This window comes from Nocardiopsis oceani (assembly GCF_054777395.1).
On the sequence record NZ_BAAHAR010000003.1, the window covers coordinates 1 to 57,671 of the forward strand.

50 protein-coding genes and 1 pseudogene (1 of these 51 running past the window's edge) are annotated in these 57,671 nt (G+C 69.5%); 16 read left to right on the top strand and 35 right to left on the bottom strand.

Going from position 1 to position 57,671, the window contains the following annotated elements; translation table 11 throughout:
- Positions 1 to 446: 446 nt before the first annotated feature.
- The 5 genes from ACYVDG_RS01990 to moeZ form a co-directional block, all read right to left on the bottom strand.
- Positions 447 to 3,944, bottom strand: a complete 3,498-nt coding sequence (locus ACYVDG_RS01990; protein WP_460746267.1) for an ATP-dependent helicase — start codon at positions 3,942 to 3,944, stop codon at positions 447 to 449.
- Positions 3,937 to 7,077: an ATP-dependent helicase gene (locus ACYVDG_RS01995; RefSeq protein WP_460746635.1), complete on the bottom strand. Its 3,141-nt coding sequence runs from the start codon at positions 7,075 to 7,077 to the stop codon at positions 3,937 to 3,939. Before ACYVDG_RS01995 ends, ACYVDG_RS01990 begins: the two co-directional genes overlap by 8 nt.
- 62 nt (positions 7,078 to 7,139) lie before the next feature.
- Positions 7,140 to 7,505 (bottom strand): MGMT family protein, encoded by a 366-nt coding sequence (locus ACYVDG_RS02000; protein ID WP_460746269.1) that lies wholly within the window; start codon positions 7,503 to 7,505, stop codon positions 7,140 to 7,142.
- A gap of 82 nt (positions 7,506 to 7,587) precedes the next feature.
- A complete protein-coding gene (locus ACYVDG_RS02005) occupies positions 7,588 to 7,983 on the bottom strand; it encodes an SPW repeat domain-containing protein (protein WP_460746271.1) in 396 nt (131 codons plus the stop codon).
- Positions 7,984 to 8,178: 195 nt separating this feature from the next.
- A complete protein-coding gene (gene moeZ / locus ACYVDG_RS02010) occupies positions 8,179 to 9,342 on the bottom strand; it encodes an adenylyltransferase/sulfurtransferase MoeZ (protein WP_460746272.1) in 1,164 nt (387 codons plus the stop codon).
- Positions 9,343 to 9,624: 282 nt separating this feature from the next.
- Between moeZ and ACYVDG_RS02015 the strand changes: the two genes are divergently transcribed.
- From ACYVDG_RS02015 to ACYVDG_RS02030, 4 genes are all read left to right on the top strand, one after another.
- On the top strand, positions 9,625 to 9,954 hold the full coding sequence (locus ACYVDG_RS02015) for a zinc ribbon domain-containing protein (RefSeq protein WP_460746275.1): 330 nt from the start codon (positions 9,625 to 9,627) through the stop codon (positions 9,952 to 9,954).
- 58 nt (positions 9,955 to 10,012) lie between these two features.
- Entirely contained in the window at positions 10,013 to 10,243 is a 231-nt protein-coding gene (locus tag ACYVDG_RS02020) for a hypothetical protein (RefSeq protein ID WP_460746276.1), read from the top strand.
- Positions 10,244 to 10,506: 263 nt separating this feature from the next.
- Complete coding sequence (locus ACYVDG_RS02025) at positions 10,507 to 11,154, top strand: TetR/AcrR family transcriptional regulator (RefSeq protein WP_460746278.1); 648 nt, start codon at positions 10,507 to 10,509, stop codon at positions 11,152 to 11,154.
- Positions 11,155 to 11,470: 316 nt separating this feature from the next.
- On the top strand, positions 11,471 to 12,283 hold the full coding sequence (locus tag ACYVDG_RS02030; RefSeq protein WP_460746280.1) for a mechanosensitive ion channel family protein: 813 nt from the start codon (positions 11,471 to 11,473) through the stop codon (positions 12,281 to 12,283).
- Positions 12,284 to 12,430: 147 nt separating this feature from the next.
- Here ACYVDG_RS02030 and ACYVDG_RS02035 read toward each other — a convergent pair whose 3' ends face one another.
- From ACYVDG_RS02035 to ACYVDG_RS02045, 3 genes are all read right to left on the bottom strand, one after another.
- The gene (locus ACYVDG_RS02035) at positions 12,431 to 12,673 is read right to left on the bottom strand and encodes a hypothetical protein (protein WP_460746638.1); all 243 of its coding nucleotides are present in this window, start codon (positions 12,671 to 12,673) and stop codon (positions 12,431 to 12,433) included.
- 267 nt (positions 12,674 to 12,940) lie between these two features.
- On the bottom strand, positions 12,941 to 13,252 hold the full coding sequence (locus tag ACYVDG_RS02040) for a DUF6401 family natural product biosynthesis protein (protein WP_460746282.1): 312 nt from the start codon (positions 13,250 to 13,252) through the stop codon (positions 12,941 to 12,943).
- 173 nt (positions 13,253 to 13,425) lie between these two features.
- The gene (locus tag ACYVDG_RS02045) at positions 13,426 to 14,121 is read right to left on the bottom strand and encodes a ferritin-like fold-containing protein (protein ID WP_460746285.1); all 696 of its coding nucleotides are present in this window, start codon (positions 14,119 to 14,121) and stop codon (positions 13,426 to 13,428) included.
- 594 nt (positions 14,122 to 14,715) lie between these two features.
- On the opposite strand from ACYVDG_RS02045, the gene ACYVDG_RS02050 reads away from it, so the two are divergent.
- On the top strand, positions 14,716 to 16,242 hold the full coding sequence (locus ACYVDG_RS02050; RefSeq protein ID WP_460746288.1) for a DEAD/DEAH box helicase: 1,527 nt from the start codon (positions 14,716 to 14,718) through the stop codon (positions 16,240 to 16,242).
- Between the two features lie 79 nt (positions 16,243 to 16,321).
- A complete protein-coding gene (locus tag ACYVDG_RS02055; RefSeq protein WP_460746289.1) occupies positions 16,322 to 17,230 on the top strand; it encodes an alpha/beta fold hydrolase in 909 nt (302 codons plus the stop codon).
- A 96-nt stretch (positions 17,231 to 17,326) separates the two neighbouring features.
- Here the strand turns inward: ACYVDG_RS02055 and ACYVDG_RS02060 are convergent, their stop codons facing one another.
- The 8 genes from ACYVDG_RS02060 to ACYVDG_RS02095 all read right to left on the bottom strand — a co-directional run bounded on the left by ACYVDG_RS02060 (position 17,327) and on the right by ACYVDG_RS02095 (position 26,143).
- Positions 17,327 to 18,241: an MBL fold metallo-hydrolase gene (locus tag ACYVDG_RS02060; RefSeq protein ID WP_460746291.1), complete on the bottom strand. Its 915-nt coding sequence runs from the start codon at positions 18,239 to 18,241 to the stop codon at positions 17,327 to 17,329.
- A 107-nt stretch (positions 18,242 to 18,348) separates the two neighbouring features.
- Positions 18,349 to 19,224, bottom strand: coding sequence for a PHP domain-containing protein (locus ACYVDG_RS02065; RefSeq protein WP_460746293.1), 876 nt, complete (start codon positions 19,222 to 19,224; stop codon positions 18,349 to 18,351).
- A 61-nt stretch (positions 19,225 to 19,285) separates the two neighbouring features.
- Positions 19,286 to 19,951, bottom strand: coding sequence for a DUF6758 family protein (locus ACYVDG_RS02070; RefSeq protein WP_460746296.1), 666 nt, complete (start codon positions 19,949 to 19,951; stop codon positions 19,286 to 19,288).
- 125 nt (positions 19,952 to 20,076) lie between these two features.
- Positions 20,077 to 21,969, bottom strand: a complete 1,893-nt coding sequence (gene typA, locus ACYVDG_RS02075; RefSeq protein ID WP_460746298.1) for a translational GTPase TypA — start codon at positions 21,967 to 21,969, stop codon at positions 20,077 to 20,079.
- A 168-nt stretch (positions 21,970 to 22,137) separates the two neighbouring features.
- Positions 22,138 to 22,566: a (deoxy)nucleoside triphosphate pyrophosphohydrolase gene (locus ACYVDG_RS02080; protein WP_460746301.1), complete on the bottom strand. Its 429-nt coding sequence runs from the start codon at positions 22,564 to 22,566 to the stop codon at positions 22,138 to 22,140.
- Positions 22,567 to 22,909: 343 nt separating this feature from the next.
- The gene (recD2, locus tag ACYVDG_RS02085; RefSeq protein WP_460746305.1) at positions 22,910 to 25,159 is read right to left on the bottom strand and encodes an SF1B family DNA helicase RecD2; all 2,250 of its coding nucleotides are present in this window, start codon (positions 25,157 to 25,159) and stop codon (positions 22,910 to 22,912) included.
- Between the two features lie 18 nt (positions 25,160 to 25,177).
- The gene (locus tag ACYVDG_RS02090) at positions 25,178 to 25,579 is read right to left on the bottom strand and encodes an MmcQ/YjbR family DNA-binding protein (RefSeq protein ID WP_460746307.1); all 402 of its coding nucleotides are present in this window, start codon (positions 25,577 to 25,579) and stop codon (positions 25,178 to 25,180) included.
- A gap of 96 nt (positions 25,580 to 25,675) precedes the next feature.
- Complete coding sequence (locus ACYVDG_RS02095; protein ID WP_460746310.1) at positions 25,676 to 26,143, bottom strand: hypothetical protein; 468 nt, start codon at positions 26,141 to 26,143, stop codon at positions 25,676 to 25,678.
- A gap of 166 nt (positions 26,144 to 26,309) precedes the next feature.
- Here ACYVDG_RS02095 and ACYVDG_RS02100 point away from each other — a divergent pair, with 166 nt between their 5' ends.
- Positions 26,310 to 27,368, top strand: coding sequence for a serine/threonine-protein kinase (locus ACYVDG_RS02100; RefSeq protein ID WP_460746314.1), 1,059 nt, complete (start codon positions 26,310 to 26,312; stop codon positions 27,366 to 27,368).
- A 40-nt stretch (positions 27,369 to 27,408) separates the two neighbouring features.
- Here ACYVDG_RS02100 and ACYVDG_RS02105 read toward each other — a convergent pair whose 3' ends face one another.
- A complete protein-coding gene (locus ACYVDG_RS02105) occupies positions 27,409 to 27,966 on the bottom strand; it encodes a hypothetical protein (RefSeq protein ID WP_460746318.1) in 558 nt (185 codons plus the stop codon).
- Positions 27,967 to 28,276: 310 nt separating this feature from the next.
- Between ACYVDG_RS02105 and ACYVDG_RS02110 the strand changes: the two genes are divergently transcribed.
- Complete coding sequence (locus ACYVDG_RS02110) at positions 28,277 to 30,388, top strand: bifunctional metallophosphatase/5'-nucleotidase (protein WP_460746321.1); 2,112 nt, start codon at positions 28,277 to 28,279, stop codon at positions 30,386 to 30,388.
- A gap of 136 nt (positions 30,389 to 30,524) precedes the next feature.
- Here the strand turns inward: ACYVDG_RS02110 and ACYVDG_RS02115 are convergent, their stop codons facing one another.
- Together ACYVDG_RS02115 and ACYVDG_RS02120 are read right to left on the bottom strand one after the other, a co-directional pair.
- Positions 30,525 to 30,977 (bottom strand): hypothetical protein, encoded by a 453-nt coding sequence (locus tag ACYVDG_RS02115; protein ID WP_460746323.1) that lies wholly within the window; start codon positions 30,975 to 30,977, stop codon positions 30,525 to 30,527.
- A 182-nt stretch (positions 30,978 to 31,159) separates the two neighbouring features.
- Positions 31,160 to 31,738, bottom strand: coding sequence for a hypothetical protein (locus tag ACYVDG_RS02120; RefSeq protein ID WP_460746327.1), 579 nt, complete (start codon positions 31,736 to 31,738; stop codon positions 31,160 to 31,162).
- Positions 31,739 to 32,102: 364 nt separating this feature from the next.
- Here ACYVDG_RS02120 and ACYVDG_RS02125 point away from each other — a divergent pair, with 364 nt between their 5' ends.
- Complete coding sequence (locus ACYVDG_RS02125; protein WP_026128827.1) at positions 32,103 to 32,771, top strand: response regulator transcription factor; 669 nt, start codon at positions 32,103 to 32,105, stop codon at positions 32,769 to 32,771.
- A 64-nt stretch (positions 32,772 to 32,835) separates the two neighbouring features.
- A complete protein-coding gene (locus ACYVDG_RS02130; protein ID WP_460746331.1) occupies positions 32,836 to 34,122 on the top strand; it encodes a sensor histidine kinase in 1,287 nt (428 codons plus the stop codon).
- A gap of 25 nt (positions 34,123 to 34,147) precedes the next feature.
- On the opposite strand, the gene ACYVDG_RS02135 is transcribed toward ACYVDG_RS02130, so the two are convergent.
- From ACYVDG_RS02135 to wecB, 3 genes are all read right to left on the bottom strand, one after another.
- Positions 34,148 to 36,343, bottom strand: a complete 2,196-nt coding sequence (locus ACYVDG_RS02135) for a glycosyltransferase (protein ID WP_460746643.1) — start codon at positions 36,341 to 36,343, stop codon at positions 34,148 to 34,150.
- 82 nt (positions 36,344 to 36,425) lie between these two features.
- Positions 36,426 to 38,177, bottom strand: coding sequence for a hypothetical protein (locus ACYVDG_RS02140; protein WP_460746335.1), 1,752 nt, complete (start codon positions 38,175 to 38,177; stop codon positions 36,426 to 36,428).
- A gap of 239 nt (positions 38,178 to 38,416) precedes the next feature.
- Positions 38,417 to 39,526, bottom strand: a complete 1,110-nt coding sequence (gene wecB / locus ACYVDG_RS02145) for a non-hydrolyzing UDP-N-acetylglucosamine 2-epimerase (protein ID WP_460746337.1) — start codon at positions 39,524 to 39,526, stop codon at positions 38,417 to 38,419.
- Between the two features lie 266 nt (positions 39,527 to 39,792).
- On the opposite strand from wecB, the gene ACYVDG_RS02150 reads away from it, so the two are divergent.
- The 4 genes from ACYVDG_RS02150 to ACYVDG_RS02165 all read left to right on the top strand — a co-directional run bounded on the left by ACYVDG_RS02150 (position 39,793) and on the right by ACYVDG_RS02165 (position 45,194).
- The gene (locus ACYVDG_RS02150) at positions 39,793 to 41,523 is read left to right on the top strand and encodes a glycosyltransferase family 4 protein (RefSeq protein WP_460746338.1); all 1,731 of its coding nucleotides are present in this window, start codon (positions 39,793 to 39,795) and stop codon (positions 41,521 to 41,523) included.
- A 101-nt stretch (positions 41,524 to 41,624) separates the two neighbouring features.
- Positions 41,625 to 42,995, top strand: a complete 1,371-nt coding sequence (locus ACYVDG_RS02155) for a nucleotide sugar dehydrogenase (RefSeq protein WP_460746340.1) — start codon at positions 41,625 to 41,627, stop codon at positions 42,993 to 42,995.
- Positions 42,996 to 43,276: 281 nt separating this feature from the next.
- Positions 43,277 to 44,479 (top strand): glycosyltransferase, encoded by a 1,203-nt coding sequence (locus ACYVDG_RS02160; protein WP_460746344.1) that lies wholly within the window; start codon positions 43,277 to 43,279, stop codon positions 44,477 to 44,479.
- Between the two features lie 109 nt (positions 44,480 to 44,588).
- On the top strand, positions 44,589 to 45,194 hold the full coding sequence (locus ACYVDG_RS02165; RefSeq protein ID WP_460746348.1) for a malonic semialdehyde reductase: 606 nt from the start codon (positions 44,589 to 44,591) through the stop codon (positions 45,192 to 45,194).
- A gap of 45 nt (positions 45,195 to 45,239) precedes the next feature.
- On the opposite strand, the gene ACYVDG_RS02170 is transcribed toward ACYVDG_RS02165, so the two are convergent.
- The 11 genes and pseudogenes from ACYVDG_RS02170 to ACYVDG_RS02220 form a co-directional block, all read right to left on the bottom strand.
- Positions 45,240 to 45,494, bottom strand: a complete 255-nt coding sequence (locus tag ACYVDG_RS02170) for a hypothetical protein (RefSeq protein ID WP_460746353.1) — start codon at positions 45,492 to 45,494, stop codon at positions 45,240 to 45,242.
- A complete protein-coding gene (locus ACYVDG_RS02175; protein WP_460746357.1) occupies positions 45,491 to 45,844 on the bottom strand; it encodes a DUF6247 family protein in 354 nt (117 codons plus the stop codon). Before ACYVDG_RS02175 ends, ACYVDG_RS02170 begins: the two co-directional genes overlap by 4 nt.
- Before the next feature lie 104 nt (positions 45,845 to 45,948).
- Positions 45,949 to 46,251 (bottom strand): hypothetical protein, encoded by a 303-nt coding sequence (locus tag ACYVDG_RS02180; protein WP_460746361.1) that lies wholly within the window; start codon positions 46,249 to 46,251, stop codon positions 45,949 to 45,951.
- Positions 46,252 to 46,294: 43 nt separating this feature from the next.
- Entirely contained in the window at positions 46,295 to 47,125 is an 831-nt protein-coding gene (locus ACYVDG_RS02185) for a glycosyltransferase family 2 protein (RefSeq protein ID WP_460746646.1), read from the bottom strand.
- Positions 47,126 to 47,420: 295 nt separating this feature from the next.
- Entirely contained in the window at positions 47,421 to 48,191 is a 771-nt protein-coding gene (locus tag ACYVDG_RS02190) for a CDP-alcohol phosphatidyltransferase family protein (protein WP_460746363.1), read from the bottom strand.
- Positions 48,169 to 49,218 carry an iron-containing alcohol dehydrogenase family protein gene (locus ACYVDG_RS02195; RefSeq protein WP_460746365.1) on the bottom strand — a complete coding sequence of 350 codons (1,050 nt, stop codon included), beginning with the start codon at positions 49,216 to 49,218 and terminating at the stop codon, positions 48,169 to 48,171. The genes ACYVDG_RS02190 and ACYVDG_RS02195 overlap by 23 nt, the downstream gene beginning before the upstream one ends.
- A 5-nt stretch (positions 49,219 to 49,223) precedes the next feature.
- Entirely contained in the window at positions 49,224 to 49,955 is a 732-nt protein-coding gene (locus ACYVDG_RS02200) for a phosphocholine cytidylyltransferase family protein (RefSeq protein ID WP_460746367.1), read from the bottom strand.
- 33 nt (positions 49,956 to 49,988) lie between these two features.
- On the bottom strand, positions 49,989 to 50,753 hold the full coding sequence (locus ACYVDG_RS02205) for a DUF5941 domain-containing protein (RefSeq protein ID WP_460746368.1): 765 nt from the start codon (positions 50,751 to 50,753) through the stop codon (positions 49,989 to 49,991).
- Positions 50,750 to 51,502, bottom strand: coding sequence for a hypothetical protein (locus ACYVDG_RS02210; RefSeq protein ID WP_460746370.1), 753 nt, complete (start codon positions 51,500 to 51,502; stop codon positions 50,750 to 50,752). Before ACYVDG_RS02210 ends, ACYVDG_RS02205 begins: the two co-directional genes overlap by 4 nt.
- 235 nt (positions 51,503 to 51,737) lie before the next feature.
- Positions 51,738 to 52,481: pseudogene (locus tag ACYVDG_RS02215) on the bottom strand (ABC transporter ATP-binding protein); the annotation flags it as partial.
- Between the two features lie 197 nt (positions 52,482 to 52,678).
- Positions 52,679 to 53,524, bottom strand: a complete 846-nt coding sequence (locus tag ACYVDG_RS02220; protein ID WP_460746371.1) for an ABC transporter permease — start codon at positions 53,522 to 53,524, stop codon at positions 52,679 to 52,681.
- A 372-nt stretch (positions 53,525 to 53,896) separates the two neighbouring features.
- Here ACYVDG_RS02220 and ACYVDG_RS02225 point away from each other — a divergent pair, with 372 nt between their 5' ends.
- Together ACYVDG_RS02225 and ACYVDG_RS02230 are read left to right on the top strand one after the other, a co-directional pair.
- Positions 53,897 to 54,649, top strand: coding sequence for an IspD/TarI family cytidylyltransferase (locus ACYVDG_RS02225; protein WP_460746374.1), 753 nt, complete (start codon positions 53,897 to 53,899; stop codon positions 54,647 to 54,649).
- Positions 54,646 to 55,416, top strand: coding sequence for a glycerophosphodiester phosphodiesterase (locus ACYVDG_RS02230; protein WP_460746375.1), 771 nt, complete (start codon positions 54,646 to 54,648; stop codon positions 55,414 to 55,416). The genes ACYVDG_RS02225 and ACYVDG_RS02230 overlap by 4 nt, the downstream gene beginning before the upstream one ends.
- A gap of 10 nt (positions 55,417 to 55,426) precedes the next feature.
- On the opposite strand, the gene ACYVDG_RS02235 is transcribed toward ACYVDG_RS02230, so the two are convergent.
- The gene (locus ACYVDG_RS02235; protein WP_460746376.1) at positions 55,427 to 56,557 is read right to left on the bottom strand and encodes a DUF4429 domain-containing protein; all 1,131 of its coding nucleotides are present in this window, start codon (positions 56,555 to 56,557) and stop codon (positions 55,427 to 55,429) included.
- A 124-nt stretch (positions 56,558 to 56,681) separates the two neighbouring features.
- Positions 56,682 to 57,671 carry the 3' portion of a glycosyltransferase family 2 protein gene (locus ACYVDG_RS02240; protein WP_460746377.1) on the bottom strand. 6 nt of this gene lie beyond the right edge of the window, so 990 of the gene's 996 nt are visible here — the last part of the coding sequence; its start codon lies beyond the right edge, outside the window; it ends in the stop codon at positions 56,682 to 56,684.

The window sequence follows — 57,671 nt, forward strand, 5'->3', positions numbered from 1 at the left end:
CGGCTCCGAAGGGCCAGATCCTTCATCTTTGCGTGCAGCACCGCTTCCGCAGAGAGTTCCTACTTCCTCCTCTGGTTCACGTTCAGGACACAACTTTCCCGATAGCCGCCAACCCGCCGTCGCAGCGAAGCGGGTCAAGGTGGAGCGCCAATGACGCGCGAAGCGCTCGATGGCGACGACCTTGAGGCGCGCAGCGGAGACGGCCACAATCGGGCGGCGGGAAAGGAGGACACCCCAAGCCACCAAGGCAACCCCCACCCCAGAGAGGCAATACCAACCCAAAGGAGGAACCCCCACCAGAGCAGGCAACCCCGAACGCCCCAAACTGTCCCGAGCCTGGTCCCAGAGCACAGAGCACAGAGCACCACCCCCTGACCACAGCGCCTTGTTCTCCTCTTCCCCCTCTTGCCGTCTCCCCTCCCCCACCCCCTCCCCTCTCCTCTGACTCAGTCCGGTTCGGGAACACCGGTGATCAGCGCGGCCAGCCCTTCGGCGTCCAGCAGGTCGGCCGGGCGCACGGTCTCCCCCGCCCTGACGTAGTGGAAAGCGGCCCGGACCTCCCCCAGCGGCACCCCGGCGAGGTCGGCCCAGGCCAGGCGGTAGGCCGCGAGCTGCACGCCCACAGCGCGGCGTTCGGCGCCGTTTCCGGGCGGGCGACCGGTCTTCCAGTCCACGACGTCATAGCGCCCAGTGTCCCCGTCGTGGAAGACAGCATCCATACGCCCCCGGATCAGCCGGTCCCCGATGACCGTCTCGAAAGGCACCTCCACCTCGACCGGTACGAGGGCACCCCACTCGCTCTGTTCGAACATCCGCTGGAGCTCGGTCAGGTCCTCGTCCTCCCCCGCCGTGTCGTCGGCGGCCCCGGGCAGCTCGTCGAGCAGCGCGGCGTTCTGGCCGAAGCGCTGTTCGAGCCAGGCATGGAAAGCCGTGCCTCGGCGCGTGTGCGGCGCCGGCGGTCTCGGCAGGGGCCGTCGGATCTGGCGGGCCAGGGCGGACGGATCACGGGCCAGCCACACCATGGACGAGACCGACAGGTGGTCCGGCAGCTCGACCTGGATCGGGCCTTCCCCGGGCCCCGACGCTGCGCGCTCGCGGTGCGCGAGGAGCAGTTCGGTGTCCCGTTCCCAGCCTTGGAGACGACGGCGTAGACGCTCGGGCGGCGTGGTCGGCCCGGCTGAATCACCGGCGCGGATCCGGGCCCGGGCACGCTCGACCCGCTCGGCCCCGGCGAGGATCTGGGCGCGGCGACCGTCCGGCTCCGCCCCCGCATAGGGCCCCGCCCCCTCAACGGCCTCAGCCCCCGCATAGGGCTCGTCCCCCTCAACGGGCTCGGCTTCCGGAGGGATCCCATCGGTGCTCTCACGACGCCCCCCGGACTCCACCGCGGGCAGCTCGGCGGGCGGCCACACAGCGGAGGACTCCTCCTCATCGTGCGGGTTGGTGTCCTCCGGGTCCGGCGCAGGGGCCCACTGCACGACGGTTCCGGCGCCGTTGTCGCAGGCCGCGCGGACGTCCTCCAGGAACTCGGACGGTCCACGCGGGGTGGTCCCGGTCCGGCCCCACCAGTGGCCGGTGCAGACCAGCGCGTAGGAGGCCCGCGTGACCGCGACATAGGCCAAGCGGCGCTCCTCCATCAGGTGGCGGGCGTCCTCGGCCGCCCTGAACCCGGCGATCGACTCCTTGTCGACCCCCTTGAGTTCGGGCAGGCTCCGGCGGTCCCCGCGCAACCGGTACGGCAGCAGGTGGTCGGCCTTCACCCAGGCGTGGGCGTCCCGCGGCTTGGCCGGGAACAGCGGCGCCTTCTTCCCCGCGCTGACCCCGGGAACGATGACGACCGGCCACTCCAGCCCTTTGGCGCCGTGCATGGTCATGAGCTTGACGCTGTCGGAGCCGCCCACCCGCTCTCCCGGGCTGAGCGCGCTCTCGTTCTCCTCAGCGGCGTTGAGGTAGCCCAGGAAACTCCCGAGGCTGGGATCCTCGCTGTTTCCGACGAAGCGGACGGCGTGGTCGACGAAGGCGTCGAGGTCGGCCCGGGCCGACAGTGGATCGCGGTGGGTGCGCGAGCCCACCTCGATGTCGAGTCCCAGCATGCGCTCGATCTCGGTGATGAGGTCGGGCAGGGGCTGGCCGACGAGCTTGCGCAGGGACCGCAGTTCCTCGGCGAGGCGGCCCAGGCGCTCATAGGCGGCCTCGGAGTAGCTCTCGGCCGGGCCGGGATCGTCGACGGCGTCCACGAGACTGCCGCTCTCGGCGGTCAGGTCGAGGACGGTCCGGCGCAGGAGGTCGTCGGCGGCCTCCGGGGCCTCTTCGGGTGCGGGGCCGGTGAGGTCGCGGCGGGTGTGCCGGGCGAGTTCGCTGGCCCGGGATCCAAGGGCCGCCAGGTCCCTCGGACCCATCCGCCATCGCGGCCCGGTGAGCAGGCGCGCCAGCTCGTTCCCCGCCGAGGCGTCGTGCACCACGCGCAAGGTGGCGATGATGTCGCGGACCTCGGGGACGAGCATGAGCCCGCCCAGCCCCACGACCTCCACGGGAATGTCGAGCGCTTCCAGGGCCTCCCGCAGCGGCGGGAACTGGGAGCGCTTTCGGCACAGGATCGCGATGTCACCCGGGCTAACCGCGCCGTCGGAGGCTCCGCCGGACTCGCCTTCGGGCCAGGCTTGGAAGTCGGGGGCGAACACCGGCCCCCCGGGGTCGTCGGCGGCGGCCCGGACCAGGCGCCGGACCTGGTCGGCGATCCACGCCGCCTCCTCGGTCTCCGTGGGGAACAGTGCGGCCAGCGCGGTGCCCCTGCCCCGCCGGGAGGGCCCGGGGTGCAGGACGGGCACGTCGGTAGCCTCGGCGCGCAGCGGCTCGGAGATCCGTTCGGCGACGTCGAGGACGCGCTGGCCGTTGCGGAAGCTGATGGACAGCCGACGGACCGGGGCGGGCCGTCCCGGCGCGACCGGGAAATCCGTGGGGAAGCCGGTGAGGTTGGCGGCGATCGCGCCGCGCCACCCGTAGATGGACTGGCAGGGGTCGCCGACGGCGGTGACGGGGTGCCCGTCACCGAACAGGTGCCGGAGCAGCTCCAGCTGCGCGTGGCTGGTGTCCTGGTACTCGTCCAGAAGCACCACGCGGAAGCGGCCGCGCTCGATCAGGCTGGCCTCGGGGTGCCGCTGGGCGATACGGGCGGCCAACGCCATCTGATCGCCGAAGTCCATCGCCTCACGCATGTGCTTGGCGTGGTTGTACCGGTCGATCAGCGGGAGGAACTCCTCCCTGCGCCGCTGGGTCTCGACCAGGTCCCTGGTCTCCTTGGTGGGTTTGCGGGTCATCCGGTCCAGCTCGCCTTGGATCCACTTGCCGATACCGCGCACCTCGTCGGTACTGCTGAGGTGGTCGGCGATCTGCCCGGACAGGTCCAAGATCCTCCGGGTGACGGTGTCCGCACCGACGTTGACGTGCTCCATCGGGCCGTCGTACTCACCGACGATGCGTGCGGCCAGCTGCCAGGACTGGCCTTCGCTGAGCAGCCGCGAGGTGGGCTCGACCGCTTCACGCAGGGCGTGGTCGGCGACGATGCGTCCGGCGTAGGCGTTGTAAGTGGAGACGGTGGGTTCGCCGTCCAGCAGCTCCTCGGGGAACAGCTCGGTCTCGCGCAGCTGCTCCAGGCGCTTTCGGACGCGTTCGGCGAGCTCCGCGGTGGCCTTGCGGGTGAAGGTCAGGCCGAGGACCTGCTCGGGCCGGACGTGCCCGTTGGCGACCAGCCAGACCACGCGGGAGGCCATGGTCTCGCTCTTTCCCGAACCGGCCCCGGCGATGACCACGCCGGGTTCCAGCGGCGCGGAGATGACCTGGGCCTGCTCCGACGTGGGTTCGGGCCGTTTGAGGAGGCGGGCGAGCTCAGCGGGGCTGAGGCGCGGCCCGCGGTTCCCCGGTGTTTGGTGGGTGGGTTCAGACATGTCGGCCCTCGTCCTGGACCGGGCAGCATGCGCGTACCGCGCACGAGTTGCATCCGGTGTTGCGGGTGGCGGCGAACCGGGCTCCGGCCATACCGGTGGCGACCTCGCGCACGAGGGTCTGCGCCCACTCGGGATCGGGGTCCTCGCCCAACGGGGGCTGGACCTGTTCGCGCGCCTTCTTGCTGAGTGACGCCTTACCGACCTGGACGAGTTCGGCGCCGCCGGGATCGGCCAGGCCGAGCTTGGCGAAGGCACCCTTGAGCACGGCCATCTGGTAGACGCCCAGCTGGGGGTGGCGGCCCAGGTCGTCGGCCTTCATGCCGCCGGTCTTGATGTCCACCACCACGGCACGGCCCTGGTCGTCGCGTTCGAGGCGGTCGACGCGGCCGGTGATCTCGATGCCGCCGACATCCACCTTGAATCCCTCCTCGGTGACGACCAGCTCGCGCTCGTTGGCGGTGTCCCAGTCCAGGAGTTTGCGGACCATCTCGTCGGCGCGGTCGCGCTGTTTGTTGGACTGCCAGGGACCGCCGAAGTCCAGGTCGGCCCAGATCTCGTCCATCCGTGTCTCGATTTCACCGGCGGTACTGCCCTGAGCCACCAGGACCGCCACGGCGTGCACCACGGTGCCCAGCGCTGAGGCGGAGTCCCCGGAGGAGGCACCGGCGGCACGCTCCAACAGCCAGCGGAGCTCGCAGTTGGTGAAGCTCTCCACCTGCGAGGGCGACACTCGGATGGTGTCCTCTTCGTCGGAGAGCGGTCGAGCATCGGTGAAGGGTGTGAGCGCGTACCACTCGGCGGGGTCGGCGCCCCGGACACCTTCCTGCGCGAGGCGCGCCAGGTGGGCCGCGGCCGCGTCGAGAAGCGGCTCGGGCGCGTCAGGGTCGGTGACCACCGAGCGCAGGTCGGCGACGAGTGCCGGCAAGGAGAGCCAGCGGCGACCGGTACTGATCGGTTCCGGTGCGCCCGCGCCCGTCTCGTTGAGGAACCGGGAAGGGCGCTCGTCGGTGTCGTCACCCCCCACACAGGTGACGTAGAGGGTGCGGCGGGCCCGGGTGAGGGCCACGTAGAAGAGCCGGCGCTCCTCGTCCAGGAGCTTGGAGGCCAGAGCGGCACCGAAGGTGTCCGCCGAGTGGCTCCGGGCGTCGACGAGCTCCTCGACCCCGAGCAGGGAACCGCGCAAGCGCAGGTCGGGCCACTCGCCTTCCTGGACCCCGGCGACCACCACCAGTCCCCATTCCAGTCCCTTGGATCGGTGCGCGGTGAGGATCCGCACCGCCTCGCCTTCGGGGGCGCGTTCAGCGAGGCTGTCACCGGGGATCTCCTGGGCCGCCAGGTCATCGAGGAAACCGCCGGGGCTGCCGGGCGGCAGGCGGTCGCAGTAGCGGGCGGCACTCTCGAACAGGGCCACGACGGCGTCAAGGTCGCGGTCGGCCGCGGCTCCGCGGCGGCCCCCGGCCTGGCTGGCGCGCAGGAGGCGGTCGGCGAGGCCGCTGTCGCGCCACAGCTCCCACAGCACCTGCTCCGCGTCGGCGCCCTTCGCGGTGAGGTCGCGCACGGTCCGCAGGGCCTTGGCCACCCGGTTCGCGGGCGCGGCGACCGCCGGGTCGACCAGGGTGAGCTCGCGCGGGTCGCGCAGCGCGTCCACCAAGAGCCGGGCGGAGGGGCGGTAACCCGGGTCCCCCCCTTCCTCCGCGTCGCCGGCACGGTCCAGGTCCAAGCGGCGCAGGGCACGTACCAGGCGGCGCAGCCGGACGGTGTCGGCCTCACCGAACGGGCTCATGAGGAGCTCGCGCGCGGAGTCGTCGTCCAGGTTCTCGGGGTGCAGGCCGTAGCGCACGAGCCCCAGCAGGGGGCGGACGATGGGTTCGGCGGCGACCGGGAGGTCGTCCGAGCCCACGACCACCGGCACCGAGGCCGCGGTGAGAGCTCTCCGAAGAACGGGGAGCTGGCGGCTGGAGGAGCGCACCAGAACCGCCATGTCCGACCACGGGACACCGTCGACCAGGTGGGCGCGGCGCAGGGTGTCCGCGATGACCGCGGCCTCCTGGGTGGCGCTCTCAGCCATCAGGACGTGCACCTCACCCTCGGGGACGCCTTCGGCCGGGGCGAGGTCGCGGTGGGCGTTGACCTGGCCGCTCGCGGAGGAGACGGCGGGCAGGCGGCGGGTGAGGCCGCGCGAGGCCGCGAGCAGGGCCGAGCCGCTGCGGCGGCAGGTACGCAGGGCCACGACCGGTGCGTCGGCGCGCTCGACCGTGGGGAAGCGGTTGGGGAAGTCGAGGATGTTGTGGACCTCGGCGCCACGGAAGGCGTAGATGGACTGGTCGGGGTCGCCGACCGCGACGAGGTCGCGGCCGTCCCCGGCCAGGGCGCGCAGGAGTTCCTCCTGGGCCGGGTCGGTGTCCTGGTACTCGTCCACGAACACCACCTCGTGGGCTGCCCGCTCGCGTTCCTGCGTCTCGGGGTCGGCGAGCATGTTCGAGGCCACGCGCACCAGCTCGGCGTAGTTGAGTGTGGGGACCGGAGCGATGTCGAAGCGGCCGTTCATGCGGGCGAGGAACCCCGCGGCGGCGGTCCAGTCGTCGCGGCCGCGCTCATGGCCCAGTTCAGCCAGCTGTTCGGGGCCGAGCCCGCGTTCCTGGGCCCGCATGAGGAAGTCGCGCAGCTCCTCGGCGAAGCCGCGGGTCTCCAGCGCCGGGCGCAACCGTTCGGGCCACCCGTGCGCGCCGTCCTGGAACTCCCAGGACAGCAGTTCGCGCACCTCCATGAGCTGTTCGGGGCCGGAGAGCAGCCGGGGCGGCAGGTCGCCCATGCGTTGGAACTCGCGCCGGATGAGGGCGTACGCGTAGCTGTGGAAGGTCAGCGCGAGGGGCTCGCGGGTGGTGCGCCGCAGGCGGGCGGTGATCCGCTCGCGCAGTTCCTGGGCGGCCTTTCGGCTGAAGGTGAGCACCAGGACGCGCGAGGGGTCGACGCCCCGGTTCTCGATGCGGTCGACGACGGCCTCGACGATGGTGGTGGTCTTGCCGGTCCCGGGGCCCGCCAGCACGAGGAGCGGCCCGCCCGGGTGGTCGACCACGCGCTGCTGGTTCTCGTCCAGCACCGGTGGCGGCTGCACCTGGTGGGCGCGCCGCACAAGGCGGTACGGGGATGTGTTCACGCCACCAGTTCACCAGAGGTGGATGACTATCCCGGACGTCACCGGACGTTAGAGGAGGGGACGGACTGCTCTTCAGCCTCCGCTTCCCCGTCCCATCGGGCTTCACGCATGTCCACACGGTCACTGCGCGGGCGCATCGGGGTGCCCTCGGACGCGTAGTGGGATCGGGCACGGACGAGGTGCCCCTCTGCGGGGCGGCCGTCCGCGCGCACCACCCGCCACCAAGGAACCGCACCGCCCCAGCGGGACATGACCGCGCCTACCTGCCGCGGCCCGCCGCGGCCCACGTACTCGGCGATGTCCCCGTAGCTCATCACCCGGCCCGGCGGGATCCGCTCCACCACGGAGAGGACCTCCTCTGTGTAGTCGTCGACGGACTCGTATGCGTGGGGCTCCTCAGGCATACAGCGCAGCCTAGCCACCGGAGACGACGGAGCCGTCCCCGTGGCGGGGACGGCTCCGGTGACCCGGTTGACGGGCAGACCGTCAGGGAGTCCGCGAGGACACCCCCATGCTGTGGGTGGTCCATGCCGACTCGGGATCGCGTTTCCGGGCCTGGTTGGCCATGGCCAACCCGACCAGGCCCAGCAGGGCGATGGCACCGCCGCCGACCCACGCGGACAGTGCGGCCTCGAAGATGTGGGTGAAACCCAGGAGCCACGGCAGCGCGAAGATCAGCGCTCCCACGGCGAAGACCCCGACCTCGCTCGACACCGCCCCCGGGCGGGTCAGTGAGATCCCGGCGGCGAGGATGGCCACCAACCCGAGGATGAAGAAGGCTCCTCCGGAGAAGCCGAGCATCCCGTGCCAGATCCAGCTGAACCCCACGGCGAGCCCGAGTGCGACCGCGACCCAGTCCGCCCAGCGTCCCTTCTCACGCATAACGCCACCTCCTTGCGGCGGGAACGCGCGCCGGTGGTCGGCGCAGCGTCCCGTGGAGGACATCTACCCACTTCGAGCCGCAGGTAGGGGGTCAGCGCGGAAAGCGTCCAGGAGGAAACGACGGACGGCGCCGGGAAACCCGACGCCGTCCGGAAGGTCCAACCATGCCCGCTCGGGCGGGCAGCCGTACCGCCCCTAGTAGGTGGGCAGCTCCGGGTCGACCTGGTTGACCCAGGCCAGGACGCCGCCGCCCACGTGGACGGCGTCGGAGAACCCGGCGTCCTTGACCGCGGCCAGGGCCTCGGCCGAACGCACACCCGACTTGCAGTGCAGGATGACGCGCTTGTCCTGCGGCAGCTGCTCGAAGGCCTTGCCGTTGAGGAACTCACCCTTGGGGATGAGCGTCGCCCCGGGGATGTTGACGATCTCGTACTCGTTCTTCTCGCGGACGTCGACGAGGAAGACCTCGTCGGCCTTCTTGTCCAGGAGCTCCTTGAGCTCCGGGGCCGTGATGGTCGAGTCCGAGGCGGCCTCGGTGGCCTCCTCGGACACGGCGCCGCAGAAGGCCTCGTAGTCGATGAGCTCGGTGACCGGCTCGGTGTCCGGGTCCTTGCGGACCTTGACCTCGCGCCAGGACATCTCGAGGGCGTCGAAGATGAGGAGGCGGCCGACCAGCGGGTCACCGATACCGGTGATCAACTTGATGGCCTCGTTGACCATCACCGAACCGACCGAAGCGCACAGCACGCCCAGGACGCCGCCCTCGGCGCAGGAGGGGACCATTCCGGGCGGCGGGGGCTCGGGGTAGAGGTCGCGGTACTGCGGTCCGTACTCGTTCCAGAAGACGCTGACCTGGCCGTCGAAGCGGTAGATCGAACCCCACACGTAGGGCTTGTTCAGGATGACGGCCGCGTCGTTGACCAGGTAACGGGTCGCGAAGTTGTCGGTGCCGTCCAGGATCAGGTCGTAGTCGGCGAGGATCTCCAACGCGTTGTCCGACTCGAGGCGCTCCAGGTGCAGGATCACCTCCGTGTTGGGGTTCACCTCCTTGATGCTGTCCCGGGCGGACTCGGCCTTGGGCCGGTCGACGTCACTCTGGCCGTGGATGATCTGGCGCTGGAGGTTCGACTCGTCGACGACGTCGAAGTCGATGATGCCGAGCGTTCCCACACCCGCGGCGGCGAGGTAGAGCAGGGCCGGGGAACCGAGACCGCCCGCGCCAACGACCAGCACCTTGGCGTTCTTGAGGCGCTTCTGGCCGACCATGCCCACGTCGGGGATGATCAGGTGACGCGAGTAGCGGCGCACCTCGTCCACGGTCAGCTCGGCGGCTGGTTCGACCAGCGGCGGCAGCGACACGGTGACTCCTCATGAATGTTCGGGTCGCTTCGCGTCCACCCGCGAGGGGGCTGTGGCGTCGCGCGAAGCTGCTTTCACTTATACCCAACCTAACGGGTGGGGTTTTCCATTCCCACCCCGGGGAGGCATGACCCGTATCGCTTTGCCGGGCCACCCTGACCTCCTCAACCACGGTGGCCCGCGTGTTCATTCCGCACGGGTTCCCGGCCGCTGGAACACCCCGGGGGTGTGACCCGGGGGGTGTGAGCTGTTCCGGGTTCCATCTGGCGGGGCGGCACCCTGGTGGTCGCGGACCGGTGGTTCGCCTCCTCCAAGACGTGTTCGGGCTGCGGCGCGGTGAAAGCCAAGCTCGCCCTGTCCGAGCGCACCTTTGTGTGTGCCGAGTGCGGTTTGGTCCTGGACCGGGATCTGAACTCCGCACGCAACCTGGCTGCTCTGGTGGAGCGGCACGTCGCCGGGAGTGGCTCGGAGACGGAAAACGGACGTGGAGCCGACCGTGAGACCGGGATTGTCCCGGCGGGTGGCTGGGAAGCGTCTACCCCGCACCGGGTTGGGGCCCGGGTCAGGCGGGGACTTTCGCCCAGTAACGGGCGAATCATTGAGAGTCACTGACACTCCAATGAACGGTAGTCTCGCTCATACGTTCCGCGACAACGCTAGGGAGGACCCCGTGGCATCTTCCGATCACAGTGCGGACAGTCGGCGCACCGGCCCGCAGGACGAGGACCCGGCCACTGCCGTCCCCGAGGCGGACGCGGCCGAACAGCGCACCGCGGCGAGCGACGACGGCCGTGAGGACTGGGCGGACGAGGCCTCCGCGGACGTGTTCGACCAGGCCAGCGAGGCGGACGTCATCGAGCAGGCACGCGAGGTCGGCTCGGACGACGACGAGCGCCGCTGAGCACCGCGCGGTGTGAACGCGGGCCGTGTGAATTCGGCCCTTCGGCACCCGTTCCCTGCCCCTTCCCACCTGCGCGGCAGGTTTTCGGCCACGGCCTTCGGGGACCAGCGTTCGCGTCATGCTGCCCACACCGAACTTACGCAGGAGTAAGATGGGAAAAAAGCTGCGGGCGCGCCCCAGAGCCACAGCGTCCGCCAGCGTTAGCCACGCAGATGTCCGGTGAATGGCGTGCATCTGCCATGCCGAGTTCGGAGGGTGTGGGTGTGACAGCTCCTTCAGACGCCCGCGCCCGGGGCACCCGTTTGCCCCGGGTCAGGCGCCGCCGCCAACTCCTGGCCGCAGCTCAGGAGGTTTTCGTCGCCCGCGGGTACCACGCTGCGGCGATGGATGAGATCGCGGACCGCGCGGGTGTCAGCAAACCGGTCCTGTACCAGCACTTTCCCGGGAAGCTGGAGCTCTACCTGGCTCTCTTGGAGGAACACTCCGAGGCCCTGGTCGAGAAACAGCGCGAGGCTTTGGAGAGCACCGACGACAACCGCCAGCGGGTCGCCGCCAGTTTCCAGGCGTACTTCGACTTCGTCGCGGGCGACGGTGAGGCGTTCCGGTTGGTCTTCGAGTCCGACCTGCGCAACCTGCCCGCCGTACGGGAGAAGAGCGAGCAGACGTTCCAGCGCTGCGCCGAGCTGATCGGCAAGGTGATCAGCCAGGACACCAGCATCTCCGACGAGGAGTCGCACCTGCTGAGCATCGCCCTGGTCGGTATGGCCGAGACCAGCGCCAGGTACTGGCTGAACAACCACGGCTCGGTGCCCCAGCAGGCGGCCGAGCAGCTGGTGGCCAGGCTGGCTTGGCGCGGGCTCGCCGGCTGGGACCTCACTCGGGCGGCCGATGAGGCCGAGTCCGAGGACTGACACCGCGGGAGACCGGATCTCCCCGCGAACACGGCCCCCGGTGGCGCGAGAGCGCCGCCGGGGGTTTTACTTTCCCTTTCCCTCTCCCCAGCAGTGAACCGCGAATTATCTCGACTAATGCCAACAAACTACACCACGCCGAGTCAATTATTTCTCAAATATTCGGCAATTACCGCAGCCGCCGGGCGCCAAGAGGTTCGAAATCCATTCTCCGGGTAGTGCGAAACTGAGAAGTACCGCGCTTCTCTTCGCCGTATCCGCTCGTCGCCGTTCACCGGCGCACATGGCGGAACTAGCGATTCGGGGGTGAAGACGTATGGACATCGGTCAGGGCCTGATGGACGCCTGGCAGTCGATCGTGGGGTTCGCGCCGCTACTGCTCGGCTTCCTGGTGATCCTGGTTCTGGGCTGGATCATCGCCTGGTTCGTGGGCAAGGCGGTCGGCAAGGGCCTGCACAGCGTCGGACTGGACCGCGCACTGCACCGCGGTGGTGTGGGCGAGTACTTCGAGCGCGGCCGCTGGGGAGCCAGTGAGCTGTGCGGGAAGATCATCTACTACGTCGGACTGTTGTTCGTGCTGACGTTCGCGTTCAACGTCTTCGGACCGAACCCGGTCAGCACGCTGCTCTCCGATGTCATCGCCTGGATTCCACACGGCATCGTGGCGCTCGTGATCGTCGTCGTGGCGGCCATGATCGCCAAGGCCGTCCGGGATCTCATCACGGGGGCTCTGGGCGGACTGTCCTACGGACGCTTCCTGGCCAACGTGGCCGCCGTGGCCATCCTGGCCCTTGGTGCCATCGCGGCGCTGAACCAGATGGGCGTGGCCATGAGCGTCACCATGCCGGTGCTGATCGCGGCGCTGGCCACGGTGGGCGGCATCCTGGTCGTCGGTGTCGGCGGTGGTCTGATCAAGCCGATGCAGTCCCGCTGGTCGCACTGGCTTGAGGTGGCCGAACGCGAGACCGGCCGGATCGGTGACGAGAGCAGCTACCAGGCCGGCCGGGACGCAGCCATGAGTCGTCCGGGCACCGAGGCCAAGGAAGAGCGCGCAACCGACCAGGGAGCCAAGGAGGAGGCCTCCAGCCTGCCGGGACAGCGCGGCCGAGGCGGCGGGGCCACCTCGTAGCCGAGCGGCCGCTGACGGGCCGCCTCAGGCGACGTCAGCGCCTTGAGGCGCGAGTCCCCGGAGGCGGGAACGGAGCAGACGGAGCAAGAAGAGAGGGCGGGGCCGTGCGGCCTCGCCCTCGTCGTGTATCGCCTCTGCGACATCCCGTCACAGAAACTCCGAGTCGCGCGCTTCCAGCCGCGCGAGGTGTTCGACGCGTCGAAAGCCGAGCACGACGGTGGCGATCATCGGGAGGAAAGCCAACCAGAAGACAATGCTTCCGGGCCCGGTGAACACCATCGACGCGAGTGCGACGACGAAGATCAGTGCGAAAAGCGCGAAGTCGACGCGATCCTGATGGATCAGGACGCCGACCGGTGGGCGCGCCGCCCCGTGCCGACCGCTCCTCATTCGCATTCCTTTCTCGCGGATCATCCGTCCGCTCCGCCTGTCACGGTGACCGGGATCCGCCTGAGACCTGACAACACCGCGAATCCCACGTTGCATTCCGCAGGGCCCTGGTTCCACCAAGGCGAGCCGGGCCGGGGTAGGCCGCTGTGGAGTCACCGGTACGTTTCAGCCTACGCCCAGTAACGGCTTTTCGCGGGAGAACCGGTGGGGCGATGAGCGCGAGGAGGCTCGCGTCGTAGATCACACCCGCCTGCGGACGTCACCAACCTAGCGGACGAAACCACGGTCCTTCGCCAAGCGGCAGATCGAGAGAATACGAAGGGTCTCCCAGTCGTAGTCCGCGTCCTCGGAGTCCCAGCCCCGCTCGAGGCAGCCGTCGAGGAAGCCGTGGAGGTAAGTTCCGAGGCTGTTCGCGGTGAGCTCGGCGCCGCCGGAGACGATGGCTTCGCACACCTGTGCGGCGTGCTGGTCCAGTTCAGCGCCCATCCAGGGTTCGACCGGACCGTCGAGGGGGCCGATCTTGTGGAAGTCACGGGTGAGTCCGGCCAGCGGGTGGCGCACGGAGGTCCCACGGGGCATGGAAGTACCTACTCGCGTGGTCAGGAGACGGGGAACTCCATCGACTCTATGTGGACCCGACCAATGGATCGTAACGAATGTGTTGGAAATTACCCGTCCTTGACCAAGCGGGACAAAGGGACGGTCAAGCACCCCTAGGAGTCCAGAGCCTCCCCAAAGGGACGGATCCGACCCTACTCGGCCAGCCCCATAGCGGTCAGGCGGGCCGCGTGGCCCTCCGTGAGCGAGGCGAACATGCGGCTGACCGCGGCGAGGTCGCCAAGCCCCGAATCGCCCGCACCCTCGTCGGGCCTCGCCTGCGTGTCCCGGGCGAGAAGCGCGGCCAGCTGGGGCCGCTCCACCGCCACCGCCTGGGCCTGGCTCAGCGCCTCACCGACCAGGCGTCGCGCCCACAGGGACAGCCGACCGGCCAGCTTGGGGTCCTCGTCCAGGGCGGCACGCACCTGGCCGGCGACGAATTCGGCCCGGCTGGTCTCGGCGAGCACGGCCACGACGAGCGAACGCGTGTCCTCGTCGGCCAACTCACCGACCTTGCGATAGAAGTCACCCGCGATGCCGTCACCGACATAAGTCTTGACCAGGCTCTCCAACCAGCTCTGCGGCTCGGTGCGCTCGTGCCAGGCGTCCAGCGGCGTAACGAAGGGTGCCATCGCCTCTTCGGGATCGACGCCGAGCTCCACCAGACGATCACGAAGTGCCTGGTAGTGGCTCTGTTCGGTGGCGGCCAGGCCGGCCAGCTGCCCCTTGGTCCGCAGCGAGGGCGCCAGTCCGGCGTCGTCGGCGAGGCGGAAGAAGGAACCGAGCTCGGCATAGGCGAGCAGTCCGAGCAGATCGATCACGCCGACGTCGGCGGAGGGCCCATTGGTCATGCCCGCCAGGGTATCGCCAGGCCCTTCCGGCCCCAACCTGGACTAAACGGAGTTCACGAGCGGTTGTACGCCTCGGGAGCGGGTAAGTCTCCGCCGCCCACAGCCGAGTGGGCTGCTATGTCCACCAGGCGGACCAACAGCTAGACTCAGCGTGATGACCGGCGTGTGCTTATCCAGCGCCGCGTCCCGCGCCCCCGCGACGCGGGCCCTTCCGCGAGTGTGTTCCGGCGCCGTGGACGCGGGCGCCAGGAGATGCCATCCGGACGCCATGACGTGTCCTCACGAGCAGTGCGGCGTGAGGGAGCAACGGCCCACGCGCCCAGCTACGCACCGCACACAACAACCAGCGGATGGATCCGAGACATCGCGATCAGGGCACCCCCCGGACCGCACGGATCCAGTCGGCAGCGCCACCGGGATCCCCCGTCAAAGCGGAGGCCGGGTGAGCCGCGCCCTCCGCGGCGGCCAGAAACCGACCGCGACCGCACCCTGCCGCGGCCACGAACAACGCTGCGGCCCGCCCAGATGGAGGCTTGAGCCCTGAGCAGCACAGATGAGACAACGACACCCCGAACCACGTTTCGTGGCCTCGGAGTGAGCCCTGAGATCGCCGACGCCCTCGAGGCGGAGGGGATCGTCGAACCCTTTCCGATCCAGGAACTAGCCCTGCCGATCGCGCTTTCCGGAAACGACATCATCGGTCAGGCCCGGACCGGTACCGGCAAGACCCTCGCCTTCGGGCTTCCTCTTCTCCAGGAGGCCCAGGCGAACCCGGGTACGTCCAAGCGGCCCCGCGTCCTCGTCGTGGTCCCGACCCGCGAACTGGCCATCCAGGTGGCCGCGGACCTGACCACCGCGAGCAAGCGCAGCGGCAGCCGCATCCTGACCGTCTACGGCGGCCGTTCCTACGAGCCCCAGATCAACGGCCTCAAGGAGGGCGTCGACGTCGTCGTCGGTACCCCCGGCCGCCTCCTCGACCTGGAGAACCAGAAGCACCTGCGCCTGGACGGAATCACCGCGGTGGTCCTGGACGAGGCCGACAAGATGCTCGACCTGGGTTTCCTCCCCGACATCGAGCGCATCCTCACCAAGATCCCCACCGAGCGCCAGGTGATGCTGTTCTCGGCGACCATGCCGAGCGAGATCGTCACGCTCTCCAGGAACTACCTGCGGCAGCCCACCCACGTCCGGGCCGGCGACGACGACGAGATCGATGGCTCGACCATCACCAACCTGATCTCGCAGCACGCCTTCCGCACCCACCAGATGGACAAGCCGGAGATGCTCGCCCGCCTCCTCCAGTCCGAGGAGCACGGCCAGAGCATGGTCTTCTGCCAGACCAAGCGCGCCTGCGACCGCGTGGCCGGCGACCTCAAGAACCGTGGTTTCGCGGCCGCCGCCGTCCACGGCGACCTGGGGCAGAGCCAGCGCGAGCGGGCTCTGCGCGCCTTCCGCAACGGCAAGATCAACATCCTGGTCGCCACCGATGTGGCCGCCCGCGGCCTCGACGTGGACGACGTGACCCACGTGGTCAACTACGAGACCCCCGAGGACGAGAAGACCTACACGCACCGCATCGGCCGGACCGGCCGCGCGGGGCGCACGGGCACCGCGATCACCTTCGTGGACTGGCAGGAGATGCCGCGCTGGAAGCTGATCAACGGCGCGCTCGACCTGGGGTGCCACGAGCCCGAGGAGACCTACTCCACCTCACCGCACTTCTTCGAGGCCCTGAGCATTCCCAAGGGGACCAAGGGCAAGCTCGCGGTGGAAAAGCGCGGCGAGCACGCCGGGCTGGAAGCCGAAGAGGTCGAGGACATCGGCGACACCGGCCAGCAGCGCGTCGGCACCGCCGGTGGCCGACGAGGCCGCGGTGACCGCAAGGAGCGCGGTGAGCGGGGCGGTCGACGCGGTGGCAACGGCCGCGACCGTTCCCGCAAGCGGACCCGCGGCGGTGAGAGCACCGCCAAGTCCGAGGGTTCCGCGGACAAGGCCGCGGTGAAGTCCTCCGAACGCCCGGCGGACGGGGCCGAGAAGTCCTCCGACGGAGAGGGCGCCCGCAAGATCCGACGCCGTCGCCGCACCCGTGGCGGTGTGCGCCGGGACCCCGAGAACACGTGACACCCGTCGGGTCCTCCGGACCAGTAGGCCGAAGACGCCCAAGGGCGAGTTCGCCGAAGATGGCCTAGGGTGGCCCGACGTGAGTACACCTGAATTCCTCGAACTGCCGCCGGGTGTGCGGCGCACGGATCTGCGATTGTCGTACGGTCCGGTTGCCGCACTTCGGGCCCGGCCCACGTCCGGCGGCACGGAGTTGGCCCCTGCTGTCCTGGTGCACGGTTTCACCGGCAGCAAGGAGGACTTCATCGCCCTCCTTCAGAGCCTGGCCCAGGCCGGGCGGGAGGTGGTCGCGATCGACCTGCCCGGCACCTATGGTTCGCCGGGCCCCGAAACACTCACCCTGCCGCCCGGAGTGGAACTTCCGGACTACCGCCTCTCCTCTCTGGGAGGCGTCGTCTCCGAAGTTCTGGACCTGGTCGGCACCGGCGGCCCCGTCCACCTGGTGGGGCACTCCTTCGGCGGGCTGGTCTCCCGTGAGGCGGCGCTGAGCGATAAGTCGCCGCTGGCCTCCCTCACCCTGATGTGCTCCGGCCCCGGGCCGTTGAGCGGTGCGCGCGCGGCGCGGACCCGCAACCTCGTCGCCGGGATCTCGATGTCCCCCACCGCCGAGCGGCTCCGTGAGCTGTGGGACGAACACTTCGAGCCCGAAGCCCGGCAGCGTTCGCATCGGCCCGAGGTCGTCGACTTCCTCCGCGAGCGGTTCCTCTCCAGCAGTGCCGTGGGCCTCATCCGCATGGCCGAAGACCTCCTGGGCACCACGGACCGGGTCGCCGACCTGGCCGCGGTGGACCTTCCCAAGCTGGTGCTCTACGGGGAGAACGACGACGCCTGGCCGCTGGCGGACCAGGACGACATGGCCGAGCGACTCAACGCCAAGCGGTTGGTCGTGCCAGGCGCGGGCCACTCCCCCAATGTGGAGGCGCCGGAGACCACCTCGAGTGCGCTGACCGCCTTCTGGAACGAGACCGAGTCGGTCGGCAGGCGCTAGTTCCGATCTCGGCGGACACACCCTGGACCTCAAGCACCGCGTGCCGCCGCCCTTTGCGGGGCGACGGCACGGATGCGCGTGGTTCCGGGGCTCGGCTCAGACCCAGGAGTCGAAGTTGCGCCCTTCGGCCTCCACCGTGGTGGAGGGGCCGCGGTCGGGAAGCACGCGGGTGGTCGGCGGCAGGGACAGCAGGTTCTCGCCGATGGAGGCGAGCTGGGTCGTGTAGTCGAGGTAGGTGTTGCCGACCATGCCGGGCTCACCCTTGCGCAGGGTGTCACCGCTGAAGACGACGCCGAGCTGGCTGATGTAGTAGCCGATGGTGCCGGTGGCGGTGCCGGGCAGGGCCAGGATGTCGACGTGCAGGTCACCGATGTCCAGGGCGCCCTCGCCCTCCACCTCGATCTCGGGGCGGTGCTCCGCGCCGTGGATACGGCGCCAGGCGCGCATCTCACGGGGGTGCAGGGCGATGTCGGCCTCGGCCTCCTCGGCGATGGTGAGCGCCGCCTCGATGTGCGGGCTGTACGCGTTGGTGCAGGCCACGAGGTAGACCTCGCGGTCGCCGACGGCCTTCATGATCGCCTCGGCGTCGTGGGCGGGGTCGATCACCACGACGCCGTCCTTGTCCGCCTCGACGATCCACGTGTTGCTGATGATGTCGTGCTTCTCGCCGTCGAACTCGAAGGTTCCGGCGGTGCGCACGCGAGTGATGCCGTCGGCGTCGGGGCCGGAGACACCGACTTCCTCGACCTCGTCGTCCTCGTCCTCCGTATCAGCCTTCGCGGAGTCTGCGTCGGCCTTCTCCTCGGCGTCGTCGGAGGCCTCGCCCTCGCTGGCTTCGGCGGCCTTCTCGGCGTCCTCTGCGGACTCCGTGCCCTTGGCGCCGGAGTCCTCGGCCGCGGTCTCGGTCTCGGCCTCGTCGGTCCCGGTCTCCTCCGTACCGTCCGCGACCTCCGCAGCGGAATCGGTGGCCTCCTGGCCGTCCTGCTTCTTCGACTTCCGCTTCCAGAACACGTCGTCAGACCTTTCGTCCAGGTATGGGTGGTAAAACGCTGCGACCATTGTCGCGTCCGCGCGCAGTGGTCCGTACCGTACCGAACCTCAAGGAGTCTGGGGACCTCTCACCCCTTGAGCAGAGGGGCACCCGTGGCGGGCGCCACGAGCTCGTCGAAGGCGTCCGGGGACGTTGTCCGGCAGCCCAGCCGGTGGCCGGTGAGGGCGCCGTGGTCGTCGCTGGACCCGGTCACCACCACTCCCAGCTCAGCGGCGACCCCGCGCCAGAACTTGCGCTGGGGCCGGTTGTGCGAGGGGTGGTCGGCCTCGATCCCGCCGAGACCGGCCTCGGCCATGCTTTCGGCCAGCTCCACGGGGACGGCACCGTTGGTGGCGCCCTCAGCACGTCCCGGATGCGCCAACGAACACACGCCGCCTGCCGCCCGCACCAGTTTCACGGCGCGGACCGGGTCGATCGCGTACCGCGCCGCGTAGGCCGGTCCGCCGGAACCGATCCAGCGGTCGAAGGCGTCCTGTACGTCCTTGGCCGCTCCCGCCTCCACGACGGCGCGCGCCAGGTGGGGGCGGCCGATGGTGTTGGCGTCGGCGTACTCGTCCCGACCGGCCCCGGCGATCTGAAGCACGCGCTCCCAGGTCACGTCGACGCCGTGCTCCTGGAGTTTGCGCACCATCTCCTCGGCGCGGGAGGCACGGTCGGAGCGGACCCTGCGCAGTTCCGCGTCGAGCCCCGGGGAGTCCGGATCGAACAGGTAGCAGACCAGGTGGACGCTGGACCCCTGGTAGGCGCAGGACAGCTCCATCCCGGGAACAAGAGTGAAGTGGGGAGGGAGGTGTCTGGCGGCCTCCTCGATCCCCCCGACGGTGTCGTGGTCGGTCAGTGCGAGTACGTCGAGTCCGGCGGCGACCGCGTACTCGATGACCTCGGCTGGGGCATCGGTGCCGTCGGAGACCGAGCTGTGGGAGTGCAGGTCGATACGTGTCACCGGGCGATTGTACGCAAGTCGAGCCGGACCCGAGCGGTATGGGCAGCCCGGACCCGCCAAGTCAGCCCGATGCGTCCGCGGGTGCGAGGACCCGGTCGAGGAACGGGCTGAGTGCCCCGTACGGCGGTTCGAGGGCGACACCGCCGTCCCTGATGTCGCGCAGGTCCCGCAGTGAGTTCACCTCGCACATGAGCATGCCGGTGTCGGCGGAGGCGAAGACGAACCAGAGCCAGTGCGCGAGCGCCTCTCCGGCGTAGCCTGCGCGGTCACGCCCGACGTCCAGGTTCCACAGCGCCACCTCGTGCCCGTCGAACCGCACTTTGGCGTCGGGCGGCCCGGAGTCGAACCCCGCACCGGGGTCGGGGCCCGCCAGTCCGGCGAGGCGTGCGCCGAGGCCGATGCCCGGGTCCTCCGCGACGATGACGACCTCGCCGACCCCGCCGAGCGGGTTCGGACCGGACAGGGCCACGGCCGTGGCCAGGGCTCCGCTGCGTTCGTCGCCGACGTCGGCGAAACCGGTGACCACCCAGCCCGTCGGCAGCGGCCAGGGGATCCACACGGGAACCCTGGCCTGCGGCAGGAGGGCTTCGAGCGAGGCGGACCCCGGGGCGCGAACCCCCTGGAGGGGCGCCACAGGTCCGTGGGCGTCACACTGCCAAGCGCTCGTCCACAACCCCGGAGGTTGCACGGAGCGCCCACAACGTGGACACGAGGGCTCGGGTTTCATGTTCTTGGGGTGTACCCGAGAGGTGTTCGGCGAAAACGCGGGGTGGGCGGAGCACGATCGTGCTCCGCCCACCCCGGGGCGTCCTGGAGGGACCCGGCCCCTCCTGGACCGCCTGCCGCCGTTGGCTACTGCTTCTGGCGCTTCTTGTTCGCCGCGATCCGGCCGCGCTCTTTCAGGTCCAGGATGACCTTGCGGATGCGGATGTTCTCGGGCGTCACCTCGACGCACTCGTCCTCGCGGCAGAACTCCAGGGCCTGCTCAAGGGAGAGCTTGCGCGGCGGCACCAGGCGGACCAGCTCGTCGCCGGTGGCCGAACGCATGTTGGTGAGCTTCTTCTCCTTGGTGATGTTGATGTCCATGTCGTCGGAGCGGGAGTTCTCGCCGACGATCATGCCCTCGTACACCTCGGTGGTCGGCTCGACGAACAGCGTGCCGCGCTCCTGCAAGTTGAACATCGCGAACGCGACGGCCACACCGGCGCGGTCGGCGACCAGGGAACCGTTCTGGCGGGTGCGCAGGTCACCGAACCACGGCTCGAACTTCTCGAACACGTGGTGGGCGATACCGGTACCCCGGGTCTCGGTGAGGAACTCGGTGCGGAAACCGATGAGGCCGCGGGAGGGCACCAGCCAGTCCATCCGCACCCAGCCGGTGCCGTGGTTGACCATGTTCTCCATGCGGCCCTTGCGGACACTGAGCACCTGGGTGATGGCGCCCATGTAGTCCTCGGGCGCGTCCACGGTGAGGCGCTCGACCGGCTCGTGCACCTTGCCGTCGATGATCCGCGTGACCACCTGCGGCTTGCCGACGGTCAGCTCGTAGCCCTCGCGACGCATCTGCTCGACCAGGATGGCCAGCGCCAGCTCGCCGCGGCCCTGCACCTCCCAGGTGTCCGGGCGCTCGGTGGGCAGCACGCGCAGGGAGACGTTGCCGATGAGCTCCCGCTCCAGGCGGTCCTTGACCAGGCGGGCCGTGACCTTGGCGCCCTTGACCTTGCCGACCAGCGGCGAGCTGTTGGTACCGACGGTCATGGAGATGGCGGGCTCGTCGACCGTGATGAGCGGCAGCGCGACCGGGTTCTCGGGGTCGGCGAGGGTCTCGCCGATCATGATGTCCTCGATGCCGGCGATGGCCGCGATGTCACCGGGTCCGGCCACCTCGGCGGGCTTGCGCTCCAGCCCCTCGGTCATGAGGAGTTCGGTGATCTTGACCTGCTGGATGCTGCCGTCGGTGCGCATCCACGCGACCTGCTGCCCCTTGCGGAGCTCGCCCTGCTGGACGCGGACCAGCGCCAGACGGCCGAGGAACGGGGAAGCGTCGAGGTTGGTGACGTGGGCCTGCAGGGAACCGTTGGGGACGTACTCGGGGGCCGGGACGGTGTCCAGGATGGTGCTGAACAGCGGAACGAGGTTGTCGTTCTCGGGCACAGCACCGTTTTCGGGGCGCTCCAGGGAGGCCTTGCCGTCCCGGGCGCACGTGTAGACGATCGGGAACTCGATCTGCGACTCGTCGGCGTCCAGGTCCATGAAAAGCTCGTAGGTGTCGTCCACGACCTCGGCGATCCGGCTGTCGGGCCGGTCGACCTTGTTGATGACGAGGATGACGGGGAGCTTGGCCTGGAGGGCCTTGCGGAGCACGAAGCGGGTCTGCGGGAGCGGGCCCTCGCTGGCGTCGACGAGCAGGACGACACCGTCGACCATCGAAAGGCCGCGTTCGACCTCACCACCGAAGTCGGCGTGGCCGGGGGTGTCGATGATGTTGATGACGACGTCGTCGCCCTCGGGCGTGGTGTAGTGGACCGCCGTGTTCTTCGCGAGAATGGTGATGCCCTTCTCGCGCTCCAAGTCGTTGGAGTCCATCACACGTTCGTCGACGTCTTGGTTCTCCCGGAACACTCCGGACTGCCAGAGCATGGCGTCAACGAGGGTCGTCTTGCCGTGGTCGACGTGAGCCACGATGGCGACGTTGCGCAGGTCGCTGCGGCGGGCGGAGCCCTCGACGGGCGTAGCGCTGGACATGGGAAAGTCTCGATCTCCTGTACTGGGTAGAGACCGCAGAGTGCCACGGCCCGTTGCCAGTTTATGCGGTCATAGTGGTCTGGTTGGGAAACGTACAGGTCACCCCGGTTAACTTCATCACTCCGAAGTGCCCGGAAAGCCGGTGTCCCGTGTCCCTGAAAGCACGCCTCAAGCGGTGCTGGTGTGCGCTCCGAGCAGTGTGGTGAGCGGCCCCAGGAAGGGGACGTCAGCGGGCATCCAGTCGAGTTCGCCCAGACCCCCGGAATCCACCCAGCGCAGCGCCAGGTGTTCCAGGGGGCGTGGTTCACCCTCCAGGAGTTCCGCCCCCAGCAGCCGCAGGACGACCGGCCGGGAGCGCCGTGCCGCGACCTCCGGTAGTGGAACGTCGTCCCCGATCGGTTCCAGGGCCCGGACGGTGACGCCCAGTTCCTCCCGGCACTCGCGGACGAGCGCTTCGGCCGGGGCCTCCCCCGGCTCGGCCTTTCCGCCGGGGAACTCCCACCGGCCGCGCTGGGCCTGGGGTTGGGCGCGCTGGGCGGCCAGGACGCATCCGTCCCGAATGATCGCGGCACCCACCACTATCAGAGTCTGTCGCACGAGATAACAGCCTAGGGCCTGCCGAGTGTGCCCTTGCGACTCGGGACCGGACCGCCGCGCTACCCAGGGCTATCGATGGCCCCGGGTGCCGGTCCGATCCGGCCGGCACCCGGGCTGCCGCCGCTCTCCGGGGGGTGAAAGAGCGCCAGCATCCTGATTGGTCCCGCTGTCACCTGGGCGTACCGAGCACGGAACGGAAAACCTCCCTTGGGAAGATTCTCGCGAGGGAAGCAAGGTGACTGAACGAGAGCCTATGCACAAGGGACGGCCCGTGGGGCGGAATCCGCGAACGTCTCCGTACTTTTCGTGGGCCGAATCGGGCTTTTCGTGCGCATGGTGACGATCAGACGAGGGATTCGTGACGTTCGGCCAGGGGGCGGCGCAAACGGTGGGCGAGCCCGGTGTGCCTCCGGCCGGAGGAGGCGTTGCGGACCGCCTGGGCCAGGGCACGTCGGGATCCGACCAGAACGACCATCTTCTTTGCCCGGGTGATCGCGGTGTAGAGCAGGTTGCGCTGCAGCATCATCCAGGCGGACGTGGTGACGGGGACGACCACCGCCGGGTACTCGCTGCCCTGCGAGCGGTGCACCGTGATGGCGTAGGCGTGGGTGAGTTCGTCGAGTTCGGCGAAGTCGTAGCCGATCTCCTCGTCCTCGTCGGTACGCACCGACACTTCCTGGGCGACGGAGTCGATCCCGGTGACCACGCCGAGCGTGCCGTTGAAGACCCCGCTCTCCCCCTTCTCGTAGTTGTTGCGGATCTGGGTGACCTTGTCGCCCACCCGGAAGACCCGCCCGCCGAACCTGCGCTCCTGGATGTGCTCCGCCGGCGGGGTCACGGCTGTCTGGAGGGCGGAGTTGAGGTTGGTCGCCCCGGCGGGCCCGCCCTTCATCGGGGTCAGCACCTGCACGTCGCGGCGCGGGTCGAGGCCGAAGCGGCGGGGGATGCGCCGGGCGACCACGTCGACGGTCATCTGGGCGGCGTCCTCGGCATCGTCGCAGGGGAACAGGAAGAAGTCGGACATCCCCTGGAGGTGAGGCGGCTCCCCCTGGTTGACCCGGTGCGCGTTGGTGACCACGCCGGACTGCTGGGCCTGGCGAAACACGTGGGTCAGGCGCACGTTGGGGATGGGCGAGCCCTCCTCCAACAGGTCGCGCAGGACCTGCCCCGCCCCCACCGACGGAAGCTGGTCGACGTCACCGACGAACAGCAGGTGGGCCCCGGGCGGGACGGCTTTGACCAGCTTGTTGGCGAGGATCAGGTCCAGCATGGAGGCCTCGTCGACCACGAGGAGATCGCAGTCCAGAGGGTTGTCCCGGTCGTGCGAGGCGTCCCCGCCCGGACGCAGCTCGAGGAGGCGGTGCACCGTGGAGGCCTCGAAGCCGGTGAGTTCGGTGAGGCGCTTGGCCGCGCGCCCGGTCGGGGCGGCCAGGATGATCTTGGCGTCCTTGGCCATCGCCATGGTGACGATGGAGGAGACCGTGAAGGACTTACCGCAGCCCGGGCCGCCGGTGAGCACGCACACCTTCTGGGCGAGGGCCTCACGCACCGCTCGCTGCTGGGCCTCGGCGAGAGAGGCACCGGTGCGCCGGTTGAGCCACTCCAACGCCAGGGACCAGTCGACGTCGGCGAAGGCGGGCAGGCGTTCCTCCGGGGTCTCGAGCAGTGAGCGCAGTCCGGAGGCCAGACCCAGCTCGGCACGGTGGAAGGGGAGCAGGTAGACGGCGCGGACGGGTTCCCCTTCGGGACCGGGGACGGTCTCCCGTGCGACGCCCTCCTCGGCCACGAGTTCAGCGATGCACTCGATGACCAGCCCCGACTCCACCTGGAGGATCTTCACGGCTGCGGAGATGAGCCGTTCCTCGGGGAGGTAGCAGTGCCCGTCGTTGCTGGACTCCGACAGGGTGAACTGGATACCGGCCATGACCCGCTGTGGACTGTCGTGCGGGATGCCGACCGCTTGGGCGATGGTGTCGGCGGTCTTGAAGCCGATCCCCCACACGTCCGAGGCCAGCCGGTAGGGCTCCTTCTGGACCACCTCGATCGAGGCGTCACCGTACTTCTTGTAGATGCGCACCGCCAGCGATGTGGTGACCTCCACGCCCTGGAGGAAGACCATGACCTCCTTGATGGCCTTCTGTTCCTCCCAGGCGTCAGCGATGAGCTTGGTGCGTTTGGGGCCCAGTCCGGGGACCTCGATGAGGCGTTCGGCCTCCTCTTCGATGACCTCCAGGGCCTCGGTACCGAAGTGCTCGACGATCCGCTCGGCCATCTTCGGCCCGATCCCCTTGATCAGCCCGGAGCCGAGGTAGCGGCGGATGCCCTGGACCGTGGCGGGCAGCACGGTCGTGTAGTCGTCCACGTGGAACTGTCGGCCGTACTGGGGGTGGGAGCCCCAGCGGCCGCGCAGCCGCAGCGCCTCGCCCGGCTGGACACCCAGGAGGGAGCCCACCACCGTGAGCAGGTCGCCGCCCCGCCCGGTGTCGACCTTGGCCACGGTGTAGCCGGTCTCCTCGTTGGCATAGGTGAGGCGTTCCAGGACCCCTTGGACCACGGCCTGCTGAGGAGGGGTCGGCTTGGTTGTGGTGGACATGGGTACCTGCGTCCTTTCTCAGGCCTCGGCGCCGATCTCCGGGGTCTGCTCCCCCAGGACGGCGAGCACCCGGTCCCGGTCCGCCCGGCGCAGGCTGCGCGCGACCAGGACGTAGGAGTGCCTGAGCATCTCTACGAGCTCGTCTCCGGGAACGGTGCCGTCCAGCAACACAGAGTTCCAGTGCCGCTTGTTCATGTGCCAGCCGGGGGTGACCGCGGGGAACTGGTGGCGCAGTTCCAGTGCCAGTTCCGGGTCGCACTTGAGGTTCACCGTCGCGGGGCCGCCGTCGGCGCCACCGGTGAGCAGGCCGAACATCTTCTGCCGCGCGACCTTGTATACGAGGGCGCCGGGGCCGAAGGGCTCGCTCTCCTCCGCCTCCGGGAACCACAGGGCCGCGTCGATGAACTGCTCCGGTTTCATGGTCCTCCCCCTCTGGTGTCACCTCTGACCCTGCCAGAGGACACCGACCTTCGGGGGCCTCGTCCACCGGCCTGTGTACAACCCGCATGAATCGGCTCAGCCGCCGCCGTCCGCCGCCCGTTTCGATCGTCCGACGAGCGAGAAGACGAGTACGGGCAGGAGCCAGCCCAGGAACAGCAACGCCGCGAAGGCAAGGATGTACGCAAGACTGCGCATCTCCACGAACTGGGGCAGGAATGTCAGCCCCAGGGCCGGAACCAACAGTGCCACGAACATCCAGAAGGTGGCCCACCCGCTCAGCACCTCCCCGCGCGGAGCTTGAGCAGGGCCTACCCGCCCTTCCTCCGTGACCACGGCGAACAGGTCCCGTCCGCGCCATGTGAGCACGAGTTCCCCGTCGACCGAGACTTCCGCCAGAAACTCGCGGGTCAGGCCTCGTCGGGTGGCATGGTCGGTGGCGGCAGGAACCAACTCCCCCGACGGGAGCCGTGTCGCCCCCCTCACCGCTCCGTGCATGGCGGGGGTCACGTCGACGGTGGTCCAGTCGGCGAGCACGAACTTCACGTGGGGGTCCTCAAAGACGTGGCCTGTACGGTCCGCACGCCAACCCTATGCCCGGTTTCTCCGGGTCTTCCGAGAGTCGGGCGCCCGAACCGCGGAGGATCGGTTGCACAGGGGGGCCGGGGATAGACTTCGCCTCAACCGTCCCCCTCTTCCGGTTGGAGTGCCCTTGAAGGCACGCGGCGTCCGCAGACTCGCTCCGCTGGAGCCCGGAGATCCACGCGAGATCGGCGGGCACCGGGTGCGGGGGCGGGTGGGTTCGGGCGGTATGGGCACCGTGTACGCCGCGGAGTCACCCGGGGTGCACGGCTACCTGGCGGTGAAGGTCGTCCACCCGAAGCAGTCCTCCGACCACCGGTTCCGGGAACGGTTCGCACACGAGGCCCGGCTGCTGTCCAAGGTCAACAGCCCGTCGGTGGCCCGCTTCGTTCGGGCCGACGTGGGCTCCGAACGGCCGTGGATGATCACCGAGTACGTGCCGGGGCCCACTCTGCGGTACCACGTGGAGCGTTTCGGGCGGCTGCGCGGCGGCATGCTCCTCGGGTTCGCCGCCGGTATCGCCGAGGCCCTGCGGGCGATCCATGCCGCGGGCGTGGTGCACCGCGACCTCAAACCGGGCAACGTAGTGCTCTCCGCTCAGGGGCCCAAGCTGCTGGACTTCGGGATCGCACACGCGGTGGAGGACCCCGACCCCACCAAGTGGATCCGGCTGCGGAAGATGCGCCGCGCCTACCGGGACCTCGGGCTCCCCTCACCGGAGGCGCTGCCCGACGAACGCGTCGCCCAGCAGCGCGACAGGTTGGGCACACCCGGGTGGATCAGCCCCGAGCAGTACCGTGGCCAGCCGACGACGCAGCGGTCCGACGTGTTCCTGTGGGGCGCGACGGTCGCCTTCGCCTCAACCGCGCACGACCCGTTCGGGACGGCCGCCCCGGAGGAGATGTCCCGCCGGGTGGTGTCCGAGGAGCCCGACGTCCAGTACCTGCCACACGGCTTGGGAGAGCTGGTGGCGGCGGCGATGCGCAAGGATGCGAACGACCGGCCCGACTCCGAGGAGCTCCTCCGCGCGGTTCTCGCTTTGGAGGGGCAGACGGGCCCGGCGGGCCAGGAGGACGGGAGCGTACGGGGACTCCTGGAGCGCCAGTGGACCAAGGTCGCGGTTCGGGTGCCCCGGCCGCCGAGGGAGGGCCGCCTCTTCGGCCGCACCTCCGGGGAGGACCCGGCGTGAGGTGTCCAGAGCGCGCTTCTCCGGGGCCGGCCCAGTCGACCTAGAGCAAGCCGTAGTGCGCTCGGCTCTCCTTGTCCCACATGAAAGCCATCATCGTGACGGTGAAGCCCAGCGGGACGATCGCGAGCAGGTCACCGGAGAACAGGTTCCATCCCAGGAGCAGGCCGGCCAGCCCTTGGAACACCATGGCGCCCCAGTAGACGCCCACGGTGCGGCGGGGCAGACGTGCGGCGAGGAGGGTGGAGAAGATCCCGTACAGCCCGGTCACCAGCGCCATGGAGAGCATGAGCGAACGCATGGTCTCGGCGTCGAGGGCCAGGTCGACGTCCTGCTCGGCGGCGACCGCGGCCTGTTCGTCCAGGACCTCGGTCATCGCCTCGTTCGGCACGCTCATGCCCATGATGAAGAGCAGGGAGAGCAGCAGGCCGCAGGCACCACCGATGAACATCAGGGTGCGGACCGTGGAGACCTTCTTGGGCATGGGCGCGTCGGGCCGCTGTGCCTCGAAGCTCGCGTTGAAGTCGGGCAGTCCTCGCTGGGAGGGAACGCCGCCCTGTCCCGAGTTGGGGTCGTACGGGTCCTGGCCAGAGGGAAACACGAACGTCCTCCGAGGGAATCGAGCCGACTTTCAGTCCATGGTAGGGGCGCGTGGAGCTAAGGGCACCGGGCCGACGGGGGCGGAACCGGAACCCGACCAAAAACCAACACACAGAGCAACAGAATCCGTGAAAATATCACCCTGAGTTATATTCTGTAGTCGGCAACCTCCGCGCACACTGGAGATTCTGCAAATCGTAACCCCGGGGCCCGTGCCCGAACACCTCACCCCGTCTAGGGTGAACGAACTCCGATCTCACCCGCCTCACGGCGGCGTCCCCGCCAGATCCCCCAAAGGAGTCACAGCAGACATGTCCAGACTCGTGCGCACATCCGGCGCACTGATCCTGACAGGCGCGCTGGTGGTACCTTTCGCACCCGCAGCCAGCGCCTCCGCTCCCACGGACACCCCCGACGGTGACGCGGCCTTCACTCTCACCCTCCTGCACGGGAACGACCCCGAGTCCGCGCTCCTGAACGCCCCCGCCGATCCGGACTTCGGCGGGGCCGCGCGGTACACGACCCTGCTCAACGAGCTGCGCGACGCCGAGAACGCCGGTGACGAGGCCGAGGACGGCGAGGCCGAGGAACACGGCGTGGTCGCCGTCAACTCCGGCGACATGTACCTTCCCGGGCCGGAGTTCGCCGCCTCGCAGGAGGACGGCGCGCCCTTCTACGACGCGATCGCCACCTCCCACGCGGAGTACGACGCGATCTCGATGGGCAACCACGAGTTCGACTTGGGCCCCGACCTGTACGCCGAGTTCATCGGCGAGCTGCCCGAGGAGACCACGGTGGTCGCCGCCAACGTGGACGTCTCGGGCGAGCCCGAGCTGGCCGCGCTGGAGGAGGAAGAGCGCATCGCCCCGAGCTCCGTCGTGGAGACGAAGGGGCACGAAGTCGGCATCGTCGGTGCGCTCTACCCGCCCCTGCACACCATCTCGAGCCCGCGCGACGTGGTGGTGGACGAGGTCGTCGGCCCGGTCCAGGCCGAGGTCGACCGGCTGGCCGGGGAAGGCATCGACAAGATCATCATGATCTCCCACCTCCAGGACATCACCTACGAGGAGGAGGTGGCCCAGGAGCTGAACGGCATCGACGCCATGGTCTCCGGCGGCGGCCACGAGGTGATGGCCAACCCCGACGACCCGCTGGTGCCCGACGACGAGGTCAGCGTGCACCCGGACACCGGCGAAGAGCTGTCCTACCCGCTGTGGGTGGACAACGCCGACGGCGTCGAGGTGCCGATCGTCACCGCCGGTTCGGACTACAAGTACGTCGGCCGACTGGTGATGAACTTCGACGACAACGGCGACCTCCACTCCATCGGCGACCGTTCCGGACCGGTCCGGGTGTCCGGTACCGGCGACGACGCCGTCGAGCCGCACCACGAGGTCGACACCGAGGTGGCCAAGCCCGTCGCCGACTACGTGGAAGAGCTCGCCGAGACCGAGGTGGCGCAGAGCGAGGTCGACCTGGACGGCCGCAACCCGAGTGTGCGCACCGAGGAGACCAACCTGGGCAGTCTGCTGGCCGACGCGCTCGTGGACACCGGTGTACGCAACGCCGGGGAGTACGACGTTCCGGAGCCGCAGATCGGTATCCAGAACGGCGGCGGCATCCGCAACGACTCGGTCATCCCGGCAGGCCCGGTCACCGCGCTGGACACCTACTCGATCGCCGCCTTCGCCAACCAGGTCGCGGTGGTCCCGGAGATCCCGCGCACACAGGTCAAGGAACTGCTGGAGCACGGTGTCTCCGCCGTTCCCACCGCCGACGGCCGCTTCATGCAGGTGGCCGGGGTCAACTTCGCCTACGAGCCCGACAACACCGCCCAAGAGGTCAGCGAGGACGGCGAGGTGCTCACCGAAGGTGATCGGGTGCGCCACGCGGTCCTGCACGACGGCACCGTGATCGTCGAGGACGGCGAGGTCGTGGACGGCGATGACATCACGATCGCGACCAACGACTTCTCCGCCGGCGGCGGGGACATGTACCCCTTCCGCGACGCCGACTTCACCGTGGTGGGCTCCACCTACCAGGGCGCCCTGGAGCAGTTCCTCACCGACACCCTCAGCGGTGTCGTGAGCGCCGAGGACTACCCCGAGGGCGGCGCCGATCGCATCGTGGTCGGCGACGAGGCCGCCGACCCGCCCGGCAACGGCGGCGGATCGCCCACCGACCCGCCGGAGTCCCCGGACCCGACCGACGAACCGACCGATGGTCCGAGCGACCCGGACGACCAGAAGCCCGGCCGCCCCGGTGAGGAGGACGAGGACAAGGGCGCTGCCCTGCCGGTCACCGGTGGTGCCCTGACCGGTCTGATCATCGCCGCCGTGGTGGCCGTCGGCGCCGGTGGCGGCGCGCTCTACCTGAGCCGCAAGCGCAAGTCAGTGCCCGGCCTCGGGGAGGTCGGCGCCTGATCCCGCCGAACGGCCGCCCGGCCAACCGGGTGGCCGGACCGGACACGGAAAGCGGGCCCGTCCGAGTTCTCGGACGGGCCCGCGTCGCGTCCCGGCGCCTACCCCTCGCCCCTCCGCGGTCCTCGCGCCGACCGCCTCAGCAGCGCGGCAGCCCTTCGACCGGCTGCCAAGGCTCGGCCACCCGGAAGGCCGTGGCGCTGACGAAGACGTCCCGGTTCCCGGTCTCATCGTCGGTCAGCGCCCACCAGGTCGAGTACCCCTCGCCGTCGGAGTGCGGCTCACCCTCCACTTGGCAGAAGAAGGCATGCCTCCCGGCCCGGAGCCAGCCGCCCGTGGGGTGCTGGCTTTCCTGCGACCAGTAGGTCCGGGCATCACGCCAGGTGGAGTAGTACTGGCGGGGCGAATAGCTCGACGGCCCGGTCTCAGGCGGGTCGCCCACGGTCTCCGCCGGACCGGCCTCCGCCGCCCCGGCGGGTGTCGCGGCCGTTCCCGACAGGCTCAAGGCCACGGCCGTCGCCAGTGCGCCCACCCCCGCTCCCCAACGCCCGGACTTCGGCTGTGTCCCGCCCATGCCGCTGCGCCGCGCCATCGCCGCTCCTCGTATGCCCCGCCCTGGTCCAAGGTCCGGGAAGAGTGGATAGGTCCGGTGGGACTCGCAGGCTTTGAAGCCCGTCAACCACCACCAACACCCCCATCATTACTCAGGGTGGCCCATCGCGTTCGCAACGACGCGGCGGTGCCGGGCGTCCGGTACGGGCCCCGTGCGGGGACTCAGCAGTCGACGATCCCATCGACTTCACCGGCCATGGTGTCGCGGTCCGCCTGGTCCATGCCGCCTTCCTCGAACCAGACGAGCACGACGTGGCAGGCGTCCTGGGCGTCCACCGCGTCACCCTCCCCCTCGTCCGCCTGGTTCCGGATCCCCATGGCGAGGGTCTCGGCCAGGAAGGAGTTCTCGAAGGTGACCACGCGCACCAGGTTGGTGTGCACGGCACCCGTGCAGACGAAGAGCGGGTCGTCCTCGTCCTCCTCGCACACCTCGCCGGTCATGTCGGCGCCCGCTTGGAGGTCGTCGTACTCGCCTCGCAGCTCCGTCACGACCTCCTCGGCCGTCAAAAGCGGCTCGTCCGGGTCCTCAGCGGGCGGATCGGTCGGCTCCTCGGTGAGGTCTGGGGAGGGCACCTCCGGAGGGCTCGGCGGCCCCTCGGGAGTGGGGCTTTCGGCAGGCTCTTCGGAGGGCTCCTGTGCGGCGGGCTCGGGCCCCGGATCCTCCGCGATCCGGGCCGTCAGCATGCCTCCCACGGCGAGCCCTCCGCCGAGGAACGAGGCACCCCCCAGCACGGCGATCACGCAGAGCACCGCGACCAGGCCGGTTCCGTACCGCCCCTGCGGACTAGGCTCCTGTGGCCCTTGGGGAGGCTGTGGTCCATGGGACCACTGTTGTCCCTGAGAAGGAAGCCCGAATTCACCGCCGGGGCTGGGGTTGGGGTTCACTGCGGACTCCTCTTGAAATCCAGGGAAGGAAGACGGACCCACGGAGCGCGGGCTCCCAACCACCCACCTTCCCAGTTTCACCAAGAACGTGCAAAGAAAAGACCGAAGATGGCCAATCGCACCATTTGACCGTTATGTGATTAGCGCATTTTCGGCCAACCTTGGTGTATCCGGCGCGCATAATAGGGAAATGCGCCACCCGGGACCTACGATCGGCATCATGACCTGCGTTTTGCTGGCCGAAGACGATGTCTCGATCTCCGAGCCCCTCGCGCGCGCACTCCGACGCGAGGGCTACACGGTAGACGTGACAGTCAACGGCATTGAGACACTCGACCGCGCCCGTGCGGGAGACATCGACCTCATGGTCCTGGATCTCGGGCTACCCGAAATGGACGGCCTTGAGGTGGCACGTCGGCTCCGCGCCGAGGGTCACGGAACGCCGATCCTCATTCTCACTGCCCGCGCCGACGAGGTCGACACCGTCGTCGGCCTCGACGCGGGTGCCGACGACTACGTGACCAAACCCTTCAGGCTCGCCGAGCTCCTGGCCAGGGTCCGCGCGCTCCTGCGCCGCGGCGGGGCCGAGGTCCCGGTGGTCCACGGGGTCCGGATCGACAACGACTCGCGCCGGGCCTGGCTGGGCGACCGGGAGCTCCAGCTGACCACCAAGGAGTTCGACCTGCTGCGCGTGCTCGTACGCGACGCGGGCAAAGTGGTCACCAGGGAGCAGATCATGCGGGAGGTGTGGGACACCAACTGGTGGGGCTCTACCAAGACCCTGGACATGCACATTTCGTGGCTACGCCGCAAACTGGGCGATGACGCGAACCAACCGTCCTACATCACGACCGTCCGGGGTGTGGGCTTCCGGTTCGAACGAGACTGACACGACCTTGGGTTCGACGCGCTTTCCGGTCGACCGCCACGGGGTCGGACGGACGTGAGGTGACATGCGCAGGCGGATGGTTTTCTCCACCCTGGTGGTGACCGTCATCGCAGTCATGCTGCTTGGGCTGCCTCTGGGTGCGCTGACCTACAAGCTGGTGCACGACGAGAGCAACCGCCAGTTGGAGGGCGAGGCCGAGCTGATCGGCTCCGAGAGCGACACCATGCTCGAACTCCACAACGGCCTGGACCTGGCCGAGTTCGACGAGGAACACCCGGACCGGTTCGTCCGCATCACGCCCGCGGACGGACCGACGGCGATGACCGCGGGGAACCCGTCGTTGAACCCCGAGACCGCGGACTCACCAAGCCTGCTGAAAGCCTCGGTGACCACGGGAAACGGCACGCGGGTCGAGGTGTGGGCGAGCGCGGAGACCGTACAGGAGAGCGTGGTCCGGGCGTGGCTGGGAATCGCCTCGCTGTCCCTGCTCGCGATCGGGGTCGCCGTGGGCCTGTCGATGTTCCAGGCCCGCAGGCTCACTCTTCCACTGGTGGACCTCGCCGCCACCGCCGAACGGCTGGGCTCCGGAGTGACGACACCGTGGGGCCATCGCTACGGCATCCCGGAGGCCGACCGTGTCGCCGAGGTGCTGGACCGCAGCGCCGAACGTATCGCCGGGCTGATCGCCACCGAACGCCACTTCGCCACCGACGCCTCGCACCAGCTCCGCACACCGCTGACCGCGCTCACCATGCGGTTGGAGGAGATCATCGCGGAGTCGAGCAACCCGGACGTCGTCCGGGAGGAGGGCGAGGCCGCCCTCGCCCAGACCGAGCGCCTCGTGGAGACTGTGGAGAGCTTGCTCGGCCGTGCCCGAAAGAGCCAGAACCCCGAGGTGGAGGCGGTGGAGCTCGACCCGCTGCTCAACCACCTCCAGGCCGAGTGGTCACCCGTCTTCCAGCGGGAACGGCGCAGGCTCTTGGTCACGGGCGACGCGGGACTGACCGCGATGACCGTCCCCACCGACCTCGCCCAGATCCTCGCGACCCTGGTGGAGAACGCCTACAAGCACGGAGCCGGGACGGTGACCATCCGCCGCCTCGACACCGGACAGTCCGTCCGCGTAGAGGTCAGCGACGAAGGCGAGGGAGTCCCCGAGCACATGTCCGGAAGGATCTTCGAACGCGAGGTGAGCGGGGGCGGCGGCACCGGCCTCGGACTGGCCCTCGCCCGGCACATCGCCGAGTCTGAGGGGGCCCGGATCGAGCTGGTGCAGACCAAGCCGACCACCTTCGCGCTGTTCCTGCCCGCCGGAGCGGGAGGCCTGTCGAAGATGACCGGCCCCGTATGACGGCCGACCGGCCCTCCGGAACCGGTCAGCCTCCCGCTCCGGCGTGGGCACTGGTACTCCCCGTCAGCGCTGGGGTCTCCCCTCTGACCACGAGGTCGCTCCACAGGCCCCGGACCCGCTCCAGGCTGTAAGCCCCGACGACCTCGGCGCGCGCCCGGTCGCTCTCCTGCCCGAACCCGCCTCCGGACACCGTGGCGTGGATCGCCTCGGCCATGGCGACGGGGTTGTCGTGGATCCAGTGCGGGTCGTAGATGGTGTCGGCACCCGGCCACGGCAGCAGCGCCGGGACCCCGCCAGAGGCCGCACACTCCGCGGGTGCGAGGTGGAAGGACTCGTCGTCACTGGTGGAGATCACGAAACCCACCCTCCGAAGCCAGGTGGCCACGTCCGGGCCGAACCCGTCGAAGACCACACCCGAGGCGAGCGCCTCGTCGCGCTGGATCCGGCGGTAGACGCGCTCGAAGTAGGCACGCTCCTCAGGCCGGTTCCAGATCCACCAGTACTCCCACGGCTGTTTGCTCTTGACCGACAGCGTGTAGCGGGGGTCCAGTCGGCGCAGCTCGGACAGGACGTCCAGTCCTCGGTCGAGGCGCTTGCGCGACGGCGCGATCCCGATCATGCCCAGCGAGTACTCGGCCCCGGCGAGCTTGGGCCGGTCGAGCTGCCGGTCATCCACCCAGTTGGGCAGTACGACCACCTTCTCGGCGGGCCAACCGGTGATCTCACGGGTGAGGTCGGCGTAGTGCGGACTCACACACACGATCGCGTCGACCTTGCCGATGTCCAGGCGGCGCGGCCACTCGGCGTACAGCTCGAAACGGTGCAGTCGGACGATCAGCCGCTGGTCGGGGCGCTTCCACTTGGCGTAGAAGAGGGCGTTGGGGCCGCACCACTCGCAGATGACCACGTCGGCCCAGGAGGCGAGCTCCCGTGACCGGTACTGGTCGTGGGTGCTCAGCCCTTCCCACTGGTCGATGCGCACGTCGAGACCGGGCAGGGAGTCCAGGTATTCGGCGAGGCGCGTGAAGAACTTGAGGTCGTGACCGGCGATGACGACCTTGAGTGGGCGGTCAGGGCTGGTCCCGGTCGGCGTCGGCGGGAGCGCCTCGCGCAGGTAGCCGCGCAGGCGTTCGGCGGCCCGCTCCAGGCTGTGGTCGGCCGCGGCGGAGCGGCAGCGATCAGCGGCCTCGGCGTAGACGGCGCGGTCGGTGTAGGCGCGAGCGACCACGGCCGCCACGGAAGAGGCGTCCTCCCCCGCGAACAGCGGGTAGTCGGAGCCGAGCAGCGCCTCGTGCATGGGGGTGCGGTTGAGCACCACGGGCAACCCGAGTGCGCCCAGCTCCAGGACCTTGGTGGAGAGTTCGAGGCTGGCGTCCATGGCGGGGTCGCGCCACGACAGCCCGAAATCGCACTCGGCCGACTGTCGGAGCGCGTCGGCCCGCGCCATACCGCCGCGCCAGTCCACGTGCTGTGTGCTCTCCAAGGCCCTATGCATGCGCTTGGCCCAGTCAGCCGGTTCGGCGTGGATCTTGTCGCCGATCATCACGAGTTCCGAATCCACTCCGAGGCGGTGCAGCTCCTCGGGGAGTTCGGTCATCTCCAGGGTCTTCCAGCGGGGCGCGAACTTGCCCGTGTAGGCCAGCCGGGTGCGGGCGTGCACCTGGCCGTCCGCCTCGACACCGGGCGGCACCACCACGACCGGCGGGAACAGGACCGAGCGTCCGCACGCGGCGGGCACCGTCGACTCCAGGAAGGCCCGCAGCTCCTCGGTCTGGCAGAGGACGAAGCGGGAGGCCAGGGCGATCTCGGTGAGCTCGGCCGTGGCCGTGGCGGTCAGTTGGCCGACGCTGTGGGGGAAGTCGGTGAGGTAGGTCCACAGGCGCCCCGACAGGGACTCCTCCTGGGCGGCCAGCCCGGCGAGGCGGCTGCCCCGCACGACCACGAGGTCGAAGGGCTTGCGGGCGTGCAGCCGACCCATCAGCTCCACCGCCTGCTCGGGTGTGAGGCCGCGCGGCCCGAGGTCGGCGAGCATACGGTCCTCGTAGGGCCGCACCACCCGGATCCCCGGAGTCTCGGTGAGGGGCGACGTGAGCCGGTCGGTCCGCACCGGCGCCTTCAGCAGCAGGGTGACCTCGCATCCGGCCGCGGCCAGGGCCTGTGCCATCGACTGCGCCCAGACCGCCGAACCGTCGATGATGTTGAGGTCCACGTCGCCGTACAAGAGTGCGCGCGGAGGAGCTGTGCTCACGTTCTTCCCTTCGGATACTGGTGGGTTGCCCGTGCTGGGGCGTGTTCGGTGGGGTTCACCCGAGAGCACCGGTCGGGGCTTCAGCGCGGGTGGAGTCCCCACTGTCGCCTTCGGTACCGGACCCGTGGTCCGGGCCCAGGGCGAGGAGCCTGGCGCCACGCCGGTTCCACTCCGCTGGGTGCCAGCCGCGCCGCAGGAGACGGGTTCGGGCCAGCTCCGGGGTGACGGAGGTGACGAACACGTACTGGCGGCCACCCGTGTCACGGTCGAAGAAACCCCGCTCCCCCGCTTCGGCGAGGGTGCCGCCACCCTCCGTCGCGGTGTCCGGGGTGCCGACGGCGTCGGCGTCGGAGCACTCGGCCGCGCAGGCGAGGTCGGCCAACCGGTGTCGACCGACCGGCCCGGTCCACAGGTGTGCCCAACGCGAGGTGGCGCGTTCGGCGAGGACCGCCCAGTGGTCCGGTGCCGTCCCCGTGGCGGGGTCCCCGTCGTCCCGGGTGAGCTCCTCCGGAGTGTCGGGGGCGGTCGCGTGGACCGTGCGCACGGTGACGCCCTCGGCTCGCAGCCGTTGGACGCCGGGGAGCCGGGCGGCGGTGTCGGGCACCACCAGTTCCGCGGGGCGCAGGCGGGAGTCAAGGAGGTCCTCGGCGAGGTGGTCGGCTTCGTCGGCTGATCCGGGATCGGCGAGGACGGCCACACCGCGACCGCTCAGCGGCAACTCGGTACCGGACGTCCCGGCCGCGAAGTCGAGGCCGTCTAGGAGCGCCGCGAGGCGGACCGGGGTGGCGTCCTCGAGGAACACTCCGCGGAGCATGGCGCGTACCTCGTGGGCCGCGGGCTCGGCGGCACGCAGGCGGGGAACGGTGACCGCCAGGTCCTCGGTGCCGGGAACGGGGACCGCGGGGAGCGGGATCACTCGGCTGCCGCAGGCCCAGGCGCGCCGGTGCAGGCGCGGGGCGTCGTGCCCGGATTCCGGGACCACCACGACGTTGGCGGCGCGCATGGCATCCGGGAGTTTCGGCGAGTCGGCGTCGACCACACCCACACCCAGGTTCACCAGGACTTCGGGGACCGGGGTGTCACGCGATGTGCGGACGAACACGGCCTCCGGCCCGGAGACGAGGTCGGCAGCGACCGGGTTGAACAGGTGCAGCGGCACGCCCGCGTCGCCCTTGTGCACGCGGTCGAAGCCGAGTTGGCGCAGGGCAGGCGGGGCGGGGGCGTCGTCGAGGAGAACCGTGGGGATGCCGCGTGCTGCGGCCGATTCCAGAACCCAGTGCAGCGCTCGGGTGCGGTCGACGGCGGCAGGGTCGCCGACGTGGGCCCAAGAGGATCCCGGGGCGGCCGCCGACGCGGACACCAGGAGGAGGTCCACGTCCACACCGTCCATGACGATCTGGGCGTCGTGCGGCCGGAGGGGTACCGAGCGCAGATAGGGGTCGATCGCGGCCCGGACGGAGGGCCCGACGACGGTGGCCGCGACGAGGAGGTCCTCGCGGCCGCCGCTGAGCCCGGTGAGGAGTCGGGCTTCCTGGCGGTCCGCGTCGAACGAGCGCACGGGTTCGGCCCTGCGGCCGGCAGCGTGGTTGGTGCTGCCGCTGCGGCGCCAGAGCCGGAAGAGGTCACGGGGGAGCTTGACCAGGGAGCGCCCGGGGCGCTTCGCGGCGGCCGTGAGTGCGCGGCCCACCTGGAGTGAGGTGGAGCCCTCGATCGCGGCGAGGCGCGCCTGTGCCTCCTGGAGCTGGGCCTCGCGCTCGGCCAGTGCCTGCCGAATCTGTTCCGTCTGGCTCTGATCACGCCGTTTCACGGTCTGCCACCTTGCGCTCGGTTCGGGAAACCACTGGGTCCTTCGGTTGGTAGGCGCCCAGGGGTAAGGGGCGTGCGGTTCGGCGTGTGCCGGGCCTGGTCCGGATCCCCAGGGCCAACCGGGCGGCGGGGCCCGAGGGGTATCCGGGTTCGCACGTGGTGTGTGCGGGGTTCGAGCGTGCAGTGTTACGGCGTGCTGCACTGCTGCGGGTGGGGTCGGTGCGTGCGGGGTTCATGGAATCACCTGGACCACTGTGTGAGGACTGAGGCGATGCGCTCGCCGGAGCGCCCGTCCCAGAGGGGCGGGACGTCGCCGATCCGTTCCGCGGTGCGGCCGTCCAGGACCTTGCTTAGGGTCGGCAGGAGGTCGGCGTCGGTGATCAGCTGGTTGGTGCCGTGGGTGATGGTGATCGGTCGTTCGGTGTTGGGGCGCAGAGTCAGGCAGGGAACGCCGAGGACGGTGGTCTCCTCCTGGACTCCGCCGGAGTCGGTGACCACGGCGGCGGCGCCGCGGGTGAGCGCGACGAAGTCGAGGTACCCAAGCGGTTCGAGGAGGCGGACGCGCGGGTGGTTGCCCAGCCCGGCACGGTCGAAGGCCTCCTTGCCACGGGGGTGCACGGGCATGACCACGTCGGTGAGGTCGGCGATCTCGTGCAGGCGCTCGGTCAGGCGCGCGACGTTGGCGGGGTCGTCGACGTTGGCGGGCCGGTGCAGGGTGGCCGCCACGTAGCTCTCCGGCAGGTCGAGGCGGGTGCGCAGCGCGTCGGCGTCGAAGCGGTCGAGGTTGCCCAGGAGCGTGTCGATCATCGGGTTGCCGACGAGGTGGACGCGGCCCGGGGAGACGCCCTCAGCCGCTAGATGGCCGACGGCCTCGGGGCTGGTCGCGAAACACAGGTCGCTGAGCTGGTCGGTGACCCGGCGGTTGATCTCCTCCGGCATGGTGTTGTCAAAGGAGCGCAGGCCCGCCTCGACGTGTGCGACCGGGATACCGAGCTTGGCGGCGACCAGGGCCGCGGCCACGGTGGAGTTGACGTCGCCGTAGACCACGACCATTCCGGGTGCGGCCTGGGTGAACTCCCGTTCGAGCCCGACCATGAGCGCGGCGGTCTGCGCGGCGTGCGAGCCGGAACCGACACCGAGGTCGATGTCGGGGGTGGGGAGGCCGAGATCGCGGAAGAAGACGGCGGACATGCGGTCGTCATAGTGCTGACCGGTGTGCAGGACCGTCTGGTGGGCGCCGCGGCCCCGCAGCGCGGAGACGACCGGGGCGGCCTTCACGAAGTTGGGGCGGGCGCCGACCACGTGCACGATCCCGGTGTCCTGGCTGCCAAGAGGGGCGTTGGTTGCCACAGCTGTTTCCTTCTGGTTCCGATGCGATGAGTGCTGTGCTGGTGTGTCGTGGGCGGACGCCGACGGTGACGAAACGGGCTTTTCCGGCGGATGGGCGCGGCGGTGGGTTTCCTTGCCCCAGTCGTCCCGTCCGTGTCGCCGTGGTGTCACCATCCGGCCACGTCCACATGGTTGTGTGACTGACCGTGCATGACACCCAGACTCCCGAACCCCGTGATCCGCGTCCGCGTGCCCTCTGGCCACGGGCGGTGACGTTCACTGCTTCCTTGGCCTGGCACCAGCTGCGCTCCGACCCCGCCCGGCTGCCGTTGCTGGCGGCTCGGCTGATGCCCGGCCCGATGCGGAACGCGGCGCGTGCCGTGGCCCGACGCTCGGGTGCCCTGCCCCGCGCCTACGCCCTGTGGGACCAGGGGCGGCGCGAGGAGGCACGCGAGGTACTGCTGTCCGCCGCGCGGGGCTCGTCGGCCCGTCGCACGGGTCGCCTGGTCGCCGCGGCCTTGGCCGCCGGAGACGCGGAGACCGCGCGCGAACTGGTCGAACGTATCCCGCCGGGGCCCCACAGGACCACCGCGGAGCACCGGACGGCCCTGGCGACGGGGCGCGTCGTCCCCGCGGCCCCGTCCGTTTCGCCTGACCATCACGGAATCACGTTAACCCGCGGTGCCCGAACGCGGCCTGACGACACGGTGAACGATCAGCGACCGGCGGAGACGGGCTCCGGTCACTGGCGCGTGGCGACCGATCCCGGGCGGCCCGGGGCAGGCCTCAGGGTCCTGCACCTGGTCACCAACGCGTTGCCGCACACCAACGCCGGCTACACCCAGCGCACCCACCGCATCGCGGCCGCCCAGCGGGAGGCCGGGATGGACGTGCACGCGGTTACCCGGGCCGGGTACCCGCTCAGCAAGGGCGTACCGGACCCGCGCACCCTCGTGCGCGTGGACGGGGTGCCCTACCACCGCCTCATCCCTTGGAAGGCTCCCGCCAACCACGCCGACGAGCTGGAATCAGGGCTCAGGTTGGCTTCGAAGCTGGTGGAGGCGGTGCGCCCGGACGTACTCCACGCGGCGAGCAACCACCACAACGCGCGGCTGGCCCTGGAACTTGGGCGCCGCCACGGGCTACCCGTGGTCTACGAGGTACGCGGTTTCCTGGAGGAGTCCTGGCTGTCCCGGGACCCCTCCCGGGGAGTCGGCGACGCCTTCTACCGAGCTGAACGGGCCAACGAGACCGAGTGCATGCTCGCCGCCGACCTGGTGGTGACGCTGGGCGAGGCCATGCGCGCCGACATCGAGGCCCGAGGGGTGCCCAGGGAACGTCTGCTGGTCGTGCCCAACGCCGTGGACCCCTCGTTCTTGGAGCCCCTCCCCTCCGGCTCGGCGGTCCGCGAGGAGTTGGGCATCGGGCCGGACGAGTTCGTCGCGGGCACCACCACGAGCTGCTTCGGTTACGAGGGTTTGGACGTGCTCTTGGAAGCCGTGGCCCTCCTGCGGGAACGCGGCGAACCGGCCCATGCCCTGGTGGTCGGGGACGGGCCGGAACTCCCCGCACTGCGGGAGCGGGCGGAGCGGCTGGGGCTGTCCGTGGCGGCCCACTTCCCGGGCCGGGTGCCCGCCGACCGGGTCCGGCACCACCACGCCGCCTTGGACGTCTTCGCGGTCCCCCGCCGTGACGACCGGGTCTGCCGACTGGTGACACCTTTGAAGCCCGTGGAGGCCATGGCCGGAGGGCTCCCTGTCGTCGCGAGTGACCTTCCCGCTCTGCGAGAGATCGTGGAACCCGGGGTGACCGGTGAGTTAATTCCGGCGGGCGAATCGGCACGTCTAGCTGATGTGCTCACAAAACTCGCCTACAGTCATCAAAAGCGGACGTCCTACGGACAAGCAGGTCAAAGCCGTGTTGGTGCGGACCGTACCTGGGCCGAGGCCGTATACCGCTACAACCAGGCGTATCGGGTTCTCATTCGAAAAATGTCCGAACCAGGCCAGAACCCGTAACAGGGGACAACGTCTGTCTACACTCGGACGTCCAGCACTCTGAATGGCTGTCCTCGACCATTTACGCCCGTTCACCTATTGAATGCGAGTGTGACCACAAAGTGGATGCCGCAGCCTCCAACCCAGCCACTGTCCCCGAGCAGAGCTCCGGCTCAGCCAGTGATCTCGTCGTACTCGGCCTCGGATACGTCGGTCTGCCCCTGGCGGCCGCCGCCGCGTCGTCCGGGCTGAGGGTGACCGGCTTCGATGTCAGCGCGCACGTGGTCGACGGCCTGAACAAGGCCTCGTCACACATCGACGACCTGTCGTCGGAAGACGTGAACGCGATGCTGGACCAGGGGTTCACCGCGACCACGGACCCGGCGTGTGTGACCAAGGCGCGCACCATCGTCATCTGTGTGCCCACGCCCCTGTCACCGGAGGGAGGGCCGGACCTCGGCGCGGTCACCTCCGCGGCCAAGGCCATCGCCGCCCACCTGTCCCCTGGGACACTGGTGATTCTGGAGTCCACCACCTACCCGGGTACCACCGAGGAGGTCGTGCGTCCGCTCCTGGAGGAGTCCGGCCTGGTCGCCGGAGCCGACTTCCACCTGGCGTTCTCGCCGGAGCGGATCGACCCGGGCAACCCGACCTTCGGTGTGGCCAACACGCCCAAGGTCGTCGGCGGTCTGACTCCGGAGTGCGGAGAGGCAGCCGGTGCCTTCTACGAGAACTTCGTGAAGACGGTGGTCCGAGCGAGCGGAACCCGCGAGGCCGAGATGGCCAAGCTCCTGGAGAACACCTACCGGCACGTCAACATCGCACTGGTGAACGAGATGGCCGTCTTCTGCCAGGAGTTGGGCATCGACCTGTGGGACTCGATCTCCGCGGCGGCGACCAAGCCGTTCGGCTTCCAGGCCTTCTACCCGGGGCCGGGAGTGGGCGGCCACTGCATCCCGATCGACCCGAACTACCTCTCCTACAAGGTCAAGACCCTCGGCTACCCGTTCCGGTTCGTCGAGCTGGCCCAGGAGATCAACGGCCGGATGCCCGCGTACGTGACCCAGCGGGCCCAGGAGTTGCTCAACGACTCCGGCCTGGCGCTCTCCCGCTCCAAGGTCCTGCTGCTGGGTGTGACCTACAAGGCCGACATCGCCGACCAGCGCGAGTCGCCCGCCCGGCCGGTGGCCCGCAAGCTCGCCGCCAAAGGCGCCACCCTGACCTACCACGATGCGCACGTGGAGTCCTGGCAGGTGGACGGGGTGGACATACCGCGCTCCACCGACCTCGACCAGGCACTGGCCGACGCCGACCTCACGATCCTGCTGACCGATCACAACGACTACCGGCCCAAACGCCTCACCGAGTACGCGCGGCTGCTCCTGGACACACGAGGCGTCCTCCGGCGCTCCGACCCGGACTCCGACTCCGTCACCGAAGTCCCGGCTCAGGTCCGCCGCCAGGTCCAGCGCGAGGGAATCGAGGTCCTGTAAGGATCCGGATCCGGTAAGGAGCCGGACCACTCAGACGAAGAGCCCTCTCACAGGGCCCGTGACAAGGCACGCCCACCCGGGCGCCAGGCGGCGTTCGGCGGCGTGCCTTCGTGCGTTCACCGACGCCCAACCGAAGGTTCACCCGAATCACCCCGAGTGTCCACCCGGCTTTCCTCAGTGTGTTTCCGCAGGTGAATACCGTGTCGTGCAGCTGATACCGCCTCGTAGCGGCGGATCATCGCAGTAGACCGAACAACCGGTGACACGCGTAGGTGATCTCGATGCACGCACTTGTGGCCACGATTGTGCACCACCCAGAGGACGCCCGGATCCTGCACCGCCAGATTCGGTCCTTGGTGGACGCAGGGCACACGGTGACCTACGTCGCCCCGTTCCGGGAGTGCGGTGTAACCCCCTGGGACCAGATCCGTTCGGTTGACGTGCCGCGCGCCTCCGGCCGCGACCGCCTCGCGTCGATCCGTGCTGCCCGCGCGATCCTGGCGCGGCTCGCTCCCGAAGCGGACCTGCTGCTCTTCCACGACCCCGAACTCCTGTTGGCGCTGCCCGCCAACCGCCCGGTGACCGTGTGGGACGTCCACGAGGACACGGCCTCCGCCCTGCTCACCAAACCGTGGGTGCCCCGTCCGCTAAGGAAGCCGCTCGGCAGCGTGGTGCGCGGCTTCGAGCGCCGCGCCGAACGCAGGATGCACCTGCTGCTGGCGGAGGAAGGCTACCGCACCAGGTTCCGCGAGGAGCACATGGTGGTACCCAACACCACCGAGGTACCCGACAGACCGCACCGCGAGCCCGGTGACGACCGGGTCGTCTACCTGGGGCACGTCTCACGGGCGCGGGGCGCCGAGGACCTCGTCGGGATGGGCCGCGAGCTGCGCGACCACGGTGTCCGCCTGGAGGTCATCGGCGGCGCCGACCACGGGGTCCGCCCTCTGCTGCGGGAAGCCCACCAGGAGAACGCCCTGCACTGGTACGGCTTCGTCCCGAACGACCGCGCCCTGCGCATGGCGTCCGGAGCCCTGGCCGGAATCAGCCTCCTGCACGACACCGACAACTACCGGCACTCCCTACCCACGAAGGTGGTCGAGTACATGGCCCATGGCCTGCCGGTGATCACCACACCCAACCCCTTGGCCGAGGCGCTGGTGTCCAAGCGCCCGGAGGGGCGGACCGGAACGGTCGTGCCGTTCGAGGACCCGTCGGCCGCCGCGCGGGCCGTGTTGGACCTGCGCCGCGACGAGCACACCCGCCTCGAGTACGCCCGGAACGGCCACCGGATCGCGCAGGTGTCGTTCCACTGGCCGGTGCAGGCGCGGCTGTTCGTGAAGCGGCTGGAGGAGTGGGTGGCTGAGGCGAGCGAGCCGAGCTCCCTCTTCCAGCGGCGGCGCACGTCCGGCCAGCGGGTCCCGCGGCAGCGCTCCCCTCGGCCGATCCGGCCGTTCCAGGCCGCCGCGTACCCGGCTCGGTGAACGAGCTCACATATCGTTGTTCATAGAAATATCTTCCCAGTCAATAATGTTGTGCCCGGTGCCGCTTCGCACGGCACTTCCCTGCCCATAAGCACCGCCGGGGTACGACATGACTGACAACCTGGTCCTGGACAAGGACACGCAGGACCTGCTGTTCCGCAGCGCCCGCACCGCCAACACCTTTACCGGCGAGCCGGTGACCGACGAGCAGATGCGCGCCATCTACGACCTGGTCAAGTACGGCCCCACGGCGATGAACAACCAGCCGCTGCGCGTCACCGTCGTCCGCTCCCCCGAGGCCCGCGAGCGCCTGGTGAGGCACATGGCCGGCAGCAACGCCCCCAAGACCTCCACGGCCCCGCTCGCCCTGGTCCTCTCCGCGGACAGCTCCTTCCACGAGCACTTCCCCAAGACCTTCCCCGTCGTGCCGGACGCCCGCGAGAACTTCGCGGGAATGCCGGTCGAGGCCCGTGAGTCCATGGCCCTGCAGAACGCGCTCCTGCAGGTCGGCTACCTGATCGTCGGTGTCCGCGCGGCCGGACTGGCCGCCGGCCCGATGACCGGCTTCGACGCCGAGGGTGTCCGCAAGGAGTTCTTCGGCGAGGACTCCACCCAGACCCCGCTCGTCGTCATGAACATCGGCAAGCCCGGACCCGACGCGTGGTTCGACCGCTTGGAGCGGCTGGAGTACGACGAGGCCGTCACCGAGATCTGATCCACAGCTATGGGGGCGGGCGCCGTACGGCGCCCGCCCCCATCGTCATCCGCAGTAGGTGCTGCGGACGATAACGATCTCCTTCAACTGATGCGAGAGAAGGAAGTGCAGGTAGCCCTTGTCGTCCGAGAAGGGAAAGTCACGCAGACCCCCAGCACGCTCCTTCGGGTTTCCCGCGTTGTCCGCCAACTCACCCAGTGCGGCCAGCTCCGTGGCCAGACGCTCGATCTCGGCAACGGTTCCGACGGGGAGGCCCTCCGCCAGGTCAGGGGGATCAAAGCTCCACGTCCACTCGGTCAAGCGTCCAACTCCGCATCAGCCCAGGCCATGATCGCCGAAATCTCGCTGATCGCGGCACGCGTGTCCCCCTGCCCCTGATCCACCACGGCCAACATCTCATCCAGTCGACGGGCCACGTCCGGATGGCGCTGGATCTCGATGACCTGCCCCCAGTAACGGCAGAACAGCCGCAACGGCCGCAAGTCCTGCTTGGTCTGGGCGGTCGTGCTCGCCTCGACCAAGCGCCGGTCGAACTCCGGAACCCGGGAGGGAAGCAGGCGGGTGACGGCATCTCTCAACGCGGAAACGGTAGCTGCGGGCCGGGACAGCAAGGGCTCTTCCGTCGCTTGGACCAACGGCTGTTCGGACACGGCTACCGCCCCGCTCTCGACTGGGAACGTGTGGGTCTGTCCCCAGAATCTATCGCTTTCCCACCAGGAACATCAGAGATTTCGCGCCCACCCGGTGTTCAGGATCACTGCGGCCCCGGACCCTGGGGGCCGGGAGGCTGCGGCGCCTGCGGTTGGCCGGGCGGCTGCTCGGGCGGCGGGTACTGGCCGGGGTGGCCCTGGTGCGGCGGCTGGTTGTACCCGTGCGGCGGCTGCTGGCCCGGGTGCGGCGCGTACTGGCCCTGCTGCGGGTACTGGCCGTACGGGGCCTGGCCCGCGTGCGGCCCGGACTGCTTCTTCCTCGTGGACACGATCACGAGCGCCACCACGAGGCCGATGATGACCAGGAGCAGGAACAAGAAGATCAGGAGGATAGGACCGGTGAGCATAAGGGACGAGCACTCTCCTTGGGGGACGAGGGACACCCCGAGGTTAGATCACCGGGGGACGTCCTGCTCGCGTCATGCGCCAGGCGGTGCGCCAGCTGATGGGAGTACGGCGGCCCGGGTCCTCGCGCCAACCCTCCCGGAAACCGGCGAACCACGACTTCAGCGCGGCACGGTCGCGCTCGCGCATCACGGTCAGCCCCACCCAGGTGCCCAAGTAGGCGAAGGCCAGGGGCCACGGCAGGTTGCGGCGGGCCAGCCACACCCGGTTGCGGGCGTTGAGCCGGTAGAAGTTCTCGTGCCTGGTCGGCGCCACCGCGGGGTGGTACATCACGGCGTCGGCGTCGTACTCGATGGTGTAGCCGGCGTCCATGATGCGCCAGGCCAGATCGGTCTCCTCGTGGGCGTAGAAGAACTCTCCCGGGAGCCCGCCGCCCTCGTCGAAGGCGGTCCGGCGGACCGCACTGGCCCCGCCGAGGAAGGTGGTGACCCGGCTCGACTTCCGGGAGTCGCCGACACGCAGCCGGGGCACGTGGCGCCGCTGGTCCGGGCCACCGTCGGGGTCGGCGATACGGAAGGACAGGGCGCCCAGCGCGGGGTCGGCCGCGAAGCGCTCGCGTACGTGGCGGGCGAGGTCCATGGAGCGGTACCAGCCGTCGTCGTCCAGGAACAGGACGACATCGCCCTTGGTGGCGTGCACGCCGTGGTTGCGGCCCTCGGGGATGCCCACGTTCTCCGGAAGGGGCACGGTAATGACGCCCTCAGGGAGTTCGGGCAGCTCGGCGCCGTTGCTGACGACGACCACCTCGACGTCGGCGCCCTCCTGCTCGAACACACTGGTGATCGCGCGCCGCAACTCGGCCGGGCGGGTGCCCATGGTGAGCAGGACACAGGACAGGGTGGGTTTTCCGGTACCGGGCACCTGGGAACTGCTCCGTTCCACTCGGGGCACCTGGGAGTCCTCCGTCGTGGACGTTCCGGAGCCTGGTGAGGGCGGGATCACGGGTGTGGCCATGGTTGCGACCGTTCAGTGGACGAAGTGCGGCTGACAGGTGGACACACGTCAACCATCGCAGAAACAGACTAACGAAAGAATAAAAGAGAAGTGTACGGAGCCGTGAACGGGGTATCGTCCACGGCTCCGTACGTGGCGCCGAATCGTTCTGGGCGCGTTACTCGAGGCGCCGGGAGGCGAGCACGCTCACGAAGTGCGCGAAGCTCATCAGCACCGCTACGGCGGCGCAGGCCACGACCAGGATCCGGGTGGCCACCAGGTCCCCCAGGAACAGGTCGGCGACGGCCGCCACCACCACGATGAGCGACAGCTCGACCGCTTGGATGAGGCGGTGCACCTTCAGCGCGGAGGCCAGCCTCCGAGCCAGGCTCAGACCGGACGAACGGGGCTTCATGGCCTCGTCCGTGATCTTCTCCGGCAGGCCCGCCTTGGCGCGGGCGACCACCACGTTGTCGGTCTCGGCCTTGATCAGCACGACACCCAGCGCGGCCGTCATGCCCAGGATGACCCAGCCGCCCGACTCGAACTCGCCCTGGGCGCGGATGCCCAGACCGATCAGCAGGGCGACCTCGGACACGTAGTGGCCGATGCGGTCCAGGTAGATTCCGGCCACGCTGGTGCGGCCCGTGTACCGGGCCACCTCACCGTCGGAGCAGTCCAACAAGAGGTAGATCTGCACGAACACGGCGGCGAGGATCGCCGACCAGAGCCCGCCGAAGGCCACGATGACCCCGGCGAGCACGCCGAACACCATCATCAGGTACGTGATGGGGTTCGGCGGCACGCGCAGACGCACGAAGAAGGTCGTCAGATACGGGGATATGTCCCGCATGTAGAGACGGCCGGCCCAGTGCTCCTCGTTGACGCGCTCCTTGATCCCCGCGGGCTGGCCGCCCGCGCGGACCTCAGCGACCGACGGCTTCGACATAGTCCGCGACACTCCGCCCGATCTCGTCCTCGGAGAGGTTCAGGTGTTCAAGGATGGTGAACCGGCCCGGACGGGTGCCCGGGGCGTGTGCCACGGCCCGCGCGAACGACGCCTGGTCGAGGCCGACGTCTTCCGGCACGATGGGCAGGTTGTGCCGGAGCAGGCAGGAGCGGATCTCCTCCAGCCGCGCCTGCGGCCAGTCCAGGTGCTTGACCCGCAGGTAAGACGCGTACAGGGCGCCCAGGCCGGCGAGCTCTCCGTGGTTGCTGGTCCCGGGGTAGAGCTGGGTGACGGCGTGCAGGATCTCGTGGCAGGCGCCACTGGCCGGACGGCTGGACCCCGCGACCGTCATGGCCATGCCGGACAGCACCAGCCCCTCGGCCAGGACCTTGAGGAAGCCGTCGGACTCGATCGAGTCCGGGCGGTGCAGTACCGCCTCGGCCGCGACCCGCGCGAAGGTGACCGCCATGCCGTCCACCTGCTCGCCGTTCACCCGCCCCGCGAGGTCCCAGTCCTCGATGGCCGAGATGTTGCTGACCACGTCACCGACCCCGGACCGGACCAGGTGCGCGGGGGCCGCCTGGACGTAGTCGACGTCGATGACCACCGCGAGGGGCATGGTGACACCGATCGACGGCTTGCCGCCCTCATGCTCCAAGGAGCTCACGGGGGAGGCGATGCCGTCGTGGGCCAGGTTCGTGGCCACGGCCACCATGGGGATGCCCGCCATGGTCGCGGCGAACTTGGTGACGTCGATGGTCTTGCCGCCGCCGACACCGGCCACGGCTTCGTAGGCGCCGGAACGCAGCTTCTTGCCCAGTTCGTCCGCCGCGTCGACGGTGCCTTCGTCGACCTGGAAGATCTCGCACTGGGGCAGGTCCAGGTCGGCGACGATCTGCGCACCCTGCCCCGGCCCCACCGCGACAGCGATGCGGCCCTCGGTGGCGATGCGGCTGTCGGCCAGCACCGTTCCGAGCGAAGCGATGGCCCCCCGACGCACGTCGATCGTCAGAGGGGAGGGCAGCATTCGAGCTAGTAGTGGCACGCGATCTCCCTTGCCTTGGCCAGGTCGTCGTGGTCGTCGACCTCGACCCAGTCCACCTTGCCGATGGGGGCGACGGAGAGCTTCTCGCCGCGGCGGACGAGCTCCTGGTAGCCGTCCTCGTAGTACAGCTGCGGGTCGCGCTCCCAGGTGGCCTTCAGGGCGTCGGCCAGGCGCGGTGCGAGCGAGCCCTCGATGAGGGTGGCGCCGATGTACTCGCCGGCGGCGGAGGCCGGGTCCATCAGCTTGGTGATGTTCTGGATGTGCCCGCCCTCGTCGAGGGTGACCTTCATCTCCTCTTCAGCGAGGTTTTTCACGTTGTCCACCGCGAGGAGCAGTTCCGGTCCCCGGGCGGCGAGTAGCGTTTCCTCGATGCTCACCGGGTGCACGGTGTCACCGTTGACAAGGAGGACGCCCTCGGAGAAGAAGTCACGTGCGGTCCAGAGCGAGTAGGCGTTGTTCCACTCCTCGGCCTTGTCGTTGTAGCTGAGGGTGAGCTTCACACCGTGGCGCTCCTCCATCGCCTCCTTGCGCTCCTCCACCGCCTCGGCGCGGTAGCCGACCACGACGACGACGTCGGTGAGCCCCGCGGCGGCCAGGTTGCGCAGCGAGATGTCCATGATGGTCGTCTCGCCGTCGACTGGCACGAGGGCCTTGGGCAAGGTGTCGGTGTAGGGACGCAGACGGCGCCCCGCTCCTGCGGCGAGAACCATTCCGAGCATGAGGGCGTGTTCCTCCTTAGGTCGAGGAGGCCTTCACGCCTCCCCGTTCGTTCCGGTGGCCGGTCGGCCCCCGTCGTCGTTTCGGGCGATCGGTCGATCCCCCTGGACGGCGGCGCCACTTCCTGTCGCGGCGGCGCTGACCCGCACGTCGGTCACCGGCGTGGCGCTCCAGGTACGTACGGCCTCGCGCACGAGCAGGATCGCCAGGTACCCGGCGAGTATGCCGTAGGCGGCGGTAAGCGCGGAAAACGCGCCCCCGACCGCGATGACGAGCATGCGACCGTCCCATCCGAGAGCGGCGCGTCGCAGCCACGCAGGCCGGTTCACCCCGACCGACGGACGTGCGACATCGTCGCGGTGGTGGCAGACGACTGCTACCAAGAGTACGAACACCAGGGGACCGGGTACACCGGACGCGAGTCCCACCACCGCCAGGAAGCTGTACTCGGCAACGCGCAGCAGCGGGGGTACGAGCCAGTCGTACCGTCCGTGGTGGGGGTGGCCCGAGGCCAAACCGGACAGTAGCAGGGCAGCGACCGGTGCGAACAGGGTAATGCCTGTCAGCTCTCCCCCGCTCCCCCCGATCAGCACCAGGATGATCACGGTCCCGGCCACGGCTGTGAGCAGCGGCGGAGCCACCCCAGGGACGAGTCTGCCCAGCAAATACCCGATATGACTGTCATCACGGAGGGAGCGCAGGTCGGGAACGGCGGGTGCGAGCCGCTCGCGCGGTCGCCCGGGTTCGCCTGTCGGCCCGTCCGTCGGACCCCTCGTCGGCCCGTCCGCCGACCCGCTCATCGGCGCGCACCGCGGGAGGACGGGTCCACGAGCTCTCCAGTGACCGCCACGGCACAGCCGACGATGAGGCTGACGAAGGCCAGCCTCGCGTCCCAGGCGGTCACCGTGACGGCGATCACGAGAAAGCGGATCGGCTGGCCGAAGACCATGACCTGGCGGGCAAGGAGGGGCAGCGGAACGGCATCGGCGCGACCGGAGCTCTCCGCTTGGGCCTGGTCGAGGGCCGGGGCTTGGCCGGGGACTGGGGCTTGGGCCTGACCGAGGGCTGAGGCTTGCGCGGGCCGCTGCGGCGCTGTGAGCCCCTCAGCTCGCCGCTGCGCGGGCACGATCAAGGGCTTCGGCTCCGAGGCCGCCGGCGGGGCCGAGCGGGCCACCAAGAGGGTGTCACGCAGGGCCAAGGCGATCAGCGCCCCGGCCGCCCAGCCCCAGGCGCTGGCCGACCCCGCGGCGGCCGCACCGAATGCGAGCCCCACGTAGACGGCGTACTCCCTGAGCTGGGCCGCCATGGACACGGTCCACAGGGTGAGCGCGTCCCGCCGGTTGGCCCGCATCTTGGCCCTGACCGCGTCACAGAACAGGACCAGTCCGAGCAGGACCGACCCAGCGACGGCACCCACGAGGTCGGCCCGGCTGAACCAGACCGCCGCGGCGACGGCCAGCAGGACGGCGATGCGCGTCACCCCCGTCCGAGTGACGTACCTGCGCTCCAACATCCGCGCGACCGCCCGCGCCACTGTGCCGTTGGCCATGCCCGCACCCCCCAGTTTCAACTGAGAGTCACCGTCGCCCACCCTCTGTATGCAATCAACCACTGACACGCGTATGGGGATCGGTACCCCGATTTGGTTGCTCTGAGGGCCTTTCGGACAGGCCCAGACAGCAAAGAGCGCACCACCGGAACAGTCCGGGATGCGCGCTTCGCTCGGGGTTGCCCCTCCAGTAGTCCGGGGTGGCCCCCCAGTGGTTCGGGACGGCTCCGTCCGGTCAGCCGGCCTGGCCGCCGTCGTTCTTCTGGCCGTCGTTCTTCTTGTCGTCGGCCTTCTTCGCTTCGGTGTCCGCCTCGAGGTCCTTCTGTTCCGACTCGACCTTCTTCTCGGCCGCTTCGGCGCGCTTCTTCTTCGCCGCGTCCTTCTTCTTGCGCTCCTCGATCTCCACCCTGGTGTCCTCGTTGTACGCGGCAAGGGCGGAGTCGATGTCGGTGTCCAAGGCCAGCGTGCCGCCCTTGACGTAGAGGCCGCGGTTGCAGAAGCGGCGCAGGTCCTTCTCGTTGTGGGAGACCAGCACCATGGTGCGGTCGTTGGCCAGCATCCGGTCGATGGCCTCGTAGCTCTTGCGCTTGAAGGCCTTGTCGCCCACCGCGAGCACCTCGTCGACCAGCATGATCGGGTGCTCCAGCTGGGAGATGAGCGCGAAGCCCAGGCGCACCTTCATGCCGCTGGAGTAGTGCCGGATCGGGGTGTCGACGAACTTCGACTTGATCTCCGCGAAGTCGATGATCTCGTCGAAGCGCTCGTCGATCGTCTTCTCGGTCATGCCGTGCAGGGAGCCGACCAGGTACACGTTCTCCCGGCCGGTCAGGTTGTCGTTGAACCCGGCGCGCAGCTCCAGGAGCGGCGCGACCTTGCCGTGCACGCTGACCTTGCCCTCGTCCGGGATGAGCACCCCGGCGATCATCTTGAGCAGCGTCGACTTGCCTGTGCCGTTCTTGCCGACGATGCCCACGCAGTCGCCCTTGGCGATGTCGAAGGACACGTCGCGCAGAGGCCAGAACTCGTCGCCCTCGGCGTTGGGGTCACGCTTGTTGCCGTGGATGAACATCTCACGGAGGCTGCGCTTGCGTCGGCGGTTCACGGCGAATTTCACACCGAGGCCCTTGGCCTCGATGACCGGACCGCTGGTGACCGCGGCCTCATAGGTGGACGCCATCACAACTCCTTCAGTACGGACGTCTCCAGACGGCGGAACGTCCAGTATCCGATGACGAGCATCAGGATCGAACCGACCACCGCCGAGGTCAACGCGAGGGGACTCGGCGTTAGTTCCTCGAATCCAGCGAACCAGATAGCGCGGTGCATCTGGAAGATACCCATCAGCGGATTGAGCTCGTAGAGGTTCTTCGCCCATTCAGGGGCGTTGGACTGAAGCACCATCGCGGCCGGGAACAGGATCGCGGACCCGTAGAACAACAGGCGGGTCAGGATACGCGTCAGTCGCTCGATGTCCCGGAGCAACACGTTCACCGCGGACAGGAACAAGGTGATGCCCAGGCCGAACATGAACGTCAGCACGATCGCCAGCGGCAGCCAGACGAACATGCCCTCCCAGGAGAACTGGCCGCCAAGGGCGAACACGAAGATCAGCAGAACCGGCCAGGTGAGCAGGTACTCGATGAACTTGGTGCCGACGGTGGCCATGGGAAAGATCTCCCGCGGCACCTTCATCGTGGTGATCAGCTTCGCGTGCGTGATCATCGCACGGGGCGCCTCGCTGAGGATCGCTCCGAAAGTGGTCCAAGGCAGGATGCCCGCGACGAGGTAGAGGATGAAGCCGCCGTAGGGCTGTGCGTCCTCAGGTATGCCCCGGTCCGCGTTGAGAACGACGCCGAAGACGAAGTAGTACACCAACGTCAGCGCGAGGGGTTCCAACATCGTCCAGGCGTAACCCAGCACGGACTGCTGGTACTTGACCTTCAGGTCGCGCCGGACCAGGAGGCCGACGACCTTCCGGTGCTCCCAGACGGCCAGCGTCCTTGACGCCACCGCCACCTCCAAGGTTTGAGATCGTCCGGTTCACGGTGTGCCGGACAGTCGCGTCTACGAACTCGCCTGCGCGCACCAGCCGTCTACGCGGTCCTACCCTCACCGGGGCCGGCACGGGGGCGTGTCCGGGTGACCAGGGGACGTCACGGACCGCGCCCGGCTCCACGACCGAATCAGATGAGGTATGGACCGGGCACGCCTAACAGGCGTCCACAGGTTACCGCTGCATGGGACAGACCGTGCCAACCACGTGCCGTCCGTCCCGGATCCGGCTCGCCGACTCCTCCCCCGGAGGCTGGACCGGCACCCGCTCCCCCGCCCGACGTCAGCCTCCTTCGGCTAGGGTCGGCCCCTGACGTCCAGCCTCAGGAAAGTGGGAGAGCAATGTCCACAGGTCCGCGGGTGATCGCGGCGGTTCTGGCCGGAGGGGTCGGTGCCCGCATGGGCGAGGCCTCCCCCAAACAGCTGTTGCCGTTGGACGGCCGCCCCATCATCGAGCACGCGATCGCGGCCTTCGAAGCCAGCCCCGGGGTGGACGAGATCGTCGTGCTGATGGTGGACACCTGGATCGGCCGGGTCGAGGACATCGTCGCCGACGCCGGGTTCAAGAAGGTCACGAAGGTCTCGCCGGGCGGTGCGACCAGGACGGACACCTCCTACGCTGCGCTGGCCGCGATGGCCTCGGCCGCGGATTCCGACCTCGCCCTGCTGCACGACGCCGCGCGCCCGCTGGTCCGGCCGGCGACGGTCGCGGCGTGCGTGTCGGCGCTCGGGGAGGCCGGAGCTGTGGGTGTGGCGGTGCCCAGCAGCGACACCGTCGTTCAAGTCGCACCGGGACGGACCGGCGGAGAGGCGGTTACCGCTACGCCGGACCGCTCCCAGCTGCGCAGGATGCAGACCCCTCAGGGGTTCCGGCTGGGCGTGGCCAGGCGCGCCTACGAGCTGGCCATGGCCGATCCGGCGCTGGTAGCCACCGACGACTGCGGCGTGGTGCTGCGCTACCTGCCCGAAGAAGAGGTGCGGATCGTGCCCGGAGAGGAGAGCAACATCAAGGTCACCAACCCGGGCGACGTCGAGGTAGCCGAAACACTGCTCCGGCGGATCCGTACGCCGCAGAAGGCGGGTGCGGGTTCGTGAGCGGGGTATTCGAGCCGACCGAGGTCATCGGGCACCGGGGTGCGGGCCGGGGTGTCGTGGACGGGACGACGGAGAACACCGAGGCCTCCTTCGAGTTGGCCGCGCGCACCGGAGCGGACTGGATCGAGATCGACGTGCGCCGCACCGCCGACGACCGATTGGTGCTCTTCCACAACGCCGCGCTGGACGACGGCCGCGCGGTCGTGGACTTGAGCGCGGCGGAGTGCCGGAAGGCGGGCCTGGTGGGACTGGAAGAGGGCTTGGCCGCGATCCCCGACGGGATCGGTCTGGACGTGGACGTCAAAACTGTGATGGAGGACACGGTGGACGCACCCGCGCGGCGGACCGTCTCCCTCCTCCTTCCCTTCCTGCGCCGGGAGGCCGAGCGCCGCAGACTGTTCGTCTGCTCCTTCGACCCCGGACTGCTGTTGTCGGTCCGCGAGGGCGCCCCCGGGGTTCCGACGGCGTGGATGCCGTACGTGCGCAACCCGGCGGACTCCGCGATCGCCGGCGCCGCGGGCATGGGCTGCCCGGTGGTGGCGGTCGACGCCCGCGCGCTCGGTGTGACCGGCGAAGGGCCGCGACCCGGCCGCCGACCGCTGGACTTCACGGTGGAGGTGGCCCACCGGGCCGGGCTGGAGATCATCTCGTGGTGTCCGGACCCGGTGGACGCCGCGCGCTTCGCGGAAGCGGGGATGGACGCGGTCGTGGTGGACGACGTCCCGGGCGCGGTGGCGGCGCTCAAGGAGGACACCCAGGGCCCCTAGGGTGCCCTCCTCAGATCCGGTCGAGGAGTTCGGCCTTCTTCGCGCCGAATTCCTCGTCGGTGAGCAAACCCTTGGCGTGCAGGTCGCCGAGCCGCTCGATCTGTTCGAAGATCCAGGCGGTGTCGGCGGGTTCCCTCCGCCCGGTTTCGACGGCGGGCCCGATCTCCCCCCGGTCGTCCCCTGCGGCCAGCCCGCCCCGGAGGCCCTCGCCCAGTGTTCCCTCGTCCGGGGAACCGTCTTCGGGGATTCCGGTATCCGCGGCGGCCCTGCCACGCCCGATGCCGGGGAGGTTCACGGTGAGCCGCGGGGCGCGCATGACCTCCATCGCGCTGCGGGCAGTGTGCTTCCACCACTCCGGGTCGTCGAAGCCCGGACGTGCGTCGTCCCCGGTGACCTCACCGGAACCCAGTACGGGTCGGGAGGCCGCGCCCTTGGCCCACCGGTGCGCGGTCACCGTGGCGGCGAGCAGGAACGCCTGGTGGATCTCGTTGCCGTCCTCACCCGCACGCAGCACGTTGAGGTCGTTCTTGGGTTTGGCGGAGGCCTCCTTGGCGCTCCGCTTGGTGATGACCCGGACGAAGCCCCACCCCCAGTCGTCGAGCGGGGCCCACTCCATGCCCGTGATGTCGGCGAGGTCGTACTCGCGGCGCTGCTTCTTCTTCTTGTAGCCGCTCGCGTAGCTGCCCGCCCAGACCAAGCTCAGGCGGCCGTCCTCGAACCGGGCGGTGCCCTCGCAGGTCCGGATGTGCAACGGAAGCACGGGCACGAAACGGGTCGCGGTGGCCGGGTCGGGCGCCCCGGCCTGGCTCGCGGCGAACCGCATCTGGTCGGCCAGGTACTCGGCCACCAGCTCGGTCTTGGCCGGTCCGGTCAGCCGGAAGGGCTGGGCCTTGTCGTCGAGCATCGCGCCGACAGCGGCGTAGGGGTCCATGCGCTCGCGCAGCCGCAGGTTCAGAATCCAGCCGTTCTTGCGCCCGGCCCCAGGCCGGAAGTCGACACCCTCGATCGCCTCAACCGGGACCTCGACGTTCTCCAAGAGCTTCAGCAGCGGACTCTTGAACCAGCCCTTGGTCTCGTACCTGATACGGATCGACTCACCATCGAACCCCCAAGCAGCCTGGTCCCCACGCAAGTCGTCCATGACACCCTCTCCGTTTTTCCTTCGCTCCCTTGCCTAGCAGAACGTCCGCCCCCGATCGAGGGCGGACGCCGTCCGCTTGAGGTCGCCGCGGATCGCCGCTGGTCGGCGCCCGAAGGAATTCGGATCAGGTGCTGCTCGCCTGAGCGGTACGGGAGTCGGCACCGAGCTTGGCGGGGCTGGTGATGAAGCCGACGCCCCAGGTCATGTGCATGGTGGCGAGCGCGACCGGGATCAGCGGCCACGAGGACGCGGGCAGGCCACGGGCCAGCGGCACGGAGGCCCCCGTGATCAGGGCGAGGTAGGCGGCGGGCACCAGCCACAGCGGCCAGAAGAACACCCCGCCGACCAGTCCGGCCACGATCCCCGCCACGGCCACCGGCGGGGCCAGGTAGCGCAGGTTGATCGTGCCCTTGTGCTGGCGGGCGACCACGCGCCGCCAGCGGCCGTAGTGGAAGTACTGCTTGGCGAGCAGCTTGACGTTGCGGCGCGGACGGTAGGAGACCCGCATCCGCGGCTGGAACCAGACCGTGCCGCCGCTGGTGCGGATGCGGTGGTTCATCTCCCAGTCCTGCGCGCGCAGGAAGGCCTCGTCATAGCCGCCGACCCGCTCCAGGGCCGAGCGGCGGAAGACGCCGAGGTAGACGGTGTCGGCCGGGCCGCCCTCACCACCGGTGTGGAAGCGGGCGTTGCCAACACCGACCTTGGAGGTCATGGCGGCCGCCACGGCCTTCTCCCACAGGGTGGTTCCCTCGGCGGCCATGATGCCGCCGACGTTGTCGGCCCCGGTCTCGTCGAGGGTCTCCACCGCCACCTTGAGGTAGTCGGAGGGCATCATCGCGTGGCCGTCGATACGGGCGACGACGTCGTGCGACGAGGCCCCGATGGCGGCGTTGAGCCCGGCGGGCGTCTTACCCGTGGGATTGTCGACCACCTTGACCCGGGGGTCGGCGGCGGCGATGCCGTCGGCGACCTCTCGGGTGCGGTCCGATGAGGGGCCGACCCCGAGAACGATCTCGAGCTCTCCCGGGTACTCCTGGGAGAGGACGTGCTCCACCGCTGCGGCGAGGTGGCGCTCTTCGTTCAGTACGGGCATGACGACGGAGACAGGCGGCCA

Coding starts and splice junctions, on each gene's coding strand:
- ACYVDG_RS02225 (WP_460746374.1), top strand. CDS start 53,897: ATGTCCACAGGTCCGCGGGTGATCGCGGCGGTTCTGGCCGGAGGGGTC.
- ACYVDG_RS01990 (WP_460746267.1), bottom strand. CDS start 3,944: ATGTCTGAACCCACCCACCAAACACCGGGGAACCGCGGGCCGCGCCTC.
- ACYVDG_RS02190 (WP_460746363.1), bottom strand. CDS start 48,191: ATGTCGAAGCCGTCGGTCGCTGAGGTCCGCGCGGGCGGCCAGCCCGCG.
- ACYVDG_RS02195 (WP_460746365.1), bottom strand. CDS start 49,218: ATGCTGCCCTCCCCTCTGACGATCGACGTGCGTCGGGGGGCCATCGCT.
- ACYVDG_RS02185 (WP_460746646.1), bottom strand. CDS start 47,125: ATGGGCACCCGCCCGGCCGAGTTGCGGCGCGCGATCACCAGTGTGTTC.
- ACYVDG_RS02160 (WP_460746344.1), top strand. CDS start 43,277: ATGCACGCACTTGTGGCCACGATTGTGCACCACCCAGAGGACGCCCGG.
- ACYVDG_RS02125 (WP_026128827.1), top strand. CDS start 32,103: ATGACCTGCGTTTTGCTGGCCGAAGACGATGTCTCGATCTCCGAGCCC.
- typA (WP_460746298.1), bottom strand. CDS start 21,969: ATGTCCAGCGCTACGCCCGTCGAGGGCTCCGCCCGCCGCAGCGACCTG.
- ACYVDG_RS02180 (WP_460746361.1), bottom strand. CDS start 46,251: ATGCTCACCGGTCCTATCCTCCTGATCTTCTTGTTCCTGCTCCTGGTC.
- ACYVDG_RS02115 (WP_460746323.1), bottom strand. CDS start 30,977: ATGGCGCGGCGCAGCGGCATGGGCGGGACACAGCCGAAGTCCGGGCGT.
- ACYVDG_RS02235 (WP_460746376.1), bottom strand. CDS start 56,557: ATGGACGACTTGCGTGGGGACCAGGCTGCTTGGGGGTTCGATGGTGAG.
- ACYVDG_RS02205 (WP_460746368.1), bottom strand. CDS start 50,753: ATGAGCGGGTCGGCGGACGGGCCGACGAGGGGTCCGACGGACGGGCCG.
- ACYVDG_RS02110 (WP_460746321.1), top strand. CDS start 28,277: ATGTCCAGACTCGTGCGCACATCCGGCGCACTGATCCTGACAGGCGCG.
- ACYVDG_RS02040 (WP_460746282.1), bottom strand. CDS start 13,252: ATGCCCCGTGGGACCTCCGTGCGCCACCCGCTGGCCGGACTCACCCGT.
- ACYVDG_RS02130 (WP_460746331.1), top strand. CDS start 32,836: ATGCGCAGGCGGATGGTTTTCTCCACCCTGGTGGTGACCGTCATCGCA.
- ACYVDG_RS02070 (WP_460746296.1), bottom strand. CDS start 19,951: ATGAAACCCGAGCCCTCGTGTCCACGTTGTGGGCGCTCCGTGCAACCT.
- ACYVDG_RS02165 (WP_460746348.1), top strand. CDS start 44,589: ATGACTGACAACCTGGTCCTGGACAAGGACACGCAGGACCTGCTGTTC.
- recD2 (WP_460746305.1), bottom strand. CDS start 25,159: ATGTCCACCACAACCAAGCCGACCCCTCCTCAGCAGGCCGTGGTCCAA.
- ACYVDG_RS02210 (WP_460746370.1), bottom strand. CDS start 51,502: ATGGCCAACGGCACAGTGGCGCGGGCGGTCGCGCGGATGTTGGAGCGC.
- ACYVDG_RS02005 (WP_460746271.1), bottom strand. CDS start 7,983: ATGCGTGAGAAGGGACGCTGGGCGGACTGGGTCGCGGTCGCACTCGGG.
- ACYVDG_RS02090 (WP_460746307.1), bottom strand. CDS start 25,579: ATGAAACCGGAGCAGTTCATCGACGCGGCCCTGTGGTTCCCGGAGGCG.
- ACYVDG_RS02045 (WP_460746285.1), bottom strand. CDS start 14,121: ATGACCAATGGGCCCTCCGCCGACGTCGGCGTGATCGATCTGCTCGGA.
- ACYVDG_RS02030 (WP_460746280.1), top strand. CDS start 11,471: ATGGACATCGGTCAGGGCCTGATGGACGCCTGGCAGTCGATCGTGGGG.
- ACYVDG_RS02000 (WP_460746269.1), bottom strand. CDS start 7,505: ATGCCTGAGGAGCCCCACGCATACGAGTCCGTCGACGACTACACAGAG.
- ACYVDG_RS02200 (WP_460746367.1), bottom strand. CDS start 49,955: ATGCTCGGAATGGTTCTCGCCGCAGGAGCGGGGCGCCGTCTGCGTCCC.
- ACYVDG_RS02035 (WP_460746638.1), bottom strand. CDS start 12,673: ATGAGGAGCGGTCGGCACGGGGCGGCGCGCCCACCGGTCGGCGTCCTG.